We start from the raw sequence: 56,108 nt of genomic DNA on the forward strand, positions 1-56,108 counted from the left end.
CCGCAGGCAGTCGCATTCAGCCAGCCAGCTGCGGTGGTGGTGCGGCTGCGGGTGGGTGAGGGCTGATCGCGCAGTTCCCCGCGCCCCTTGCGGGGCGCTGCAGTCGCGTCAGCTACATGGGTGCGGGCAGGCGTGCCGCGGGGCGGCACGCCGAGCGCCGGTGAGCGTCCCCGCCCCCGCCTCAGCCTTCGCTGACGGTCACCCGGATCGATCCGTCCGCCGCCGACTCGACCCGCACCTGTGTGAGGTCCCGGACCACCACGTCCGGCCCGTGCAGCCCGGCGCGCGCGCCGACGCCGACGACCCGCATGCCGGCCGCGCGGCCCGCCGCGATCCCCGCGCCGGAGTCCTCGAAGACCACGCAGTCCGCCGGGGCGACGCCCAGCTCCGCCGCACCCTTCAGAAAGCCCTCGGGGTCCGGCTTGCTGGCGCCCACCGACTCCGCGGTCACCCGCACCGCGGGCAGTGGCAGCCCGGCGGCGGCCATCCGCACCGTGGACAGCGCCACGTCCGCCGAGGTCACCAGTGCGTGCGGGAGCCCCTGGAGCGAGGCGAGGAAGGCCGCGGCGCCCGGGACCTCCACCACGCCCGCCACGTCGGCCGTCTCCTCGGCCAGCATGCGCGCGTTGTCCGCGAGGTTCTGCTTCATCGGCCGGTCCGGCAGCAGCACGGCCATGGACGCGTGCCCCTGGCGCCCGTGCACCACCTTCATGACCTCGTCGCCGTCCAGCCCGTGCCGCTCGGACCAGCGTCGCCAGATGCGCTCGACGACGGCGTCGGAGTTGACGAGGGTGCCGTCCATGTCGAGCAGGAGGGCGCGGGCGGTGAGGACGGTGGCCGTCATCGGGCAGCTCCTATACACAGGCCGAAAGCGGGCCGTACGCAGGCCGGGGAGAACAAGGCGGCCCCGCCCGCCGGTCAGGGAAAACGGGCGGGAGCCACTTTGTTCCTCCACGGTACAAAACAGAGGGTCGTTCCCGCCACCACCTTCGCCGAGCGTTCACCCACTCTTCAATCCGGCCGGGGCCGCGGCGAGCCCCCGCTCAGCCCGCGATCGCCTCCCACAGGCTCCACACGCCCAGCGCCAGCATCAGCACCGCCGCGATCTGCGTGATCAGCCGCAGCGGCACCTTCTTCATGAGCGCCTTGCCGCCGACGATGCCGAGTCCGGCCACCGCCCACAGGCCGAGCACCGCGCCGAGGCCGACGGAGAGCGGGTCGTCGTAACGCGCCGCGAGGTTCGCCGTCATGATCTGCGTGAGGTCCCCGAACTCGGCGACCAGGATGAGCATGAACCCGGTGCCGGCGACCTTCCAGAAGGACTGGTCGGCCGGCTTGCGGATCTCCTCGTCCTCCTCGTCCTTCTTCAGCAGCAGCACGGCCGCACCGCCGAGGAAGAGCACACCGGTCAGCGCGTGCACGATCTGCTGCGGGAGCAGGGTCAGGACACTGCCGGCCGCGACGGCGAGCACGACATGCAGGAGGAAGGCCGCGGCGACACCGGCGAAGACGTACGACGCCCGGTAGCGCGTGCCCAGGACGAGACCGGCGAGCGCGGTCTTGTCGGGCAGTTCGGCGAGGAAGATGACGCCGAAGACGAGCGCCGTCACGGTGATGCTGATCAAGGGTCCTCAATCGGTCGGGGCCACCCCACCGAGAGCACCGCACTTCGCAGACGACCACCTCGGCACGGCAGCGCACAAGGTCACCCGTGCCGTACGGCACGGGCGTGCACTGCTTGCCGAAGGTCTCGCTGGCGGCCCCTGACCGAGATGGCCGAGGTCCGCCTCCGGGCGCCGGCTCAGACGGGCTGAGCAGTATGTCGACGGTCCGGCGAAGAGCTACTCCCCTTCAACGCCGTCAAGAGTACGTGACTCCGCCATCGATCCCAAGGGCGGAGCTCCCGCCTGTGAGTCACGTCGCACATCTTGTCGTGTCATGAACACGTCACTAGTTTCTTACCGAACGCTCACCCATCGGCAACACGGCCGCGCGAGCATTCCCTCGCTCGCGCTCCAACACCCCCACCCCACAAGGGAGTTCGCATGCCGAAGTTCTACGCGCGTCGACGACTCAGCATACTCGCGGCCTTCACCGGACTCATAGCCTCCGCCGCCCTGTTCAACTCCCCGAGCGCCTCCGCCGCCCTGCCCACCCCGGTCAGCGCGTCCACCGCCCGCACCTACCTCGCCTCCCTCACCGTGGCGACCGAGGTCAGGACCGGTTACGCGCGCGACCTGTTCCCGACCTGGGACACCATCAGCGGCACCTGCAACACCCGTGAGTGGATCCTCAAGCGCGACGGTACGAACGTCGTCACCAACTCCGCCTGCACCGCCACCAGCGGCAGCTGGTACTCCCCCTACGACGGCGCCACCTGGACCGCCGCCTCCGACGTCGACATCGACCACCTGGTGCCGCTCGCCGAGGCCTGGGACTCCGGTGCCCGCAACTGGACCACCGCGCAGCGCGAGGCCTTCGCCAACGACGTCACCCGCCCGCAGCTCCTCGCCGTCACGGACAACGTGAACCAGTCCAAGGGCGACCAGGACCCGGCCACCTGGATGCCGTCCCTCACCTCGTACCGCTGCACCTACGTCCGCGCCTGGGTCCAGGTGAAGTACTACTACAACCTCTCCGTGGACTCCGCCGAGAAGAGCGCGCTCACCAGCTACCTCTCCGCCTGCTGAACCGACCGCACGCCGCGGCCTCCGGCTTCCCCCACCTTTCCGGCCACGCTCCGCCCCCTTTCCGGCCCCCTTTCCCGCGTCGGGACCTCCCCGCCGACCTCCGTCGTTCCGTACCGTACGGGGCGACAGAGGCGAACCGACCGAGGAAGAGGGCGGGGCGATCGTGGCCGGACTGCGCCTGGGACCGCTGCTGAGGTACACGGACGGCTCGTCGGCGACCGTCTGGGTCGAGGCGAGCCGTCCGGGTACCGCCGAGGTGCGCTGCTCGGACGGCGCCGGCGGCACCGCACGCACCTTCCAGGTGGCAGGCCACCACTACGCCCTCGTCCCGGTCACCGGACTGACCCCGGGCACCGCACCGTCGTACGACGTCCTCCTGGACGGCACGCACGTGTGGCCGCTCCCCGGCTCCCCCTTCCCGCCACCGGTGATCCGCGCCCCGGCCGCGGGCGAACCCCTGCACGTCGTCTTCGGCTCCTGCCGCTGGGCCGCGCCGCCCGCCGACGGCCACGACCCGGTCGGCCCCGACGCCCTCGACAGCCTCGCCGCACGCATCGCCGCCGGCGGCGAACGGCCCGACGTGCTCCTGCTGTTGGGCGACCAGGTCTACGCCGACGAGACCTCGGCGGCCACCCGGCAGTGGCTGGCCGCCCGCCGCGGCCTCGCGGACCCGCCCGGCGCCGAGGTCGCGGACTACGAGGAGTACACCCGCCTCTACTACGAGTCCTGGCTCGACCCGGAGGTGCGCTGGCTGCTCTCCGCCGTGCCCAGTTGCATGATCTTCGACGACCACGACGTCATCGACGACTGGAACACCTCCGCGGCCTGGCTGGCCGACGTGCGCGCCACGCCCTGGTGGCAGGAGCGGCTGCTGAGCGGGCTGATGTCGTACTGGGTCCACCAGCACCTGGGCAACCTCTCCCCGGCCGAGCTGGCCGCCGACCCGCTGTACGCCGCCGTGTGCGACGCGCCCGACGGCACGGACGAGTTGCGCGCCTTCGCCGCCGGGGCCGACGCCGATCCGGCCTCCGTACGGTGGAGTTACCGGCGGGACTTCGGGCGGGTGCGGCTGCTGATGGTGGACACCCGGGCGGCGCGGGTGCTGGCCGAGCAGAGCCGCGCCATGCTCGACCCCGGCGAGGCCGACTGGCTGCGCGAACAGGCCCTGGACGGCCGGGAGTCGTACGACCACCTCCTGGTCGGCACCTCGCTGCCCTGGCTGCTGCCGCACCTGATACATGACCTGGAGACCTGGGACGCGGCCCTGTGCCGGGGCGAACGGGGCGCCCGCTGGGCCCGGTTCGGGGAACGGCTGCGCCGCGCGGCCGACCTGGAGCACTGGGCGGCCTTCCCCGCGTCCTTCGCCGAACTGGCGGACCTGTTCGCCCGGACCGGCTCCGGGCCCGGGGCGCCCGCCTCCGTCTGCGTGCTCTCCGGGGACGTCCACCACGCCTACGTCGCCGAGCCCGCGTGGCCCGCCGGGAGCGCGCCCGGCTCCCGGGTGCTGCAACTCACCTGCTCCCCCGTCCACAACTCCGTGCCGCCGACGATCCGGGCGGGCTTCCGGTTCGGCTGGAGCGCCCTGGCCCGGTTCCTCGGACGGCGGCTGACCCGGCACGGGCGGTGCGCGCGGCCGCCGGTGACCTGGCGCAAGAGGGGCGGGCCGTGGTTCGGCAACCAGCTCATGACGCTGACGCTGCACGGCCGTTCGGCCCGGCTGCGGCTGGAACGGGCCCGGCCGGACGGGACCCTGCAGACCGTGACGGAGTCCGTCCTCACCACCCGGTGAGCACAGCTGGGTGACAACTGTGTTGCGTGGGGCTCACGTTGGCATCTGTCAACCGCGACGGCATGATGAGGCGGACCGTCCGCCTCCTGTTCCCGTGCGGGCGGCGTCACTGCCCTGCGCCCCCACTCGCCCGGGAGTCACGTCCTTGTCCTCCGCCCCCCAGGAGTCCCCCCAGGAGTCCCGAGAGCCCGTCCGGGAGCCCGTGCCGGTCACCGTCGCCCTGGTCGGCGCCGGTCCGCGCGGTACCAGCGTCCTGGAACGCCTCTGCGCCTCCGCCACCGAACTGCTGCCCCCGGGACGGCGTCTCACGGTCCACGTGATCGACCCCGCCCCACCGGGCCCCGGCCGGGTCTGGCGTACGACGCAGCCGGCGGAACTGCTGATGAACACCGTGGCGAGCCAGGTCACCCTGTTCACCGACGCCAGCGTGGACTGCGCGGGCCCGGTCCGGCCCGGCCCCAGCCTGCACGCGTGGGCCGCCGCCACCGACGGCGGCGCGCTGGGCCCCGACGACTACCCGACCCGCGCCCACTACGGCCGCTACCTGGAGTGGGTGTTCGCGGGGACGGTCTCCCGGGCACCGGCGGCCGTCCGCGTCGAGACCCACCGCGCCCGTGCCGTACGGCTCGACGACGACCCCGACGGCCGCCATCAGACGCTCACCCTCCACGACGGCCGCACCCTGCCCGGCCTGGCGGCGGTCGTGCTGGCCCAGGGCCACCTCCCGGCGACGGCGTCCGCAGCGGAACGCCGGCTCTCCGCCCACGCCGCCCGGCACGGCCTCCGGCACATCCCGCCCGCCAACCCGGCCGACGTCGACCTCACCCCGCTCGCACCCGGCGAACCGGTGCTGCTGCGCGGCCTCGGACTCAACTTCTTCGACCACCTGGCCCTGCTGACCACCGGCCGCGGCGGCCGTTTCACCCGCACCCCCGACGGCACCCTGCGCTACACCCCCTCCGGCCGCGAACCCCGCCTGTACGCGGGCTCCCGGCGCGGTGTCCCGTACCAGGCACGCGGCGACAACGCGAAGGGCCCGTACGGCCGCCACACCCCGCTCCTGCTCACCCCCGAGGTGATCGCGGGCTTCCGCGACCGCGCGGACCGCGGCGCCGCGCCCGACTTCCGCGCGGAGATCTGGCCGCTGGTCGCGAAGGAGGTGGAGACGGTCTACTACTCCGCCCTGACCGGCGACCCCCGGTTCACCGCGCGCTTCCTCGCGGCCGACGGCCGGCGCGCGGAGACGGCCGTACTCGACGCCCACGGCGTGCCGGAGCCGGACCGCTGGTCCTGGGAGCGCCTCCAGCACCCGTACGGGGACCGGAAGTTCGCCGATCCCGCACAGTGGCGGGCCTGGCTCCTGGGCTATCTGCGCGAGGACGCGGCCCAGGCCGTCCTCGGCAACGTGCGCGGCCCGCTGAAGGCCGCTCTGGACGTACTGCGCGACCTGCGCAACGAGATACGGCTGGTCGTCGACCACGGCGGCCTGACCGGCGCCTCCCGGCGGGCCCACCTGGACGGCTGGTACACCCCGCTCAACGCGTTCCTGTCCATCGGCCCGCCCCGCCGCCGTATCGAGGAGCTGGCCGCGCTGCTGACGGCGGGCGTGGTGGAGGTGCTCGGCCCGCGGGTGGAGGTGCACCACGCGGACGGCACGGAGGGCGGGGGCGGTAGGGGCGGCGGGGGCGCCGCCTGGGTGGCCCGCTCCCCCGCGGTCCCCGGCTCGGAGGTCCGGGTGACCACCGTCGTCGAGGCCCGCCTCCCGGAGCCCGACCTGCGCCGCACCGCAGACGAACTGCTGGCCGGCCTGCTCCGCGAGGGTGCGTGCCGCCCGCACGCGGTGGACGGCCACGAGACCGGCGGCGTCGACGTCACCCCACGCCCGTACCGCCTCGTCGACCGTCACGGCCGCCCGCACGCACGGCGGTTCGCCTTCGGGGTGCCCACCGAGGGGGTGCACTGGGTGACCGCGGCGGGAGCCAGGCCGGGCGTGGACTCGGTGACCCTGTCGGACGCGGACGTGATAGCACGGGCGGTGCTGCGGACGGCGGCCGCAGAGGGCGACCCGCGGACGGAGACGACGGCAGAGGGTGAACCGCGGCCGGAGACGGACCGGGAGCAGCCGACGGCGGCCGAACGGCACACGCCGGTCGCCGTATGACACCGCGGAACGCCGTAGGGCGGCGCGTGGCATACGCATGACCCTTCTCCGGCAACCCTTTGCCGAACATACAAGCCCCCCGTGACACTCCTGTCACACCCCCGGCGTACGCTGTATGGCTGTCGTCGGGGGGTGCAACAGAACAATCGCGGGGGAACCGTCGTGTGGGAAAGCATGGGGTCGCTGGAGGCCGGACCATGGATATACGCCATGGTCGCCCTCTCCGTCCTGCTCGACGTGTTCCTCCCGGTCCTGCCGAGCGGAGTGCTGGTCATCACCGCGGCCACGGCAGCGGCGGCGGGCACCGGTGCGTCCGCCGGGCGGGTCCCGCCGCACGCCCTCCCCGACATCCTGGCGCTCACCCTCTGCGCGGCCACCGCGTCGGTCCTCGGCGACCTGTTCGCCTACCGGCTCGCCCGGCGCGGCGGAGCCCGCCTGGACCGGGCGATCGCCCGCTCCCGGCGGCTGAGCAGCGCGCAGGAACGTCTCGGCGAGGCCCTGTCCCGGGGCGGCGGCGCGCTGGTCGTCCTGGCCCGTTTCGCCCCGGCCGGCCGCTCGATCGTCTCCCTCGGCGCCGGCGCCACCCAGCGCAGCATCCGCGACTTCCTACCCTGGTCCGCCCTGGCAGGCCTGACCTGGGCGGTCTACAGCGTCGCCCTCGGCTGGCTGGGCGCCCAGTGGCTGGGCGCGACCTGGATGGCCACGGCGGTGTCGGTGGCAGCCCTGTTCGGCGCGGGCGCAGGCGCGGGCTACCTGATGCGAAGACGCCGCCCGGCGTAGGACGTACCCCCTGAGCCGATCCGGCCGCAGGAGTCGTGCCTCCCCCAGTGCCCCGCCTCAGCCCCCGCCCAGGGACCCCGGCGCAGCCGTCTGCCCCCGCACCTCCAGTCCCCCCAGCAACGCGGCAGTCGCCTCCGCCACCGCGTCCACCGCCCGCTCGAACACCTCCCGATTGTGCGCGGCCGGCGCCCGGAACCCGGACACCTTCCGCACGTACTGCAACGCGGCAGCACGGATCTCCTCCTCGGTGGCCTCCTCGGCCAGCTGAGGCGGACGCAGGGTCTTGATACTCCGGCACATGTCGCCAGTCTCCCGCAGACCCCCTCCTTCCTGCGAGGATCTTCCAGAGGCGGCCACCGCTCCCGGGGCCGACCGACGAAAGGACAACGCCATGCCGAACAGCCCGGACAGCCCGGTCACCCCCGACGCTCCCGACGCCCCCGGCCCCCGCCTCACGGTCGCCGTCCTCGGCCCCGGCGGCGTCGGCGGCCTGCTCGCCGCCCTGCTCTCCCGCTCCGGCCACCGCGTCGTCTGCCTCGCCGGCGAGGAGACGGCACACACACTGCGCACCACCGGAATCCAGGTCCGCAGCGCCCTGTTCGGCGACTTCACGGCTCCCGTCGACGCCGGCACGGCTCTTCGCGAACCCGTCGACGTCTGCCTGGTCACCGTCAAGGCCACCGCCCTGGACGCGGCCCTCACCCGGATCCCGCCCGCGGCCCTCGGCGACGCCCTCCTCGTCCCGTTCCTGAACGGCGTGGAGCACCCCGCGCTGCTGCGCGCCCGCTACGCCCCCGACCGCGTGGCCCCCTCCGTGATCCGCGTCGAGTCGACCCGCACCGCCCCGGGCGTGATCGAACACACCAGTCCCTTCGCGGAGATCGACCTGACCGGCGCCAAGGTCCCCCGCCCCCGGCTGGAGGCCCTGGCCGAAGCGCTCACCGCCGCGGGTCCGGCCACCCGCGTCCTGGACGACGAGACCGCCGTCCTCTGGGCGAAGATGGCCTTCCTCGCCCCGTTCGCCCTCCTCACCACCCGCTACGCCCTCCCCCTCGGCGAGGCCCGCACCCGGCACCGCGAGGAACTGGCGTCCCTGGTGGCGGAGACGGCGGCCGTCAGCCGCGCCTGCGGCGCCCCCGCCGACCCGGCCCAGGCCCTGGCCCGGTACGACGCCTTCCCGCCCGCCGCCAAGTCCTCGATGCAGCGCGACGCGGAGGCCGGCCGCCCGCTCGAACTCGACGCGATCGGGGGCGCCTTGCTGCGCGCGGCCGACCGGCACGGCGTACCCGTGCCGGTGACGGCCCGGATCGTCAGGGAGTTGCGCGAGGCCGGCCGCTAACGGCTGTTCCGCCCGGGGGTGCGGGCGGCGGCGACGAAGGCGGCCATCTTCTCGCGGCTCTTGACCCCCGGCGCGGTCTCGACGCTGCTGGAGACGTCCACGCCGTAGGGCCCGAACTCCTCGATGACACCGGCCACGTTGTGCTCGTCGAGGCCCCCGGCGATCACCACCTTCCCCGGCACCTCACCGACCCAGCCGGGGATGTCCTCGAACACGCCGCTGCCCGCGCTGGCGTCGTAGAAGAAGTACCGCAGCGCCTCCGGCTTCTCGGGCGGGGTGCCGGAGGCGAGGGCGAGGTTGGGGATGTCGGCCGGCTCGTAGATCTGGATCACGTCGAAGTGCCCGGCGACGGCGGCCGTCTCGGCGAGGGTCAGGGCCACGGCGAAGACGGGGATCCGTCCCCGGGCGTACGCGGCCAGCGCCACGGCCCGCTCGGGCGGGCAGTACCGCCTGCTCTTCGGCGTCACGACTATCCCGACGGCGTCGTACCCCAGCTCCACGGCCCAGTCGATCTGCTGCTCCTCGGTGAGCCCGCACACCTTCACGAACGCCGGCTGCCGCTGCCCGCTCATCCTGTCCTCGCTCCGTTCTCCCGCCCGGCGGGAACACGATCCTGTCCCCCAGCTTCTCAGCCCGCGGGCCGGGCCGTTGTCAGTGGCGGCTGCCAGGATCACCGGCATGACGGACACGAGCGAGGACTGGCGGTCCCTCCTGGTGCGGTGGAGCCGGGAGTGGGCGGACGCACAGCACGGAGACGCGACGGAGCGGGACGAGGAGCCCCTGCGGACGGGCTGGCTGGGGTTCTCGCCCGCGCCGGAGGAGCGGATACGCGAGCTGGAGGAGCGGCTCGGGCACCGGCTGCCGCCGTCGTACCGGACCTTCCTCGCGGTGAGCGACGGCTGGCGGCACGCGGGCGGTTTCGTCTGGGCGCTCGCCGGCACCGGCCAGGCCCGGTGGCACGAGGACGCGGCGGGCCTGTCCGAGTACTTCCCCGGGGAACTGGACGACAACTCCACGCCCGAGGACGAACTCCTCGCCGGCATGTGGGGACGGGCACTGCAGCTGGACGTCGAGTCGGACGCCCTCTACGTCCTCCTGGACCCGGGGGACGTGGACGAAGCGGGTGAGTGGGCCGTGTACACGTGGGCACCGTGGCACGCGGACGTACCGAGACGGTACGGGTCGTTCCGCACGTTCATGGACGCGATGTACCGCGAGTTCCACCAGCTGCGGGCGGGCGACTCGGAGCAGGGCGGGCCGGTGTTCGACAACACGACGACCCGGGCCCTGGACGCCTCCGTGGCGGCCGCACGGCTGGACGCGCTGGGCGGCAGGTACGAGCGGGCGGCGGCGGCCCTGGCGGAGGCGGTCGCCTTCGGCAGGCCACGCGCGCGGGGACTGCACGACCAGATCCGCCGGCTGCTCGGGGAGACGTACCTGGTGTCCTTCCGCGGTCTGACCGCCGACCCGGTGTACGCCGCGGAGATCGTGCCCGTGCTGGTGGCCGAGCACGTCCGCATGCGCCCAGACAGCGCTCTGGCGGCCCACAACCTGCCGGGCGCCTCCGACGCGGTGCGCGCGGCGGCGGACGAGGTCCTGCGGCAGATACGCGAGGGCACCTACCGCTACACCGCCGAAGGCCCCTTCGGCCGGGCCGTCGAGGAGGCCCGGGAGCTGGCCCGCTGGGGCGACACGGACGCGGCCTGGCACACTCTGCGCGCCGCCCTGCCCGGCTGGCGGCCGCTCAGCGCCGAGCACCTCGCCCCGGTGGGCCTGTGCGCAGACCCGCTCCTCGGCCCCCTGATCACACCGGACCGCGGCCGGGAACTCCTCGCCACACCCCGTGCCGGTCAGCCCGGCGACACCCCGCCGCCCACCGCCGACCTGGACCCCGCGGGCCTGGCCTGGCTGGCCGAGGAGACCCCCGGCACCTCGCGAGCCTGGTACCGCTTCGTCCTCGTGGAGGGTGTGGCACCGGCCGACCTGCCGTCCCGCATCGCCGCCGCCGGCGAACCCACCGCCCTCTACGCCCCGACGCCGCCGCGCAATGCCCTTCGCTTCCGTGCCGGCGATCACGTCCCGCCGTGGGCGGACACGGCCCTGGCCGCCGTCGGCCGGGCGGGCTCCGGCTGGAGCTTCGCGTTCGAGGCACGGTCGTACGGGAACTTCGACGAACGGCGCTTCGTCTCCCCGGGCCTGGCAGCCTCCCGAGGCACCCGCACGGTCACGGTGTGGAGCTGTCCACCGCGCGACCAGCGCCCGGGCGTCTTCCACCTCTCCGTCGCGGAGAACGGCGAGGAGCGGTACGCCGTCACCGCTCGCGACACCACCACCGAGCACCGGGGCCCGGTGCCGGAGTCCCTCCGCTTCCCGCCGGACGGTCCCGACGAGCACGGGGAGCACGAGCGCCGCGTCCTGGCGGCCCTCGCCACCGAGTTCGGCGTCCGCCTCCCCCGGTTCGCCCTCACCCGAGGCCGCCTGCACTCCCTTCGCACCCGCCCCTGGAACCGCGCCCCCGGCCCGGGTGAGTCGTACGTGACCGTCCGCCTGGTGCCGCACCAGCCGTAGCGGATGCTCCCCGGCCCCTCCTACCCCGGGCTGCTGCTCGCGTCCCCGTGGCGCGGGCGGACCGGTGCGGGCCGGGTCCACGGTATGAGTGCCGGGACGCGGGCGCGGTAGGCCTCGTAGGCGGCCCCGAACCGGCCGGCCATGAGCGCGTCCTCGGTCCGCACCCGGCTCAGCAGCCATGGCACGGTGACCGCCAGGACGGCTGTCCAGACGCCGAAGCCGCAGGCCAGCATGGCACCGGCGACCAGTGCGAGCAGGCCGGTGTATATGGGGTGGCGGACCAGTCGGTAGGGCCCGTCGGTGCGCAGTTCGTGGTGCTCCCGGACCGTCGGGACGCTCGCCCACATGGTGCCCAGGACCCAGCGGGCCCACAGCAGCAGGGCGGTGCCGGTGACGGCGAGCAGGGCGCCCAGGAGAGCGAGTTCGGGCTGCCAGTACTGCAGGCGGTGCCAGAACCCGGCGGTGTGCCCGAGCAGCCAGGAGAACAGCCAGGCGCCGGCGACCAGCAGCACCCTGCGGGGCAGCGTGCGGCGCAGCCCGCGCACCCAACCGCGCACGCCGGCCTGGCCCTTCATGCCGAAGTAGACGGCACCCGCGATCCAGGCCACGACGAAGACCAGGACGCAGACACCGGTGAGAGCGACAAGTCCCGAGTGCAGTGATCCCATGCCTCAAGGCTCCTCCGGCAGCCCGTCGGTCACCACCACCCAGGGGTCGATGGAGAGGGCCTCCACCCACCGGCCGGGTCCCGGTCCGGTATCGGTATGGGGGCGGGCCCGGCGGAGCCCGCGGCTCCGGGAGACGCTGCCGCGGTGGGCGGCGGAGTCAGACGGTACGTGAAGTGGGCCGGGGACATGGTCGCGGCCGTGGCCATGGTGGTGTTCGAGGCGGTCGCGCTGCTCGCAGCCGTGGGCGTTCTGTCGCTCGGCACACGCGGGGCGGCGTGGGTCGCACCGGCGTGCCTGGGCGGCCTCATCCTGTGCGCGGGGATCATCGCGGCGGCGGCGTGGAGCGCCCGGATGTGGGTCACGGCGGCCGTGCAGACGCTGGTCACCGGAGCTTGCCTGCTGGCGGTGACCAACCTCCCGGCCGGTCCGTTTTAGGTGGCGAGTCTGTTCGTGGACGACGCGGTCCGCCGCACCGTGCGTCGAACACATGAACCCCACGAACAGACTCGCCACCTAAAATCGAACAGGCGTACCATTGCCGGGTGGCTGCGACCTATGACTTTCCGAGTGACCTCCTCGCCGGTCAGGAGGAGCTGCATCAGGTCCGGGCCGAGTTGTCGGCCCTGCTGAAGCGGCTCCCCTGGTCGGTCGAGCCGCTGGACGGATTCAGTGACGACGGCGGCTGGCGCAAGGTGGAGCGCCCCGCCTCCCCGGGCTGGACCGAGGACGAACAGGCCGAGGTGGAGAAGCTGCGCCGCCGCGAGCACGAACTCGCGGTGTTCGTCAGCGGCCACCGCTTCTGGGCGGAGGTCACGGCACCGGACCGCATGGACGCCCGGAGCCGGCTCAAGCACGCGCACAAGGAGGGCTGAGAACACCGGAGGACCCCGGCCGCATCGGCCGGGGTCCTCCGTTCACGTGGGCGCGGACGGTTTCGAACCGCCGACATCCTGCTTGTAAGGCAGGCGCTCTACCCCTGAGCTACGCACCCGAGACGAGTCGACAGCCTACATGGCCAGGGGCGCTGTCCCGCAAACCGTTATCGGGGCCGACCGGCCGCACCCGGCCGCACCGTCACCGGCCGCACGTCCGCACCGTCCCCGACCGATCGCCCCAACCGCGAACTGACCGGCCCGTGTGTTCGTCTTTCACGAGTGGGAGAATTGGAGCGACCGCCAGGACAGAGGGCGCAGCGTGGCACGGGAGAGGGAGAAGTGACGGGGACATCGGCGACTTCGGCGGTATCCGAGCAGTCGTACCCGCCTCCCGTACGGGCCCGGCGCACGCCGTTCCGGGATGTCCTGGGGCTCGTGAGCCTGCCGGTGCTGGCGCTGCTGGTGGTGCCGGGGGCGTTCGCCGGGGGCGGGACGCGGCGGTGGTTCGGCGGGCGGGCGGAGAGTCAGCGGGCGGAGGCGCAGGCGGCCAAGGACGCCGCGGCGACCGCGTTCTACGAACTGGACACCGCCCAGCGGGATCTGCGGATCTCGATAGAGACCATCGCCGCCGTCGACGACTCGCCTGCCGCGCGTCGTGCCGTCTCGGACTTCGAGGCGCTGGGCCGCCGGATCGACGAGGTGAGCAACCGGTACATCCAGGCCATCGACGCCCATGACCTGGACCGGGACGACCTGGAGGCCGCCACGGCGGCGCGGGCGCGCGGGGAGATCTCCGGGGCCAAGGACGAGCTGGTGCGGGTCAAGGGGGAGCTGGACCGGTTCGGGGAGTCGCTCGGGCCGTTGCTCGGCAAGGCGGAGACGCAGCTGGCGCGGCTGGCGCCCGCCGTGGAGCGGGCCCGGCAGGCGCTGCTGGCGGCCAGCAACGCGCTGGACGCGGTGCGGAACACCCCGATCCGGGCCGATGAGCTGGCGGCCCGGCTGGCCGCGCTGTCGCCCGAGCTGACCAGGCTGAACCAGGGCGCGGGGCAGCACGGCGTGCAGGCGACGCTGGAGCGGGCCGGGCGGGTGCAGCGGGAGGCCGAGGCGATCCGGGTCGAGGCCGAGCGGCTGCCGGAGCAGGCCGCGGAGATCGATCACCGGCTGGTGAGCCTGCGGACCCGGGCGCAGGCGCTGACCACCAGGGCCGGGCAGGTGGACCCGGTCCTCAGCGAGCTGCGACGGCGGTTCTCGGCGGCCTGCTGGCAGGATCTGCAGCAGGTGCCGCAGCAGGCGGGGGAGAACGTGCGGCAGGCCGAGGCGAAGCTGCGGGAGGCGCAGGCGGCGCGGGACGCCCAGCGGTGGGCGGACGCCACGTCGCTGCTGTCGACCGTGCGGGCGCTGCTCAACGCGACCGACGAGGCGGTTTCCGCCGCCGGTGACCGGCTGAGCCGGCTCAACGCGGTGCAGAAGGATCCGCAGGCGGAGATCGAGCGGACGCGGTTCGCGATCCGGGACGCGCAGCGGCTGGCGATGGCCGGGCGGTCCAGCCCGGATCCGCGGCACGCGCGGCCGCTGGACGACGCGGTGGCACGGCTGGACCGGGCGGTGGGGACACTGGAGGGGCGGCATCCCGACTACTGGCACTTCCTGACGGAGACGGAGGCGGTGCGGCGGTCGGTGGCGCGGACGGTGGCGCAGATCCGGGAGGACCGGGGCACCGGGCACCCGTGAGCCGTTTGCCGTCCGGTCGACGCGGGCGGATATTGGGAGGCGACCCGCAATCCAGATGGGGAGGCGGAGATGGCCTCACACACGGCGCCGTCAGGACACCGAGCGCATTCGGGGATGTCGCGGCCGCAGATCGTTTTCGACGAGGCGCTGCCCGTCGATCACCGCCTGAACCAGGTCTACCGGATCGGGGCGGGACTGATGGGCCTGTTCCTGGTGGCCTTCGGGATCCTCGGGCTGACCAACAACATCGGTTTCTTCGACACGGGCGGGAACACCGCGATCGGCCTGAACACCAACGGCGCGCTGAGTGTGCTGTCGATCTGTGTCGGGCTGCTGCTGTTCGTCGGGATGGTGATCGGCGGGAACTTCGCGTCCACGCTGAACATGGTCCTCGGGGTGCTGTTCATCCTGAACGGCTTCCTGTTCCTGGGCCTGCTGGACACGGAATCGGACTTCCTGGCCTTCAAGATCCAGAACGTGCTGTTCAGTTTCGTGGTGGGTCTCGTGCTGATGGTGTTCGGGATGTACGGCAGGGTCAGCACGAACCTGCCGCACGACAACCCGTACTGGCGGGCCCGCCACCCCGAGGCGGAGCAGCGGGCCCTCACGGCTGCCGGTGGGGCTGCCGGTGATCAGGTGCGGTAGGCGTAGTAGTACGCGTTCGGGTACGACGCGACGAGGCTCGCCAGCGACCTGCGGTAGGTGTTGTTGGAGTGGTAGGTCACGTACGGGATGCCGTTGGCCACGTACGTGACGATCATCGTGTGGTCCTTCGAGCCGTCCCGGTCGAAGTCCATCTGGATGACGTCGCCGACCTGCGCCTGGAAGACGTTGGCGAGCGGGGTGGTGCGCTTGGAGTTCTGGGCGAACCAGGACCACTCGTTGACGCCGACGAACGAGTCCGACTGGATGTCGGCGGTGCCGAACCACTTCGTGTAGTCGTACACGTAGCCCGGGACGTGCTTCCAGCCGCCGGCCTTGAGGGACTGGCTGACGAAGTTGGTGCAGTCGCCGCCGGCCGTCTCGTTGTTGTAGTCCGGGTAGTCCGGGTTGTAGTTGTACACGTACTTCTCGGCGTACGTGGCCATCGCCTTGTAGTCGTACGTGCCGCCGGTGAGGGCCTTCGGCACGGGCGTGGGGTTGCGCGTGGTGGCCGCGCGGGGGGCGTCCGGCGTGGTGTTGCCGTCGTCGCCGGTGGCGGGCGCCTTGACCGAGGGCTTGGACAGCGTGTTGACGGCGAGGCCGCCGTCGTCGGTGTCCTGGATGTTCGTCAGCTGCCAGGTGCCCTGCCGGTCCGCCTTGAAGGTCAGCTCGTGGTGGGCCTGGAAGCCGGTGGTCTTCGGCGTGCCGGAGGCGGCCTTCGCGTAGGTCAGCGTCGTCGTCTCGGTGACGTCGGCCTTGGCGGTACGGCCGGTCACGCGGGTCGCGTCGAGCGTGACCTGGGTGCTGCCGGCGCTGTACGTCTCGCCGGCCTTGGCGATGCTGCTCTGGCGGCCGCGCAGCTGGGTCAGTGCCGCGCTCTCGTCGCGCGACTGGGTGCCGGAGAGCCGGACGTCACCGGAGAAGCGGGACGTCTGCTTCTTCTGCGAGGCACCCCGCACGAGGGCCTGGGTGCGGTCGGTGAAGACCGCGTCGGCCAGCTTCTGGAAGGTCGCCTTGGTCGCGGCGTTCACGGTCGGATCGTCGACGACGGCCGCGCCCGCGCTCCAGTTGGACGCGAAGGCGACACCGGCGACGACCGAGGCAGCCGTCGCCGTGACTATGGCCGCGCGGCTGCGCTTACGGCTCAGTTTTCTGGATTTCAAGGATGTTCCCCTCTACGCCGGTACTCCTACCGGGCGACGGCATCTTCGCACGGCGTGTGTGACTCCTGTGAAGGGGGTTGCAGGATTGGAATCCGCTTGCCGCCGTGCCGAATTGAACCGCCTGCCGGCGGCTGGTACGACGCTCACTTCACGATGTCGGACCAGTCGGACGGCGCCTGGGCGGGGTCCAGGGTGCGCAGCCGGGCCAGGGTGGCCGGGTCCTGGGCGTCCATCCAGTCGGAAAGCTCCTTGAAGGAGACGCACTTGACGCCCTTCTTGGTGCATATCTTCGGGATGACCTGGTCGATGGCCTTCATGTAGATGCCGCCGTTCCAGTCCTCGAAGTGGTTGCCGATGAACAGCGGGGCGCGGCTGCCGTAGTAGACCCGGTTGAAGCCGTCCATGTAGGACTCGACGGTCTGCTGCTCCCATTCGGCGTACTTGGCGGGGTCGCCGTCGGTCTCGCCGTTGGACTGGTTGTAGAGGAAGTTGAAGTCCATGGAGAGGCCCTGGTAGTCACCGCCGGGGTAGGGGAGCATCTCCAGCGGGAAGTTCCAGAGGCCGTCCTTCTTGGAGGGCCAGATCTGGAAGTCGCCGGGGGAGCTGGCGTCGTACTTCCAGTTGTAGCCGTACTTCTGCAGGGCCTTCAGCAGGTTGGGCTGGCCCTCCAGGCAGGGGGCGCGGCCGCCGACGACCTCCTGCTTGAAGTCGAAGGGCAGGGCGGGGATGTCCTTGAAGCCGGTGTTGGTCTTCCAGTTCTCGACGAACTTGTAGAACTGGTCGATCTCGCTCTTCCACTGCTCGACACTCCAGTAGCCGCCGCCCTTCTTCTCGCAGAAGTGGCCGTTGAAGTGGGTGCCGATCTCGTTGCCGTCGTTGTAGGCCTCGCGGAGCTGTTCCAGGGTGGTGCGGATGTGCTCGTCGGTGGCGTAGTCGATGGCGGCGTCGCCGGGCTGGTGCATCGGGCCGGTGTAGAGGGTCTTCTTGCTCTTGGGCAGCAGGTAGATGCCGGTGAGGAAGAAGGTCATGTGGGCGTTGTACTCCTTGGCCATCTCCCGGTAGTGCGAGAAGAGATGGTCGGAGCCCTCCAGCGCGCCGTCCCAGGAGAAGACGACGAACTGGGGCGGCTTCTCCCCCGGCTTGAGCTTTACGGGCTTCAGCTGGTCCTGCTGCGGCCCGGTGTACGAGGTCGAGCCGTCGCCGAGGATGTGGGTCTTGCCGTCCCACTTCGGCGAGGCGGACGCCGACGGGGAGGCCTTCGTGGTTCCGGCGGCGGTGGGCGCGGTGTCGTCCTGTCTGGTGAGCACCAGGTAGCCCGCGACGAGGGAGGCCACGACCAGGAAGGCGGCCAGGGTCATGACCTCCGGGCGGGCTGGACGGCGGTCACGGGCGGGCGCCTTGCGGCGGTGGCCGCCGGTTGTCGGCTTCGTGCGGGGCTTCATGCTCGGCTCATTCTGCGGGTGGATGGCGTGGGGAGCTTCGTGGCCTCGGGGGTCAGTCGAGGCCCATGGCCTGTGCCCAGACCGTGTACGGGACGTTGTCGGCGCCGGTTCCGGCGATGCCCTTGAGCGGCAGCGGCTCCAGGGACTTGTTCAGGTCGATGCGGTATACGACGACCGACGTCGTCACGTTCGAGAGCGTGCCGGTGTACCAGGCGGCGGTGTCCTTGCCGCCGGCGTGGGTGCTGCCGGCCTTTCCGGCCGCCGCGTGGGTGAGGGCGGGGGTCGGGTGGGCCAGGCGGAACGATTCGGTGAGCGCCTGTTCGACGTCCTCGGCCACGTCGTCGCGGACCGCGCGGGTCGGCCGGGGGGTGTCCAGGACGACCCGGTGGCCGTTACGGGTGATCTTGGAGACCGAGTACGGCTCGGTGTGGTCGCCGCCGGCCGCGAACGTGGCGTAGCCGCTCGCCATCCGGATCGCGCTGGGTGTGGAGCTGCCGACGGACAGCGCGGGCACCTGGGGGCCCATGCTCTCGGAGAGCAGCCCGGAGGCCACCGCGGTGGCGCGGACCTTGTCGAGGCCGGTGTCCATGCCGAGTTGCATGAACGGTGTGTTCACCGACCGGGCGAGGGCGTCGGCGAGGCTGATCTGCCCGTAGGACGTGTCGTCGTCGTTCCTGGCGTAGACCTTCTTGCCGCTGCGGTCCCAGTACGGTCCGTCGGGTGTGGTGACCGGGACCTTGTCGTCGCCGTCGTAGAGCGTCCCGGGCAGGACGTCGGTGGTGGCCTGGCCGCGTTCCTTCTGGACGCCGTTCTGCAGTCCGGCCGCGTAGACGAAGGGCAGGAAGGCCGAGCCGGCCGGGACGGTGGTGGCGTTGGACTCGTTGTAGCCCTGGGTCCGGTGGTCGGGTCCGCCGTACACGGCGACGATCCGCCCGTCGGTGGCGACCGAGGAGGCTCCGTAGTGGGCGGCCGCGGCGTTCTGGGGGTCGCTCGCCTTGGCGTCCTTGCGGGCCTTGGTCACGGCCTTGGTGAGGGTGTCCTCCTTCTTCCGGTCGAAGGTGGTGTAGATCTGGTACCCGCCGAGGTCGAACTGTTTGTCCGAGATGTGGGCGGCCTTCTTGGCGTACTGCTGGGCCAGTTCCACCAGGTAGTCGCTCTGATTACCGGTGTCGTACACCTTGTTGGTCGCGATCGGTTCCGGGAACTTCGTGTACTTGGCGCGCTCGGCCGGCGACAGCTTGCCGATCTTGACCATCCGGTCCAGGATCCAGGACCAGCGCTCCACCGCCCGCTTGTGGTTGGCCTTGCCGAGCGTCGGGTCGTAGAGCCCGGCGCCCTTGAGCAGCGAGGCGAGCACGGCGGCCTGACTGACGTTCAGCTGGCTGACGTCCTTGCCGTAGTAGGCCTGGGAGGCGCGCTGGATGCCGTAGGTGCCCCGGCCGAACCAGCTGGTGTTGAGGTAGCCCTCCAGGATCTGGTCCTTGCTCATCTTGTTGTCGAGCTTGAGGGAGATCATCGCCTCGGTGAACTTCCGGCTGACGGTCTGGTTCTGCGTCAGGTAGACGTTCTTCACGTACTGCTGGGTGATGGTGGAACCGCCCTCGGTGTCCCCCTCGCCGACCGTGCGGTAGAGGGCCCGGGCGATGCCCTTCATCGAGATGCCGGGGTCGGTGTAGAAGCTCTCGTTCTCCGCCGCGAGCACCGCCCAGCGCACGTCCACGGGTATGTCCTTGAGCGGCATGTCCTGCCGCTGCACCCAGCCGGTCCGGGCCATCGGCGTCCCGTCGGACCAGAAGTACACGTTGTCCTGCTGAGTGGCGTACGAGTTGAGATTGGAGGGTATGTCCGTGGCGGCATAGGCCACCACGAGGAACAGCCCGGTCAGCCCGACACCCCCCAGCCAGGCCCCCAGCCACTGCCGCCAGGACGGCATCCAGCGCCGCCAGCCGGTCCGGCCGGGCCGCGGGTACAGCGGCCGCATCTTCCGCGCGTACGGCGCCAGTGGCGCGAGCCGGGGCCCCACGAGAGCCCCGATCCTGCCCCAGACACCGACGACGCGCTCCCGCCCGGAGGGCCGCGCGCTGCGCCGCCGCTCGGCGCGGCTCACTCGTGGCGCCGACGGCTCCTGCTGCCGCTGCTCCGGCACGCGTATCTGCATCGTCTCGTCGTTCCGCAGAGCGCGCACCTTCGCGCGCAGCGCGTCCACCTTCAGATGCAGAGTCGCGTCATGCACCGGCGGGCCCGGCTTCTTCCGCTGCGCCCCCTCGGGGGATGCCGGGCCGTCGCCCTCGTCGCGGCGCGCACCCTTGTCCGCTCCCGCCTGCGCGGCTTCGGCGTCCCCGGCCCGCAGGGCGTGCAGCTCGTTCCACAGAGCCTCCGCCTTCTGCCGTGCGACCTCCTGCGCACGCTGAGCGTCGTCGCCCTTCTGCCACAGAGCATGCTCCGCGCGCAGGCCGTCGACCTTCAGATGCAGCGTCGCATCCGGCCCGAACGGCTTTCGATCCCGGGATCCGGCCTGGTCATGGCCGTCCTCGGGGTCGCCCGTCCGCTCCGTTGCGTCCGTCACGACTGCGTCTCCCCTCGCACTCGGTCTTGCGCGCGCAGGTAGACACGACGGGTGGCAGAGCCGCGGCGGGCGCGGCGCTACGAGCCCCCCTCTTCCCCCGGTCTTTTGGCTCCTCGCGGCCAGCTCAAATTATCAGCGATCTTTTCAATATCTCCGCACAAGTATCGGACAGAAAGGAACACTCATGAAATTCTGAGGTGCAGTGATGCCCGTCACTCCCGCATCGCTGCCGCTAGCCTGTCCCTCATGCCCCGCTACGAGTACCGCTGCCGCACCTGCGGCGACACATTCGAACTGTCCCGCCCCATGGCCGAGTCATCGGCACCGGCAGCATGCCCGGAAGGACATCAGGACACGGTAAAGCTCCTGTCGACCGTGGCGGTGGGGGGAACGGCCGGCGCGTCCGCCGCCCGCTCCGCCGCCCCCACCGGCTCCGGCGGGGGCTGTTGCGGCGGCGGTTGCTGCGGCTAACTCCCCTTGCGGGCCGTCGCCAGGAATTCCCGCAGGATCCGCTCACCGGCGAGCACTCCCCGCTCCGGCAGCGCGGTGATGGCCGGCCCGGTCCACCCGGCGTCGGCCAACTCCCCGTGCCCCGGCCGCCAGCCGCGGTCCGCGGCCAGCAGCAGGTCGGCGTCGAGCAGGGAGTCACCGGCGGCCAGGGTCAGCTCCGCCCCGGTCCGGCGCGCGACCTCCCGCATGGCCGCGCTCTTCGTCAGCGGCTTCGGCACGGCGTAGATCTTCCGCCCCTGCAACGACACCGTCCAGCCGCGGTTCTCCGCCCACACCGCGAGGCTCTTCACCCACTCCTCGGGCAGCAGCTCCCGCTCCACGACCAGGTAGGCGAACAGGTCCTCGGCGACCCGGTGCTTGCGCAGCCACACCGGGTCGGCGTGCTCCATCAGATACGCCCGCACCTCGTCGAGCGGCGCGCACTCGTCGGCCAGCCGCGCCAGCACCCGCGCGTGCCAGTCCTCGTCGGACACCCCGTCGACCAGCAGGTGCCCGCCGTTGGCACAGATGGCGTACCGCGGCGCGGGCCCCGGCAGGTTGATCCGCTCGTACTGCTTGCGGGTCCGCGTCGTGGTCGGCACGAAGACGGCCGCGTCCCCCAGTTCGGTCAGCAGCCGCCCGGCCGTCTCCGTCAGGTACGACAGCGGCCTGCTCTCGTGCACCTCGACGCAGAGCAGCCGGGGCGCCCGCGCGTCCGGCATGGTCAGCGCCAGGGCACCGGCCGAGTAGATGAGCGTACGGTCGAGGTCGCTCGCGACGAGCACCGCCATCAGAGGTTCACCGCCCGGCCGTCGGCGCCGGTCGCCCCGCGCGTGTACTTCGGGTGGATCAACCCGACACAGGTGTACGGCAGTTCGCCGACCTCCTCCACCGGTACCCCTCTCTGTTCCGCGAGCAGCCGCACGTGGTCGAGGTCCGCGCCCGCCCCGGCCCGCGCCAGGATCTTCCAGGGCACCCGGCGCAGCAGCACCCGGGTGGTCTCGCCGACGCCCGGCTTGACCAGGTTCACGTCGTGGATGCCGTACTCCTCGCTGATCCGCTCGACGGCCGCCCAGCCCTCCCAGGTCGGCGTGCGGTCGGTGACGGCCAGCTCCTTCACGGCCGCGTCCACGGACTCGGCCACCTCGGCGAACCGGGCCGCGACGGCGTCCAGGAAGGCCACCGACACGTCGGCGCCGGCCAGTTCGCGGTAGAACTTCGCGCCGTGGAAGTCGTCGGGACCCACCAGGTCGGATCGCAGCACGGTCCGCGAGATCAGCCCGGAGACGGTCGAGTTGAGGCACGCGGAGGGGATCAGGAAGTCCTCCCGGGTGCCGTACGTCCGCACGCACGACCCCGGGTCGGCGAGCACCGCGATCTCCGGATCGAACCCGGAGACGCCCGCCCGCGCCTCGAACTCCGCGACCGCGTCGGCGAGTTCCCGGGTGATCGCGCCCTTGCCCGTCCAGCCGTCCACGAACACGACGTCCCGCGGGTCGTGGTGCGCGGCCAGCCAGCGCAGCGCGTTGGCGTCGATACCGCGGCCGCGCACGATCGACACCGCGTAGTGCGGCAGGTCGAGGCCGTACCGGAACTGCGCCCAGCGGCGCATCAGCACGCCCACCGGGGTACCGGCCCGCGCCAGCGACACGAGCACCGGGCGGGGCGACCTCTCGGCCATCACGGTCTCGGTGACCACCCCGACCGCCTGCGCGATGCGCGCCGCCGAGGTCTCCAGTGCGGCGTGGAACAGCGCCTGGTACTGCTCGCTCGGCTGGTACTCCACCGGCAGCGACTCCGCGTAGTGGGCGCCGCCGCTCTGGATCGCCTCCTCGCGCTCCTCGGTCGGCGCCTCCAGCGTGACGTCCGAGAGGTCCTGGAGCAGCCAGCCGACGTCCTCCGCCGGGTACGAGGAGAAGGCGGGGCCGCGGAGGGGCTCGGGCAGCATGGCGGGGCTCTCTTCGGGTAGCGCGGGGACGTACGACGGTACAGCCGCGAGCAGGACGTGCGGGGCATGCGCGCCGAGCAGGGCCAGGAGGCCGCCGGGGGCGTGCAGTTCGGGGGTGTCGCCGGCCGAGTCGACGAACAGGACGACGGCGTCGAAGCCGGCGCCTGCGACGTTGTACGCGTAGCGCTCGCCGGGGCCGTCGGCGGGGTTGTCGTGGGCCGGGAAGACGAGGCGGCTGCGGATGGCGTAGCCGGGGTCGTCGACGGCCAGGACGGGCGAGCGGGTGGTGGTGGAGTACCGCACCTCGGCGGCGACCAGGGCCTCCAGCTCGCGGGCGATCCTGAGGGGGGCGTACATCAGCTCTTCGAAGCCGAGCGTGAGCACGCGGCGGGCGTCGGGGGGCAGGGCTTCGGCGACCCGCGCCGCCATCAGGGGGAGGGCCGATTCGAGGCGTATGCGGTGGGCCGGGGTGAATCCGTGCCGCCCGCCGTCGGGGAGGCCGGGCGGCCAGTGCAGGTCGACGCGGGTGGGGTGGGGGGTGGTGCGGTTGTCGGTCGGCTGCGGGCCGCCGGGGGCTGAGCGCGCAGTTCCCCGCGCCCCTACGTGGGGGGACTTGAAGCCGACTTCAAGGGCAGCGCCGGTAAGGGGCGCGGGGAACTGCGCGGCCGGCCCCGACGGCGCCGCGGACGGCTGATCACCTGTCGCGGCACCCCCTTCGTACCGCGCCACCAGCTCCTGCCCCTTTTCCAGGACGCCCTCGGGCAGCTTCACCGTGCCCGAAGCCGCCGCCAGCAGGTCCACCCTGGCGCCGATCTCCTCGGCGAACGACGTCAGCCGCCCCGCGTCGGCCTGCGACCGCATATCGACCAACGCCACCACGACGTAACGTTTCCGCGGATAACGGGCGTGCAGGTCCCGGATCGTGTTCAGGACCGTGTTGCCGGTGGAGAACTCGTCGTCGACCAGGACCAGGGGCCCGTCGGCGGCGAGCAGGGCGGGGTCCTCCGGGAGCAGCAGATGCGAGGTCGCGTGGGAGTGGGCCTCTTCGAAGCCCCCCGCGGGCGCGACCCCGGCCACCGGGCGGCGCGTGGAGTGCAGGTAGGGGGCGAGGCCGATGCCGTCGGCCACCGCATGCCCGAGGCCGGTCGCCGTCTCGGCGTAGCCGACGACCACCGCCCGCGCCGCCTCCGTCTCGCCGAGCAGGTCACGCACCCGTCGGCCGAGGGCGAAGCCATGCCCGTACACCACGGTCGGCGACTGCGGTACGTGCTTGCCGAGCACGTTGGAGACCAGCAGGTGGGCCCGTCTGGGGTTGCGGCGCAGGGCGAGGCCGAGGAGGGCCGTCAGGCCGTCGTCGCCGACGAGTTCGACACCGAGCCGCTCGGCGACCCAGCTGCCGGACCAGACCCCGTTGTTCGCTGCGATGTTCATGGGTTCCCTGTGTCGTCCCGTAGCGTCCGTCAAGCCGGTATCCCGGCGGCGAGCAGCTCCACGAAGCCGACGTCCTCGTTGGCCACGCCGAACACCTCGGCGCGGAGCATGGTCCGCTCGGCCCAGGCGCGGTGCGGCTTCACCTCGTTCATCTTGTTCGTGTAGGCCGAGCGAAGTACACCCCCGCCGCCGCGTTCCGGCCGCAGGATGTCCTGGGCGTCGGAGAACTCCTCGTGACTGACGACGGACAGCGCGTGCACGGGGATGACGTGGGACGGGTGGATGCAGGTCTTGCCGAGCAGCCCGTTGGCCTGGTCGAGGGAGATCTCCCTGAGCAGGCCGTCCATGGCGTGCTCGATGAGCCGGTTGCGCAGTTCCACGGCCTGCTCCTCCAGGAAGGGGCTGGTCCGCAGCATCGGCTTGAACATGCGCTCGGGGACCCGGAAGTACTCCCACACCGGCCCGGTCACCGTGAACCCGGTGCCGTCGGCCCGGCCCAGCATGTTCACCACGTCGGCGATGACGGAGGCGATGATCTGCACGTCGTAGGCGGTCATGTCGGGAGCCCGGCGCAGCCCGTAGGACGAGCAGAAGTCGGTCACCCCGAGGCGCAGCGCCAGGACCTTGTCGCGGTACTTGTCGACGGCGCGGGCGATGCCCTCCAGGGCGTCCACGCGGGTCTCCCGGTACATCAGCTCGGGCGTCTCCAGGACCGGCATGCCGAAGAGCCGGCGGCCGCTGCGCAGCGTGGCGCCGTCCAGCGCCTGCAGGAAGGGGATGCCGCGCTCCTCGGTGAACTTCGGGAACACGAATCCGGACAGCAGCGACACGCTCGCGCCCAGCCGTCGTACCAGGTCGGAGATCTGCTCGGGCTCCCGCACCCGGATGAAGAGCAGCGGGAGCTCCGCACCGGCCCGCTGCCGCCCGGCCAGGTCGGCGAACTGCCGGACGAGGTTCTCCTCACCGGCGGCCACGTCCTCGTCGCCGATGGAGTCCTCCAGGCACAGCACCATCGAGACCACGCCCAGGCCCGCCTGTTTGACGATGTCGTCGGCGAGCCGCAGCCGGGTGGCCGGGCTGTACAGCGTGGCGCCCAGGGCCGCGGAGAGCAGCCGGGCCGGGGAGTCGGCGGTGAACTCGCACGGCTCCTGATGGAAGAGGCGCTGCCGCACCTGAGGTGCGATGTGCCCGAAATGACGCATAGAACTCCCCCGTGGCGTGGGCCGATCCTGTGAAATTGGTAAAGGGTGGCCGGTAATAGTACGTACAAAGCCATGTCGGGGGTTCCCGCCGGGCATGAATTCCAGGTAACCCGCCTGTGTCGGTCGCGAGGCCCCCCGCGTTGTCGTGACCAGGACCGAGAGGGCAGGATGACCGCATGACGCACGCGATGCTGAAGGGGTCGAACGTCCCCGTGGAAGCCACCACGGTCCGGGCCGTGCTGCGCTGGACAACCGGGCAGGGGGTTCCGGACGTCGACGCCTCGGCGCTGCTCCTCGGCCCCGACGGACGCGTGCGCTCCGACGAGGACTTCGTCTTCTACAACCAGCCCCGGCACCCCTCCGGGAAGGTCTGGCGGCTCGGCAAGAAGCGGGTGGCCGAGGGCCTCACCGACACCATCCAGACAGATCTCCCCGGTGTCGAGCCCAATGTCGGCCGAATCCTCCTGGTCGCGTCGGCGGACGGCGTCCCGTTCGAACACGTACCCGCTCTGCGCATCCTGCTGTACGACGCCTCCGCGCCCGACGCCGAAGCGCTGGCCCACTTCGACATCAAGCCGGAGACCGGCGCCGAGACGGCCCTGATCTGCGGCGAGCTGTACCGCAGGGGCGAGGGCTGGAAGTTCCGCGCGCTCGGCGAGGGCTACAGCAACGGCCTCAAGGGCCTGGCCACGGACTTCGGCATCTCGGTGGACGAGTCCGAGCCGGCGGAGGAGCCCCTGTCGTCCCTCCCGCTCCCGCCCGAGCAGCCGACGTCGGTACCCACCCAGCCCGCCTACGGCTACCCCCAGCCGGCCACCTACGCCTACCCGCAGCCCGCCTACACCCAGCAACCGCCCCAGTCGGGCTACGGCTACCCGCCCCCGGCCCCGATCCCGGTGGCGACGGTCCCCAACGCGGACTTCCGGCTGCCTCCGCAGGGCCCGCAGTTCATCGGGCGGTGACTGCCCCTACCCAGGGGCGCGGCGAACTGCGCGACCAGCCACGCACGACCCGCACTCGCGCACTCACACCACCCCCACCCCCGTGGGCGAGCTACCGCTCCGCCGTCTTGTAACCCCGCCCCCACTGCAGCCCCCACCCGTACAGCCGGTCCAGCTCCCCCTGGAACCCGTACACGAACTTCACCTCGCGCCGGACGACCAGCTCCCCCTTCAGGTTCTCGATCATCACCACCGCACACGACCGGGCCTGCGGATGCCGTTCGTCGAGGCCTATCTCGATCCGCGGGCCGTTGCTCGGGTACAGCGTGACGATCGCGTGGGTGCGGTCGAACGCCGGCGTCTGGTCGTAGATGTACACGAACACCAGCAGCCGCTTGATGTCGTCCCGGTGGTCGAGGTTGACGTACATCGTCTCGCCGGACGCCGACCCGAACCGGTCGTCGCCGCTGAGCTTGACGTACGGCGGTGCGTTCACGTCGCCGAGCAGGCCGCCGAGCGGCTGGACGACCCCCTTCGTCCCGTCGGCCAGCTCGTACAGCGCCCCGAGGTCGAGGTCGACGTTGACCATGCTCTGTCCGTGTCCGGTCACCTCCGGCGGCCTGAGCGCCTTGAAGGGGTGCCGGAAGAGGCTCTCCCGCTGTTCCCCGTCGAAGTCGGACGTCCGCATCCGCCAGCTCAGGTTGATCCGCAGGTTGCCGGTGGCCGCGCCCTGCTTGGTGAGGGACACCTGCTGGTGCCGCTTGGTGAGCTCGATGGAGTTGGACGCGGCGCTGCCCGAGTCGAACTCGGCCGCCCTGCCGCCCAGCAGCCCGTCGAAGAAACCCATTCCCGCCCCCAGTAACTCCTGAAAACGCCTGGGGGCGGCCGACCGGTCGGCCGCCCCCATCAGAGCGTTCCTCGTCGAGGAGGGCGTCACACCCTCCGTTTTCGGCCCGGCGAGCCGGTTCAGACCCCGGAGGGGACCTCGGCCTTGTCGTCCGATCCCGCGCTTCCCTCGGCCGCGGCCAGCCGCTGGTTGCGTCGTACGGAGGACCAGAACGACCAGCCGATCAGGACGACGCCGACGAGACCGGTGATGACCTCGTTGATCTCGTACTGGATGGTGACCATGAGGATCACGGCCAGCGCGCCGATCGCGTAGTGGGCGCCGTGCTCCAGGTAGACGTAGTCGTCCAGGGTGCCCTGGCGGACCAGGTAGACGGTGAGCGAGCGGACGTACATCGCGCCGATGCCGAGGCCGAGGGCCATGAGGACGATGTCGTTGGTGATGGCGAACGCGCCGATCACGCCGTCGAAGGAGAAGGACGCGTCCAGGACCTCCAGGTAGAGGAACATGAAGAACGCGGCCTGGCCGGCCAGCAGGACCGCCGACTTCTTCTTGCCGCTGCGCTCGGCCTCTTCCTCCTCCTCGTGCTCGCGCTCCTCCTCGGCTTCGAGACGGTCCTCGAAGAAGCCGGAGAGGCCGCCGACGATCATGTACGTGATCAGGCCGGCGATACCGGCGATCAGGACCGTCTGCGCCTTGTCGGTGTGGCCGCCGCCGTGCTGGTGGGCGTGGGTGGCGAAGGTGAAGGAGGTGATCAGCAGGACGATCAGGGCGATGCAGACCGACAGCATGTCGACCTTGCCGAGCTTGGCGAGCGGGCGCTCGATCCAGCGCAGCCACTGGATGTCCCGGTCCTCGAAGATGAAGTCGAGGAAGATCATCAGCAGGAACATGCCACCGAAGGCGGCGATCGCCGGGTGGGCGTCGGTGACCAGCTCCTGGTAGCGGTCCTTGTTGTTGAGCGCGAGGTCGACGGCCTCGATGGGGCCCATCTTGGCGGTGATCGCGACGATGACGACCGGGAAGACCAGCCGCATGCCGAAGACGGCGATGAGGACGCCGACCGTGAGGAAGATCTTCTGCCAGAAGGCGTTCATCTTCTTCAGGATTCCGGCGTTGACGACCGCGTTGTCGAACGACAGGGAGATCTCCAGGACGGCGAGGATCGCCACGATACCGAAGGCCTCCCACCCCCCGTAGAAGACCGCGGCGACCAGGCCGAGCGCGGTGATCGCGAACGACCAGCCGAAGGTTTTCAGAAGCACTGGCTACCCAATCTTGTGTGTACGGGTCTCGCTCGCGCCGTACTCGGCTTTACCTACTGTTGACCACGAAGTGTAGAGGGCGCCGGTGTCCTGTGGGTGGGGCGGTCCCTACATCCGGACGCAGAGCGTGCTAGGAGACGTTCACACCGAAGTCGAGCGCGATGCCGCGCAGGCCGGAGGCGTAGCCCTGGCCGACGGCGCGGAACTTCCACTCGCCCTGGTAGCGGTAGAGCTCGCCGAAGATCATGGCGGTCTCGGTGGAGGCGTCCTCGGACAGGTCGTAGCGGGCGAGTTCCTGGCCGTCGGCCTGGTTGACGACCCGGATGAAGGCGTTGGAGACCTGGCCGAAGGTCTGGCCGCGCTCGTCGGCCATGTGGATCGAGACCGGGAAAACGATCTTGTCGCAGGTGGCCGGCACCTTGGGCAGGTCGACCAGAATCGATTCGTCGTCGCCCTCGCCCTCACCGGTGAGGTTGTCACCGGTGTGCTCGACCGAGCCCTCCGGGCTCTTGAGCTGGTTGTAGAAGACGAACCACTCGTCGCCGAGGACCCGCCCGCCCTGGCACAGCAACGCGCTGGCGTCCAGGTCGAAGGGGGCGCCGGTGGTGGAGCGGGCGTCCCAGCCGAGTCCGATCATGACGTTGGTGAGGTTCGGTGCGGCCTTCGAGAGGGAGACATTGCCCCCCTTGGCGAGCGTGACGCCCATGATGCTGGTCCTCCCCTAGCGGTGTTTCTCCGGTTGTCCTGCGCGTCCGGCGCCGACCGTAAACGGTGCGGCGCCGGACAGAGCGGACTTTCGAACGCCCCGGGGGCGTTCACCTGGCTCAGACGTTGACGCCGAAGTCCTGGGCGATGCCGCGCAGGCCGGAGGCGTAGCCCTGGCCGATGGCACGGAACTTCCACTCCGCGCCGTTGCGGTACAGCTCGCCGAAGACCATCGCGGTCTCGGTCGAGGCGTCCTCGGACAGGTCGTAGCGGGCGATCTCGGCGCCGCCGGCCTGGTTGACCACGCGGATGAACGCGTTGCGGACCTGGCCGAAGGACTGCTGGCGGTTGTCGGCGTCGTAGATCGACACCGGGAAGACGATCTTGTCGACGTCGGCAGGGACCGTGGCCAGGTTGACCTTGATCACCTCGTCGTCGCCCTCGCCCTCACCGGTGAGGTTGTCACCGGTGTGCTCGACCGAGCCGTCGGGGCTCTTGAGGTTGTTGAAGAAGACGAAGTTCTGGTCGCTGGCGACCTTGCCCGCCGAGTTCAGCAGGAGTGCGCTGGCGTCCAGGTCGAAGTCGGTGCCGGTGGTGGTCCGGACGTCCCAGCCCAGACCGACGAGGACCGCGGTCAGGCCGGGGGCCTCCTTCGTCAGCGATACGTTGCCGCCCTTGCTGAGGCTGACTCCCACGAGTCCTCCCATGTGTGTCTGGGGCGGGGAGCCCCGTCGTGCTTCGGATACCGGATCAACGACTCGATCCTAGTGACGGGTTCCCGCCGCACGCAGGCCCTGGACCCCTAAGAATCACGGGGTGTCGGCCGTGCGGACCCCTAGGGGGCCCGGCAGAGGGGTCACAGCGCGTCGAGCGCCGTCACGTAGGCGTTCAGGTCGCGGGCGTCCGGCAGGCCGTTGACCACGGTCCAGCGCACGACGCCCTCCTTGTCGATGACGAAGGTGCCGCGGACGGCGCAGCCCTTGCCCTCGTCGAAGACGCCGTAGGCGCGGGAGGTCTCGCCGTGCGGCCAGAAGTCGCTCAGCAGCGGGTACTCCAGTCCCTCCTGCTCGGCGAAGACCCGCAGGGTGTGGATGGAGTCGTTGGAGACCGCCAGCAGCTGGGTGTCGCGGTCCTCGAACTTCGGCAGGTTGTCGCGCAGCTCGCACAGCTCACCGGTGCACACGCCCGTGAAGGCGAACGGGTAGAAGAGCAGCACCACGTTCTTCTCGCCGCGGAAGTCGGACAGCTTCACGGCCCGGCCGTGGTTGTCCTTGAGTTCGAAGTCGGGCGCCTTGTCGCCGACCTGGATCGCCATCGCTGCATCCCTTCGTCAGGGGCTGTTCGGGTGAGGACACCCTATGCGGCGACTCCTGTGCGGCGATCACGGCAGGCCGGTGGACGGACCGGCGTCCGGTCCGTCCACCGGCGGGGCTCAGCGCTTCTTGGCGGCGGCCTTCGGCGTGTTCAGCCGGCTTCCGTTCCAGTCCTTGCCCACGCTGACGCTCTTGGTCTGCGAGAGGCCGGCGGTCGTGACCGCCTCGCCGATGTCGCTCGGCTCGACGTAGCCGTCGCGGCCGGTCTTCGGCGTCAGCAGCAGGATCGAGCCACCTTCCTCGAGGAAGCCCAGGGCATCGACCAGCGCGTCCGTCAGGTCGCCGTCATCCTCACGGAACCAGAGCACCACGGCGTCGGCCACGTCGTCGTAGTCCTCGTCCATCAGCTCGTTGCCGATGGTCTCTTCGATGGACTCGCGGAGCTCCTGGTCGACGTCGTCGTCGTAGCCGATCTCCTGGACCACCTGGTCTGGCTGGAACCCCAGCCTGACGGCAGGGGTGGTCCGCTCCTCCGCGTGGTCCGCGGTCGCGCTCACGGGTTGCCTCCTGATCATGTCTTGGTGATTAACTCAGCCACGCGCGTGCGCGAAGCATTGGCCGTAGTCCACACGGGCCGGACGGATCGCGCAAGTACCCGGCCGTCCAGACCGCCGAAACGGTGACGATCCCGGCCGTGTCGCCGCAACTCCCGGCACCGTATCGCGGACGGGCGCGACACATACCACTCCCTTTTGCCCGCTATGTTCCTTTCGGAATCATCCTCACATACGACGGTCGAACGAGTTTGCCAAGCGCGTCACACCCCGGGCGTATCGTTGCGTTTTGGCCGGTCCCGAGTTACCTCACGGTAGAGATGACGTGCGCAGCCCCGGGGTGGACGATGGACAGCGGCGCAGGCAAGACGCAGGGAATGCAGGGAAAAACACGGAATCAGTGCCCCTCTGACAGGTAAGGAACAGCGTGGCTTCCGGATCCGATCGCAACCCGATCATCATTGGCGGCCTTCCGAGTCAGGTTCCTGACTTCGACCCCGAGGAAACCCAGGAGTGGCTCGACTCGCTCGACGCCGCCGTGGACGAGCGCGGCCGGGAGCGGGCCCGTTATCTGATGCTCCGCCTGATCGAGCGCGCCCGCGAGCGGCGCGTCGCGGTGCCCGAGATGCGCAGCACGGACTACGTCAACACGATCCCGACCCGGGCCGAGCCGTTCTTCCCGGGCAACGAGGAGATCGAGCGCAAGGTCCTGAACGCGACCCGCTGGAACGCCGCGGTGATGGTCTCCCGCGCCCAGCGTCCGGGCATCGGCGTCGGCGGTCACATCGCCACCTTCGCCTCCTCGGCCTCCCTCTACGACGTCGGTTTCAACCACTTCTTCCGCGGCAAGGACGACGGCCTCGGCGGCGACCAGGTCTTCTTCCAGGGGCATGCCTCCCCCGGCATCTACGCGCGCGCGTTCCTGCTCGACCGGCTCAGCGAGACCCAGCTGGACGGCTTCCGCCAGGAGAAGTCGAAGTACCCGGACGGCCTCTCCAGCTACCCGCACCCGCGCTCGATGCCGGGCTTCTGGGAGTTCCCGACGGTGTCGATGGGCCTCGGCCCGATCGGCGCGATCTACCAGGCCCGGATGAACCGCTACATGCACGCGCGCGGGATCGCCGACACCTCCAAGTCGCACGTGTGGGCGTTCCTCGGGGACGGCGAGATGGACGAGCCGGAGTCGCTCGGCCAGCTGTCCATCGCCGCCCGCGAGGGCCTGGACAACCTGACCTTCGTCGTCAACTGCAACCTGCAGCGGCTCGACGGCCCGGTGCGCGGCAACGGCAAGATCATCCAGGAGCTGGAGTCGGTCTTCCGGGGCGCCGGCTGGAACGTGATCAAGCTGGTCTGGGACCGCACCTGGGACCCGCTGCTCGCCCAGGACCGCGACGGCGTGCTGGTCAACAAGATGAACACGACCCCCGACGGCCAGTTCCAGACCTACGCCACCGAGTCCGGCGCGTACATCCGCGACCACTTCTTCGGCGACGACCAGCGGCTGCGCGCCATGGTCCAGCACATGACCGACGACCAGATCCTGCACCTGGGCCGCGGCGGCCACGACCACCGCAAGATCTACGCGGCGTTCAAGGCGGCCACCGAGCACCGGGGCCAGCCGACGGTCATCCTGGCCAAGACGATCAAGGGCTGGACGCTGGGCCCGAACTTCGAGGGCCGCAACGCCACGCACCAGATGAAGAAGCTGACGGTCGCCGACCTCAAGGGCTTCCGGGACCGCCTGCACCTGCCGATCTCCGACCGGGAGCTGGAGTCCGGCCTGCCGCCGTACTACCACCCGGGCCGGAACTCGGAGGAGATCCAGTACATGCACGATCGGCGCAAGGGCCTCGGTGGCTACGTCCCGACCCGCGTCGTACGCTCCGAGCCCCTCGCGCTCCCGGACGACAAGACGTACGCGACCGTGAAGAAGGGCACGGGCCAGCAGTCGATCGCGACCACGATGGCCTTCGTCCGTCTCCTCAAGGACCTCATGCGGGACAAGGAGATCGGCCGTCGCTTCGTGCTGATCGCGCCGGACGAGTACCGCACCTTCGGCATGGACTCCTTCTTCCCGAGCGCGAAGATCTACAACCCGCTCGGCCAGCAGTACGAGGCGGTCGACCGCGACCTGCTGCTCACCTACAAGGAGTCCCCGACCGGCCAGATGCTGCACGACGGCATCTCGGAGGCCGGCTGCACGGCCTCCCTCATCGCCGCGGGCTCGGCCTACGCGACCCACGGCGAGCCGCTCATCCCGGTCTACGTCTTCTACTCGATGTTCGGTTTCCAGCGCACCGGTGACCAGTTCTGGCAGATGGCCGACCAGCTGGCGCGCGGTTTCGTCCTGGGCGCGACCGCCGGCCGTACCACCCTGACCGGCGAGGGCCTCCAGCACGCCGACGGCCACTCCCAGCTGCTGGCCTCGACGAACCCGGGGTGCGTGGCCTACGACCCGGCGTACTCGTACGAGATCGCGCACATCGTCCAGGACGGCCTGCGCCGCATGTACGGCGGCGACGCCGAGCACCCGCACGGCGAGGACGTCTTCTACTACCTGACCGTCTACAACGAGCCGATCCAGCACCCGGCCGAGCCGGCCGACGTCGACGTCGAGGGCATCCTCAAGGGCGTGCACCGGATCAGCGCGGGCACGGCGGGCACGGTCCCGGCGCAGATCATGGCGTCGGGCGTGGCGGTCCCGTGGGCGATCGAGGCCCAGCGGCTCCTCGCCGAGGAGTGGAACGTGAAGGCCGACGTCTGGTCCGCGACCTCCTGGAACGAGCTGCGGCGCGAGGCCGTGGCCTGCGAGGAGCACAACCTGCTGCATCCGGAGGAGGAGCAGCGGGTGCCGTGGGTGACGCAGAAGCTGAGCGGCGCCGAGGGTCCGTTCGTGGCCGTGTCCGACTGGATGCGGTCGGTGCCGGACCAGATCGCCCGCTGGGTGCCGGGCACCTACCAGTCGCTGGGCGCCGACGGGTTCGGCTTCGCCGACACGCGGGGCGCGGCGCGCCGGTTCTTCCACATCGACGCACAGTCGATCGTGGTCGCGGTGCTGACCGAGCTGGCCCGCGAGGGGAAGCTCGACCGTTCGGTGCTCAAGCAGGCCGTCGACCGGTACCAGCTGCTGGACGTCAGCGCGGCGCACCCGGGCGCGGCGGGCGGCGACGCGTAGCGCTGCGCTCGGCTTCGGCCGTCAGAGGCGGTGGGGAGCTGCGGGTCCGGTGGGGGCCGGTCGCGCAGCTCGCCGCGCCCCTTCGGGGCGCTTTCGGGGCGCGGATGTTGCCTACGATGCGCACATGAAGGAACAGTCCGCGCAGGCTCGTTGGGAGCAGCTCACTCAACGGCCGTTGCTGGCACTCGCGGTGGTCTTCGCCATCGCCTACGCGCTGCCGATCGTGGACGGTTCCGCGGGACACGTCCTCACCGCCGCGTGCACGGTGGCGGAGTGGGTGGTGTGGGGCTCCTTCGCCGTGGACTACCTGATACGGCTCGCTCTGGCGCCCCGCCACAGGGAATTCGTGCGGACGCACTGGATAGACCTGTGCGCGGTGGTGCTGCCGCTGCTCCAGCCGCTGCGGCTGCTGCGGCTGGTCGCGACGCTGATGCTGGTGGGGCGGCGGGCCCGGATGGCCTCGCAGATCCGGCTGACGACGTATGTCGTCGGCGCGGTGATCGGGCTGCTGATGTTCGGCTCGCTGGCCGTGCTCTCGGTGGAACGCGACTCGCCGAACGGGAACATCCGGACGCTGGGTGACGCCCTGTGGTGGTCGTTCACGACGATGACGACGGTGGGGTACGGGGACCACGCACCGACGACCGGGCTGGGCCGGATGATCGCGGTGGGCCTGATGCTCTCCGGGATCGCCCTGCTGGGTGTGGTGACGGCGAACATCGCGACGTGGTTCATCGCGCGCTTCGAGAAGGACGACGTGGAGGAGCGGCGGCAGACGGAGGCGATCGGGATGCTGACCGAGGAAGTGCGGGCGCTCCGGGCCGAGGTCGCCGCTTTGCACGAGGGGGTGGGGGCTGGGGTCGGGGGACGCTCACCGGCGCCGGCCGGGTGCCGCTGCGCCCACCCGTGCCGCCCGGTGCTCCCCCCAGGCCTTTCGGGCACTGGGGGAGGCACGACTGCCCGCAGTTGAGTCGTGCCCCATAAGGGGCGCTGGGGGCTCCCCCGGCCGAAGGCGGGGGAGGAACTGCGCGGGCAACCCCCACCGGCCCGCGCGCTAGACCGATACGCCACCCAGCCACAGCAGCGCCAGCACCGTGTCGATCGCCCCCAGCACCACCGCCACCAGCGCGGGTACGGAACTCTTCGGGTTCCATATCCGCCCCATGGAGACCCAGCCGCACACCAGCGCCGCAGGCCCCAGCACGATCCCCAGCGTGAAGAAGCCGGCGACGGCGCAGATCGTGCCGACGACGCCCAGCGTGTCGCGGTCCAGCCCGGCCCGTGTGCCTGTGCGGCCACGTGAACGGGGGTACCCGCGGGTTCGTTGCCCGAAGCCTGCCATCATCAACTCCTCGGTCTGCGTGACCTGTTCGGGTTGATGACCGGGTACCCCTGTTCCGTGCCCGCAGACCTGCCCGCGCGCTGCCCCCCTCCAGCAGCGCGCCGCGGCCAGCCCGTCCTCCCATGCCCTGCGGAGGACTTGACCCACTGTGACCTGCGGCGCGCGCCGAGGGCGAGGAATCTTTAGCGGAGTCACCCTGATAGGCGAACTCTGCCCCCGGAAACCGGACATAACGGCCCGGCGCGTTGCGCTAGATGTGGCCGACGCCCCCACCCGCGTCCGCGTTCTCGCCGCGCTTGGTGAACAGCGCGACCAGGATCGCGACCGCCGCCACCCCCGCCGCGACGAGCGAGGCGAGGCTCATGCCGGAGATGAACGTGTCGTGGGCGACGTCGGAGATCTTCGCGGCGATCTCCGCCGGCGTCCCCTTGGCGACCGGCGCGACGCCGACCTGGACGGCTTCCGAGGCCTGCGCCAACTGCGCGTCGGTCAGCTTCGGCAGGCCCGCGTCGGCCCAGTTGCCCGGCAGGTCGCTGTCGACCTTGGAGGCCATCACGGCGCCGAGCACGGCCGTGCCGAGGCTGCCGCCGATCTGCATCGCGGCCTGCTGGAGACCGCCGGCCACGCCGGACAGCTCCATCGGCGCGTTGCCGACGATGACCTCGGTGGCGCCGACCATGACCGGCGCGAGGCCGAGGCCGAGCAGCGCGAACCAGAGGGACATGAGCGCGCTGCCGGTGTCCGCCTTCAGCGTGGACATGCCGTACATGGCGATCGCGGTGGCCGCCATGCCGCCGGCCAGCGGGATGCGCGGGCCGAGCTTGGTGATCGCGGCGCCGGCCAGCGGGGAGCCGACGATCATCATGCCGGTCAGCGGGAGGAGGTGGAGGCCGGCGTCGACCGGGTCCATCCCATGCACGTTCTGCAGATAGAAGGTCACGAAGAACAGACCGCCCATGAAGGCGATGGCCATCAGGACCATGAGCACGACGCCCGCCGAGAGCGGGACCGAGCGGAACAGGCCGAGCGGGATGAGCGGCTCCTTGACCCGCGTCTCCCAGAAGGAGAAGAGGGCGAAGCCCAGCACCGACGCGGCGATGAACGTCCACGTCTTGCCGTCGCCCCAGCCCCAGCTCGGCGCCTTGATGAGCGCCCAGACCAGGCAGAACATGGCGCCGGAGAGCAGGCCGATGCCGAGCAGGTCGAAGGAGCGCGGCGCGTTCTCCGCACGGTGGTCGAGCAGCATCACCACGCCGAGGACCAGGGCGAGCGCGCCGACCGGCACGTTGATGAAGAACACGGACTGCCAGCTGACGTGCTGGACCAGCACACCGCCGAGGATCGGGCCGCCCGCGGTGGAGGCGCCGATGACCATGCCCCAGATGCCGATCGCCATGTTGAGCTTCTCGGCCGGGAAGGTGGCCCGCAGCAGGCCGAGCGCGGCCGGCATCAGCAGCGCCCCGAACAGGCCCTGGAAGACGCGGAAGGTGACGACCAGGCCGATGCTGTCGGACAGGCCGATGGCGCCCGAGGCGGCGGCGAAGCCGACGACGCCGATCAGGAAGGTCTGCCGGTGGCCGAAGCGGTCGCCGAGCTTGCCCGCGGTGATCAGGGAGACCGCGAGGGCCAGGAAGTAGCCGTTGGTGATCCACTGGACCTGGGCGAAGGTGGCGCCGAGGTCCTTCTGGATCGCGGGGTTGGCGATGGCCACGATGGTGCCGTCGAGGGCGACCATCATGACCCCGACGGCGACGGTTATCAGGGTGAACCAGGGGTGGCCGCGCAGGCCGGAGGCCGGCGGCTGCTCCGGCAGGGCTGCCGGCGCCTTGTCCCCCGACCCCGCCGTGTCGATCGTGGTCTGACTAGTCATGCGTTCGAGGCTAGTGACAGCCACTGACAGTTGACAAACAAATTCACTAGTCAGTAACTGTCAGACATGGAAACGCTGCGCGAACGCAAGAAACAGCGCACCCGGGACACGCTGCTGCGGTCCGCACTCGAGCTGTTCGTGGCCCAGGGCTACGAGCACACCACCGTCGACGAGATCGCCGCGTCCGTCGACGTCTCGCAGCGCACCTTCTTCCGCTACTTCGCCAGCAAGGAGGACGTGGCGTTCTTCGTGCCGCGGCTGACCGAGGAGCACTACGTCGAGGCGGTGCGCCGCCGCCCGCCCGAGGAGCCCCCGCTGGAGGCGCTGCGCCGGTCGGTCATGGACAGCTGGGACACCATCGAGGAGGCCATCGAGCGGTACGTGCCGGTCGAGCTGTTCCTGCGCACGTACAAGATGATCGAGGCGACCCCGGCACTGTTCGCCGCCCGTCTGCGGCGGCAGGCGGAGACGGAGGAGGAGATCACGCGGATCGTCGCCGAGCGGGAGGGCGTCGACCCGGACACCGACCCCCGGCCCCGGCTCGTGGTCGCCGTGTTCGGCGCGGTCATCCGGGTCACCGAGCGGCACTGGTCGGTCGGCCCCGACTTCAGCATCACGGCGATCCGCGAACTCACCGCGTCCTACCTCGATCAGGTGGGACCGGCGCTCACCGGGAACTGGCGGGCGGACTGACACCCCGTCACACGGGCCTGAGACAGGCCTCACGTTTGCCAAAACGTGATAACTGTCACTCAGTTAACGCGAGACCCCTTCGTTCTCCTAGTGTGTCCTCCCAGTGACTTCCTTCGACACCTCCCCGCCCCTCAACGTCTGGCGCGCACTGCTTGCCCTGGCCGTCGTGTTCGTGATGCTCGCGACCACCGGCTGGACCGTCCTGCGCACGCACCGCGAGACCACCGCCCTGCAGACCTCCCTCACCAAGTGGGAGCGCGGCAGCGTCCACGGCCTGCACCTGCCGGACCCGGAGGCGTCGCCCGCGCTCCTCACCCGGTTCTTCGCGTCGCTCACCGCGCAGGAGCGCGACCGGCTCGTGCACCGGTACGCGCTCGCCGTGGGCAACATGAACGGCGCCCCGGTCGAACTGCGCTACCGCGCCAACGACATCGCCCTCGACCAGCAGCGCGCCGTCGAGAAGAAACGCATGCACGACCCACGGCTCAGCACGGCCGGGCAACAGGACGCCGGCCGTCGGATGCACCGCTACGAGGCGCTGATGGCGAAGGGCCGGCAGATCCTCGCCTTCGACCCGGACGGCAGCGGCCGGGTCGCCGAGGTGTTCGGCGACCTCACCAAGGCCGAGCGGATCTCCGTCGTCGTCCCCGGCGTCGACACCGACCTGCTCACCTTCCAGAAGACGTACCGGCAGTACACCGCACCGGTCGGCATGGCCAAGGCGCTGTACGGGGCGGAGCGCACGGCGAGCCCGTCGACCCGCACGGCGGTGATCGCCTGGGCCGACTACACCGCGCCCGACGGCCTCGGCGTGGGTGCCGCGACCGGCACGGCCGCCGAGCAGGGCGCCGTACGCCTCAACGCGCTGCTGCGCGGGCTGCCGGGGGACGCGCCGGTGTCGATGTTCTGCCACAGCTACGGCTCGGTGGTCTGCGGGGTCGCCGCGCACGCCATGCCGGACCGGGTGGCCGACATAGCGGTGGCCGCGAGCCCCGGGATGCGCGTCGAGAACGCCTCCCACCTGGGCACCTCGGCCCGGGTGTGGGCGATGCGGGACGCCTCCGACTGGATCCAGGACGTCCCCTACCTGGAGCTCGGCGGACTCGGCCACGGCGCCGATCCCGTCTCCTCCGCCTTCGGGGCCCGGGTGCTGTCGGCGCACGACGCGCAGGGACACGCCGGCTACTTCGAGCCGGGCACGGACAGCCTGCGCAACCTCGCGGACGTCGGGGTCGGCGCATACGGCGCGGTGACCTGCGCCCACGACGATGACGGGTGCCGGGCGGGTTTGTCCGGCACGTTGATGGCCGGACGCGCGTAGAGACAGCAGGAAGTGCGGTATGCGCGGGGATGGGACTGGGAAGCACGTGCCGCATACGATGAGCCGCATGGGTGACGTACTGGCCGGATTTCATGCCGCCTGGGAGTTCGAGTCCGACTCCGTGCTCATCCGCTACGAACGGGGGATTCGAACACCCAAGCTGTTCCAGAGCCTGGGTGAACGACGGGTACCGCTGGCCGCGCTGGAGGGCGTGACCCTCACGCCCGGGAAGCGGGGCACGGTCGTACTGAAGGCCGAGCCGCGCCCCGGCGCCGACCCGCTCCTTGAAGCGGCGGCCGGGCAGCTGAAGGACGGCAGCGACCCGTACCGACTGGTGGTCCCGGCCGAGCGGGCGACCCTCGCCGAGTACTACGCCGACGAGCTGCGACCGCTGCTCACCGCGTCCGGACCGGCCGAAAGGTTTCTGGTCGCCGCGCCCGAGGGACCCCGGCAGTTCAAGGCGTACGACGGGAAGGCGAGCTTCGACGGCCGGGCCGTGCACTTCCGGTGGTCGTGGACGGGCGCGTCCACGGCGAAGTGGAAGGCCGGCGACCAGAGCTTCGCCGTCGCCGACCTCGGGGGTGTGGAGTGGCGGTCGCCGGAGGTCTTCGAGGGGCACCTGCGCCTGCTGCGGCGGGACCTCCTGGGAGCGGCGCCGACGGTTCCCGCCGACCAGGACCCGGCGGCCGTGGTGTTCGGGCTGGGGTACGGCCCGGTGCACGAGTCGTTGCCGTTCGCGGCGGCCGTGCTGGAGGCCCTGCGGGCCAAGGGGGCCGGTGCGGTGCCGGTGCCGGCGGGGCGGCGGGACCCCGCGGACATCGCCGAGCGGATCCGGCATCTGGGGGAGCTGCACCAGGCGGGGCTGGTGACGGACGAGGAGTTCGCCGCGAAGAAGGCGGAGTTGCTGGCGGAGCTCTAGCGGTTCCTTCGGGTGCGGATGCGGGGGGCTGGTCGCGCAGTTCCTCGCGCCCCTTACGGGGCGCTCTGGTCAACGGGGCGCTCTAGTTGCCGCCGGTCTCGTAGAAGCTGATCTTCCGGTCCAGGACCGACAAGGTGTCGTGGAGTTCGGCGATCCTCGACAGGACGTCTCTCCTCGTCTGTTCCAGCAGCTCGCGGCGCTCGGGGTAGGTCGTCTCGCCTTCCCGCACCAGTTCCGCGTAGCGGACCATGTCGGCCACCGGCATGCCGGTCAGGCGGAGCTTGGTCACGAAGTCGAGCCAGTCCAGGTCGCGGTTGCTGTAGCGGCGCTGGCCGGTGTGGGAACGGTCGATGCTGGACATCAGGCCGATCCGCTCGTACCAGCGCAGGGTGTGGGCGGTCAGGCCGGTGAAGGCGACGACCTCGCTGATCGTGTAGCGGTCCTGGCCCTCGGGACGCGGATGCCGCCGGGGCGGGGCGGAACAGATGTCGGCGGGCGCGATGTCGGGCGTCTGGGTGGGGGCCGCGGTCGTGGTGTGCATCACCGTCATGCGCCCACGCTATGACCTTCGAGTGCACTCGAAGCAAGCGGACCCGGTAAGAAATACGCGCGACGGGCGGGCCGGGCGGTCAGTAGCGTGCCGGGCATGAGTCTCGTACGCCGTGCCACGGCCGAGGACGCGGCGGAAGTGCTGCGGCTGCGCCAGGTCATGATCGACGCGCTGCCCGACGGGGACCGCTCCACGGGATGGCACACCGAGGCGCGCCCGGCACTCGAGGAGCGGCTGGGCGAGCCGGACGGGGACTTCGCCGCGTTCGTCGTCGACCATCCGGACCGGCCGGGCGCGCTGGCCGCGCTGGTCGCCGGGACCGTCGACTACCGGATCGGCAAGGCGGGCAACCCGCACGGCCGCTCCGGGTACGTCTTCAGCGTGGCCACCGACCCGGACGCCCGCCGACGCGGGTACGCGCGCGCGTGCATGGCGGAGCTGCTGGCGTGGTTCCGCGAGAGGGGTGCGGGCCAGGTGATGCTGACGGCGTCCGCCGAGGCCGAGCCCCTCTACGCGGCCCTCGGCTTCGTCCACAAGCCGGACCCCACGATGATGCTGCGCCTCTGAGCCGCTTAGGGTCGTGGGCATGTCCTTGAACAGCCTCGCGTCGATCGAGAACTGGCCCGTCCCCACCGCCGCCGCGGGTGTCGTACGCACCGACGGGACGGTCCTCGGTACTCACGGACCGGTCGATCACCGCTTCCCGCTGGCCTCCGTCACCAAGCCGCTCGCGGCGTACGCGGTGCTCGTCGCGTACGAGGAGGGTGCGGTCGAGCTGGACGAGCCGGCGGGGCCGGAGGGGGCGACGGTACGGCACCTGCTCGCGCACACCTCGGGGCTGGCCTTCGACGAGCACCGGGTCACGGCGCCGCCCGGGGAGCGGCGGCTGTACTCGAACGCCGGGTTCGAGGTGCTCGGGGAGCATGTCGCCAAGGCGACGGAGATGCCGTTCGCCGAGTATGCGCGACAGGCGGTGCTGGAACCGCTGTCCATGACGTCGACGTCGCTGGAGGGCTCACCGGCGAAGGACGGCGTGTCCTCGGTGTCGGACCTGCTCCGCTTCGCGGCCGAGCTGCAGGCGCCGCGGCTGCTGGACCCGCGGACGGTGGCGGAGGCGACGCTGACCGTGCAGTACCCCGGGACGAAGGGCGTGCTGCCGGGATACGGCCACCAGAACCCGAACGACTGGGGGCTGGGCTACGAGATCCGCGACTCCAAGTCGCCGCACTGGACGGGGGCTTCGTCCTCGCCACGCACGTTCGGGCACTTCGGGCAGGCGGGCACGTTCCTGTGGGTGGACCCGGACGCGGGGGTGGCGTGCGTCGCTCTGACGGATCGCGCCTTCGGCCCCTGGGCGATCGAGACGTGGCCGGCGTTCACGGAGGCGGTACTGGCGGAGCTGCACGGCTGAGGCGGGGAGGTAGGGACGCTCACCGGCGCTTGCCGGGTGCCGCCGCGCCCACCCGTGCCGCCCTGCGGCACGCCTGCCCGCAGCTAGGAAGCTGACGCGACTACAGCGCCCCCGCAAGGGGCGCGGGGAACTGCGCGAGCAACCCCCACCGGCCCGCGGTCGGGCAACGGTCGTGGTTAGCGGGCCATTTCCCACAGGAGTAGCTCTGTGTCGGAGATGCCCGACGCCTCCAAGTCCTTCGCGTCGGTGATCCGTACGGAGTCTCCTGGTCCCAGCTCCGCCTCCCCCAGGCGGACTTCGCCCCGGACGACGTGGACGTACACGTACGCGCCGTCCGGCACCGCCGTCCGCTCCCCCGCCCCCAGCCGGCGGACGTGCAGCATCGCGCCGGCCTCCGGGACCGCGTACGGGGTGGAGTCGGCGATGCCGCGGACGATGTCGTACGACGGCTCGCCGCCCGGCCGCACCGGGGCCAGCCACATCTGGACGAAGGTCAGGGGCAGCGGCCCGTCGTTGCGCTCCACGTGGCGGACGCCCCCCGCCGAGCTGAGGCGCTGGACGTCTCCGTGCCGGACCACCGTCTCGTGGCCCGCCGAGTCGCGGTGGGTGAGCTCGCCCTCGACCACCCACGTCACGATCTCGGTGTGGCTGTGCGGATGCTCGTCGAAGCCGGCGCCCGGCGGCAGCCGCTCCTCGTTGCAGGCGATGACCGCCCCGAAGCGCAGGTTGTCGGGGTCGTAGTGCGGGCCGAAGGAGAAGGCGTGCGACGACTCGATGCCGGTCGCCGGGTCGCCTCCCGGATAGCGCTGCGCCGCGCGCCGTACGTCCATCACGGCACCACGGTAGACCGCAGTCGGCACCCGGCGGCGCAGGCTCCCGTCCGGATAAGGCAGTCTTGTCCCCGTGCCCGAACCCGTAACACGCAAGTCCGACCCCTCGGCTCGTCCGGTCCACTCGCACTCCGCGACCCTGAAGCGGCTGGAGAAGTCGTCCGGCAGCCTCGCCGCCCAGGCCATCGCGCGGATGGACGAGACCCTGCCGTGGTACCGGGCCATGCCCCCGGAGAACCGGTCCTGGATCGGGCTTGTGGCCCAGGCGGGTATCGCGGCCTTCACCGAGTGGTTCCGGCACCCGGACGCCCCGCAGGCGATCTCGACGGACGTGTTCGGGACCGCGCCGCGGGAGCTGACCCGGGCGATCACGCTGCGGCAGACCGTGGAGATGGTGCGGACCACCATCGAGGTCATGGAGAGCGCGATCGACGAGGTCGCGGCGCCGGGCGACGAGAGCGTGCTGCGCGAGGCACTGCTCGTGTACGCCCGTGAGATCGCCTTCGCCACCGCCCAGGTGTACGCCCAGGCCGCCGAGGCACGCGGTGCCTGGGACGCCCGCCTGGAGTCGCTGGTCGTCAACGCGGTACTCAGCGGAGAGGCCGACGAGGGGGCGGTGAGCAGGGCCGCGGCGCTCGGGTGGAACTCGCCGGACAACGTGTGCGTCGTGCTCGGGACCGCGCCCGACGGGGACAGCGAGCTGACCGTCGAGGCGATCCGGCGGGCCTCCCGGCACGCCAAGCTCCAGGTGCTGACCGGGGTGCTCGGGGACCGCCTCGTCGTCATCGCGGGCGGCAACGACAATCCGCTGGCCGTGGCCAAGTCGCTGATCGGGCCGTATGCCGCGGGGCCGGTCGTGGCAGGTCCTGTGGTGCCGGACCTGCTGGCGGCCACCCGGTCCGCGCAGGCCGCCGCCGCCGGCCTCAAGGCCTGTTCCGCCTGGCAGGACGCGCCGCGGCCGGTGCTGGCGGACGATCTGCTCCCGGAGCGCGCCATCGCGGGAGATCCCAGCGCGCGCGAGCAGTTGGTGGAGGAGATCTACAGACCACTGGAAGAAGCCGGTTCGGCGCTGCTGGAAACACTGAGCGTCTATCTGGAACAGGCGAGCAGCCTGGAGGGCGCCGCCCGGATGCTCTTCGTCCACCCGAACACCGTGCGCTACCGGCTCCGACGTGTGACTGACGTCACCGGATGGTCCCCGTCCGATGTACGATCCGCCTTCACACTGCGGATCGCGCTGATCCTGGGGCGTCTGGTCGATGGAGATCCCCAGTCATAGGATTTTGTCGGGGGCCTACAAAACCCCCTCGTGTTCTTCGTCCCTGTCCCCACGGGCGGCCGTGGCCGTCCCCAAGAGAGAGTGTGAGAGTGCTCGTACTCGTCGCTCCCGGCCAGGGCGCCCAGACCCCTGGCTTCCTGACCCCCTGGCTCGACCTTCCCGGTGTCGAGGACCGTCTGCGTGCCTGGTCGGACGCCATCGGTCTCGACCTGGTGCACTACGGCACGCACGCCGGCGCGGACGAGATCCGGGACACCGCGATCGCCCAGCCGCTGCTCGTCGCCGCCGGACTCGTCTCCGGCACGGCACTCGGTGACATCGCCGCCATCGCACCGGGCGCGGTCGCCGGGCACAGCGTCGGTGAGATCACCGCGGCCGCCTTCGCGGGCGTCCTGGACGAGACCGCCGCGCTGGCCCTCGTGCGCAAGCGCGGGCTCGCCATGGCCGAGGCCGCCGCGATCACCGAGACCGGCATGTCGGCGCTGCTCGGCGGCGACCCGGAGGTCTCCGTCGCGCACCTGGAGAAGCTCGGTCTGACCCCGGCGAACATCAACGGTGCGGGGCAGATCGTCGCGGCCGGCACCCTGGAGCAGCTCGCCGCGCTGAACGAGGACAAGCCCGAGGGTGTCCGCAAGGTCGTCGCCCTCAAGGTCGCCGGCGCCTTCCACACGCACCACATGGGCCCCGCGGTCGAGAAGCTGGCCGAGGCCGCCAGGGAACTCGCGCCGCTGGACCCGAAGTTCACCTACGTATCCAACAGGGACGGCCAGGCCGTCGCGTCCGGCGCCGAGATCGTGGAGCGGCTCGTCGGCCAGGTCGCCAACCCGGTCCGCTGGGACCTGTGCATGGAGACCTTCAGGGAGCTCGGCGTCACCGCCCTCCTGGAGGTGTGCCCCGGCGGCACCCTGACCGGCCTGGCCAAGCGCGCCCTGCCCGGCGTGCAGACGCTGGCCCTGAAGACCCCCGACGACCTCGACGCGGCCCGCGAGCTCATCGCCGAGCACAGCTGAATCAGGAGCCCATTGCGATGTCGAAGATCAAGCCCAGCAAGGGTGCTCCGTACGCGCGCATCCTCGGCGTCGGCGGCTACCGCCCGACCCGTGTGGTACCCAACGAGGTGATCCTGGAGACGATCGACTCGTCCGACGAGTGGATCCGGTCGCGCTCCGGCATCGAGACCCGGCACTGGGCGGGCCCCGAGGAGACGGTCGCCGCGATGTCGATCGAGGCCTCCGGCAAGGCGATCGCGGACGCGGGCATCTCCGCCGAGCAGATCGGCGCCGTGGTCGTCTCCACCGTCTCGCACTTCAGCCAGACCCCGGCCGTCGCCACCGAGATCGCCGACAAGCTGGGCACGAACAAGGCCGCCGCGTTCGACATCTCGGCCGGCTGCGCGGGCTTCGGCTACGGCCTCACGCTCGCCAAGGGCATGATCGTGGAGGGCTCCGCCGAGTACGTGCTCGTCATCGGCGTGGAGCGGCTCAGCGACCTCACCGACCTGGAGGACCGGGCCACCGCCTTCCTGTTCGGCGACGGCGCGGGCGCGGTCGTGGTGGGTCCCGCGCAGGAGCCGGCGATCGGCCCGACGGTCTGGGGCTCCGAGGGCGACAAGTCGGAGACCATCAAGCAGACCGTGCCGTGGGACCGGTTCCGGATCGGCGACGTGTCCGAGCTGCCGCTGGACAGCCAGGGCAACGTCAAGTTCCCGGCGATCACGCAGGAGGGCCAGGCGGTGTTCCGCTGGGCCGTGTTCGAGATGGCGAAGGTCGCTCAGCAGGCGCTGGACGCGGCCGGGATCAGCGCGGACGACCTGGACGTCTTCATCCCGCACCAGGCCAATGTGCGGATCATCGACTCGATGGTGAAGACTCTCAAGCTGCCGGAGCATGTCACGGTCGCCCGTGACATCCGAACCACCGGCAACACCTCGGCCGCCTCGATCCCGCTCGCAATGGAGCGGCTCCTGGCGACCGGTGAGGCGAAGAGCGGCGACACCGCACTCGTCATCGGGTTCGGGGCGGGTCTCGTCTACGCCGCCACTGTCGTTACCCTCCCCTAGGCACTCCGTGCCGGATCATGCATCCGGAACGGGGCGCCGTCCGCAGTACCGCAGCAACCGTCTGGAACATCTAAGAAGGAGCGCCTGACATGGCCGCCACTCAGGAAGAGATCGTCGAAGGTCTCGCCGAGATCGTGAACGAGATCGCCGGCATCCCGGTTGAGGACGTCCAGCTGGACAAGTCCTTCACCGACGACCTGGACGTCGACTCGCTGTCCATGGTCGAGGTCGTCGTCGCCGCCGAAGAGCGCTTCGACGTCAAGATCCCGGACGAGGACGTCAAGAACCTCAAGACCGTCGGCGACGCGACCGGCTACATCCTCAAGCACCAGGCCTGAGGCGGTTAACTAGCCTCCGGCTGCAATGCCCCGCCACCCGGCGGTGGCGCCGTCGAATCCCGTATCCGTTGGAGAAAGAATTCCCGTGAGCCCGACCAATCGCACCGTGGTCGTCACCGGTATCGGCGCAACCACACCGCTGGGTGGCGACGCAGCTTCGTTCTGGGAGGCCCTGGTCGCCGGCAAGTCCGGCGTCCGCCTCCTGGAGCAGGACTGGGCGGCCGAGCTTCCCGTCCGTATCGCGGCGCAGATCGCCGTCGAGCCGGGCGAGATCATCCCCCGTCCGCAGGCCCGCAAGCTGGACCGGTCCGCGCAGTTCGCGCTGATCGCCGCCAAGGAGGCCTGGAAGGACGCCGGTTTCACCGCCAAGGCCGGTGAGGACGCGTCCGCCAACCCCGACCGGGTCGGCGCCGTCATCGCCTCCGGCATCGGCGGTGTGACGACCCTGCTCGACCAGTACGACGTGCTCAAGGAGAAGGGCGTACGCCGTGTCTCCCCGCACACCGTGCCGATGCTGATGCCCAACTCGCCGGCCGCCAACGTCGGTATCGAGCTGGGTGCGCGGGCCGGTGTGCACACGCCCGTGTCGGCCTGCGCCTCCGGCGCCGAGGCCATCGGGTACGCCATCGAGATGATCCGCACCGGCCGTGCGGACGTCGTCGTGGCCGGCGGTACGGAGGCCGCGGTGCACCCGCTGCCGATCGCCGCGTTCGGCAACATGATGGCGATGTCCAAGAACAACGACGACCCCGAGGGTGCGTCGCGTCCCTACGACTCCGGCCGTGACGGCTTCGTCCTCGGTGAGGGCGCGGGCGTGATCGTCCTGGAGTCCGAGGAGCACGCGAAGGCGCGCGGGGCGCGGATCTACGCGGAGGCGGTCGGCCAGGGCATCTCGGCCGACGCGCACCACATCACGCAGCCGGAGCCGTCGGGCAACGGGATCGCGCACGCGCTGCAGAACCTGCTCGACAACACGGATCTGAAGCCGGCCGAGATCGTGCACGTCAACGCGCACGCGACGTCGACGCCGCAGGGTGACGTGGCCGAGATCAAGGCGCTGCGGAAGGTGTTCGGCGACGACGTCGACCACATGGCGATCTCCGCGACCAAGTCGATGACCGGTCACCTGCTGGGTGGTGCCGGCGGTATCGAGACCGTCGCGTCGATCCTGGCGCTGGTGAACCGGACGGCTCCGCCGACCATCAACCTCGACGACCTCGACCCCGAGGTCAACGCGGACGTGGTGCGGGGCGAGGCCCGGCAGCTGCCCGAGGGCAGGATCGCGGCGCTGAACGACTCGTTCGGGTTCGGCGGCCACAACGTGGTCCTCGCGTTCCGGACCGTGTGAAAAACATTGCCTTAAGGCCTGTGGCCCAAGCTCCGGTGCCGGAGTTTGGGCCACAGTGCGTTTCGTTGTCGGCCGACGGTGGGTGGGGGTTGTTCGCGCAGTTCCCCGCGCCCCTAAAAGAAAAAAGAAAGGGGCGCTGCAGTGCGCCCCTTCAGGGGCGCGGGGAACTGCGCGACAAGCCACGACGGCGCCGCAGCGGCAGACGGCCGGTCAGACCACTTGGTGGAGCCACCGCACCGGCGCGCCCTCGCCCGCGTAGCGGAACGGCTCCAGTTCGTCGTCCCAGGGCTTGCCGAGCAGCTTGGCGATCTCGGCCTCCAGGGCCGTCTCGCCGCGCTGTGAGCGGGTCAGGGCGGCCCGCAGGCGGTCCTCGGGGATGAGGATGTCGCCGTGGATTCCGGTGACCGCGTGGAAGATGCCGAGGTCGGGGGTGCAGCTGTAGCGCTCGCCCTCGGCCTTCGCGCAGGGCTCGGCGGTGACCTCGAAGCGGAGCAGGTGCCATCCGCGCAGCGCGGACGCCAGTTTGGAGGCCGTGCCGACCTCGCCCTGCCAGGAGAACTCGGAGCGCCAGGTGCCGGGTGCGGCCGGCTGGCGGATCCAGTCGAGGTTGACGCGCGTGCCGAGCACCCCGGCGACGGCCCACTCGACGTGCGGGCACAGCGCGCGGGGCGCGGAGTGCACGTACAGGACTCCACGTGTCGTCACCGGAACCTCCGGGCTGAGCGGGACATCTTGCTGGTTGGCCGGCGGCAGTGGCACGACCGCCGCGTTGATGGCGAGGCTACCGTGCGGTGGCGCAAGGAGTGTGACGTACCGTCGGTCCCACAGCCAGGAAACCCCTGCCATTCACCCAGGGGGACGCTTGTACGGGGGTGGTCCGTTGCACGGCGCGGGCCGGGAACTCCCGTGCGTTGTCATTACGGGGGACGATCGGGCAAACGGAGAGGACCGACGGGGTATGCGCAAGCAGCGACGCCGGCGTTCGCGTGCCCTGGCAGGCGCCGTCGCCGTCACCGCCGCGCTGGGGGTGGCCGGGTGCGATGTGCTGGGGGGTTCCTCCGGCGCGACCGGGAGCGAGCGGACGCGGGTCTCGCGGGCCGTACAGGTGTGGGACCGCAGCCCGGCCTCGATCGCGGCCGTCGGCGACTCCATCACCCGCGGTTTCGATGCCTGCACGGTCCTCTCGGACTGCCCCGAGGTGTCCTGGGCGACCGGTACCAGCGAGCAGGTGGACAGTCTCGCGGTACGGCTGCTGGGGCGGGCGCGGGCGGCCGACCACAGCTGGAACTACGCGGAGACCGGCGCCCGGATGGCCGACCTGCCGGGGCAGATGGCCGACGCGGCGGTACGCAGGCCCCAGTTGGTGACGGTGATGGCGGGGGCGAACGACGCCTGCCGTACGTCGGTGCGGGCGATGACCTCGGTGGCCGACTTCCGCAGCGAGTTCGAGGACGCGCTGGCCACCCTGCGCAAGGCGCTGCCGAAGACGCAGGTGTACGTGGCGAGCGTGCCGAACCTGAAGCGGCTGTGGTCCGAGGGGCGGACCAACCCGCTGGGCAAGCAGGTGTGGAAGCTGGGCATCTGCCCGTCCATGCTGTCCGACGCCGACAACCTGGCCGGCGCGGCGACCCTGCGCCGGGACAAGGTGCAGCAGCGGGTCGAGGACTACAACAAGGTGCTGGAGGCGGTCTGCGCCAAGGACCGGCGGTGCCGGTTCGACGGCGGCGCGGTGTACGCGTACCGGTTCGGGACCGATCAGCTCAGTCACTGGGACTGGTTCCATCCGAGCGCCGACGGCCAGTCGAAGCTGGCCGCGATCGCCTACCGGGCCGTCACCGCCAAGGATCCGGTGGACTAGACCCTTGGCTTAGGGTTTCCCCATGAGCGAACTTTTCGGCACACTTCCCGACGGCACCGAGGTGCACCGCTGGACACTGGAGCGGGCGGGGACCCGGGTGCGGGTGCTGTCGTACGGCGGGATCGTGCAGTCGGCCGAGGTCCCGGACCGGGACGGGCGGACCGCGGACGTGGTGCTGGGGTTCGCCGGTCTGGACGGCTACCTGGAGAACCCGGGGCCCTACTTCGGCGCCCTGGTCGGCCGGTACGCCAACCGGATCGCGCACGCCCGCTTCCCGCTGGACGGCGTGACCTACGCCCTGGAGCCGAACAACGCGCCCAACTCGCTGCACGGCGGCACCCGCGGATTCGACAAGCGGGTGTGGGAGGCCGCGGCCGTCGAGCACGGGGTGCGGCTGTCCCGGGTGAGCCCGCACGGGGAAGAGGGGTTCCCGGGGCGGCTGGCGGTCGCCGTGACGTACACGCTGGACGAGGCGGGCGCGCTGCACATCTCCTACGAGGCGGTCACCGACGCGCCGACGGTCGTGAACCTCACCAACCACAGCTACTTCAACCTGGCGGGCTCCGGGCACGCGGGCGGCCACGAACTGCGGATCGCGGCCTCGCGCTACACCCCCGTGGACGCGGACCTGATTCCGACGGGGGTGCCGGCGGACGTCTCCGGCACCCGTTTCGACTTCCGTACGGCCCGCAAGACCGGCTCCGGCTACGACCACAACCTCGTCCTCGACAAGGGGGTGACGGAGACTCCGGTGGAGATCGCCGAGCTGTACGACCCGGCGTCCGGCCGCACCCTCACCGTGGCCACCACCGAACCGGGCGTCCAGCTCTACACCGCCGAACACCTGACCGGCCCCTTCGCCCCCGGCGACGGTGTCGCCCTGGAGACCCAGCACTTCCCGGACTCCCCCAACCGCCCCGACTTCCCGAGCACCCGGCTGGACCCGGGCGGGGCCTACCGCTCGGCGACGGTGTACGGCTTCGGGGTGCGGGACTGACGCCCGCCCGCCGACGGGCCACCGCCATGTGACACGCAAGCCCCGGTCCAGGGGTCAGGTCCCGGACCGGGGCTGCTCAAGGGGGACGCGTCCCGGCTCCGACCTTAGCCGCGGCTGTGAGAGGACGGCCGGTCATCGGGCGCGTCGCAGCGATCTCGTACGAACCCTTCACAAACGCCGACGGGTTCGCTGGGCGGCCCATGGTGTAGACCACATCGCGGCCCGCACGCGATACTGCGCCCGATCGGCACCACGCACCCCACTGCGACGGAAGGCCAACTCCCTTGACTTCCCCACGTGTTCGGATCGGCGTCCTCGGCATCGTGCTGCTGGCCGGAGCGCTCGTCCCCACCGCCGCGCACGCCGGCACCGCCCCCTCCCCCACCGTCGAGGAACAGCGGCTCGACCAGCCGGTGCCGCAGGAGATACTCCGGCGGTCCGGATTCGACACCGTGGCACCCGGGTTCGCCCGTGCGCTGGAGCACACCCGCTCCTACCCGCAGGCCCGGCAGGCCGTGGCACGGCAGGGGGCGGCGCTGTGGCGGCGGGCCGTGGACCGGGCGCAGGGGCGCGGGCCCGCCGGGGGCGACCTCGACCGGGACGACGACCGGCCGCTGTACTGGGCACGGCTCGGGATGACGCGCCAGGTGCGTACCTGGGAGCCGGGGTTCGCGGTGAGCGAGCGGCAGCGGGCCGCGCTGCTGGACCTGCTGGAGCGGACCTCGCGCGGGCAGACGGACATCCGCTACCCCGGCAAGGGCCTCCGGCGGATCCTCGTCACCGGGTTCGACCCGTTCACGCTGGACCGGGACATCAGGATCTCCAACCCGTCCGGGGCGAGCGCGCTGGCCCTCGACGGGACCGTGATCGAGACCGCCGAGGGGCCCGCGCGGGTGGAGACGGCGGTGTTCCCGGTGCGGTGGGACGACTTCGCGGCCGGGACCGTGGAGCGGACGCTGCGGCCGTACCTGCCGAAGGTGGACCTGTTCACGACCGTGAGCCAGGGGCGGGTCGGGCGGTTCGACGTGGAGCGGACGAACGGCGCCTGGCGGGGCGGCTTCCCGGACAACGAGAACGTGAGCCGGACCGGGACCGTCCCGGTCGCCGACCCGGCGTCGCAGCCGCAGTGGACGACCACCACCCTCCCGTACGCGGCGATCACGGCGGCGGACACGGGGCGTTTCCCGGTGTACGACCACACCGAGGTGACCGAGATACCCGCGGGTGGGACCGACCCCGTCGTACGGGCGGACGGGCCGACCGCCGGGTCCACCGCGCGGGCCGGGGGCGGCGGGGACTACCTGTCCAACGAGATCGCCTACCGGGCCACCCTGCTGCGCGACCGGCTCGGGCTGCACGGCACGCTGCCCGGCGGGCATGTGCACACGCCGGTGCTGCAGTTCGGTGCCGGGAACACGACGCAGGTGACCGACCCGGAGTTCGTGCGGAACCGGGTGGACATCATCGACCAGGTGCGGGCGATCGTGACCGTGGCGGCCGACGCGGGCTTCAGGAACTGACGGGCTCGTCCGCCCGCTCGTCCTCCGCCGCCGTCTCCTCGCCCAGCAGGTCGCGGGCGAGGAGGGTGGCGCCCGCGACCGCGCCCGGCATCAGGAACACCGCGACGAACGGGACCAGGAAGGCCAGGCCCAGCGGGGTGCCGAAGCCCCACACCAGGGTCTTGCGGGACCGGAGCAGGGCGAGCCGGGCGCGCAGGTCGACGCCGCGGCGCTGGAGGGCGACGGCGGCGAGTTCCTCAGTGAGGAAGAAGCCGGTCACGAAGAAGCCGACGACCGGTACGACGGTCTGCCCGACGAAGGGCAGGAAGCCGAGGGCGAACAGCAGGACGCCCCACAGGCCGGCCCGGACCAGGACGCGCAGGCTGTCCCTGGCGGAGATCCACAGCTCGCGCCAGAACGGCAGCCCGGACTCGGGCGCGGTGCCGTCGGGCGAGACGTCCGCGTCGACCTTCTCGGAGAGGTTCTCGTAGAACGGCTGGCCGACCAGCAGCGTCACCGCGGTGAAGGTGAGGACGGCGCCGAGCAGGCCGAGGGCGAACAGGACGGCGGTGAGGAAGCCGCGGAAGAGCCCGAGCCAGGGGCTGGACCAGTCGTCGGCGAACGGGGTGGCCCAGGCGACGAAGTCCGCTCCCCATATCGCGAGGGCGACCAGGGCCGCCGCGTAGAGGACCAGGGTGATCAGGCCGGGCAGCAGACCGAACCCGAACTGCCTGCCGTGCCGCCCGACCCACCGCTGGCCCTTGAGGAGATAGCCAAAACCCACCCCGAGATCACGCATGGCCAAAACTTTACCGGCGCGCGGACCCCACAGGGGCGCAGGCCCCGCAGGGGCGCAGGCCCCGCAAGGGGCGCAGGCCCCAAAAGGACGCAGGCCCCGCAAGGGGCGCAGGCCCCAAAAGGACGCAGGCCCCGCAAGGGGCGCAGGCCCCAAAAGGACGCAGGCCCCAAAGGGGCGCAGGCCCCAAAAGGACGCAGGCCCCAAAAGGACGCAGGCCCCGCAAGGGGCGCAGGCCCCAAAGGGACGCAGGCCCCGCAAGGGGCGCGGGGCTGTATCCATATGCGGCTCCGCCGCGTGGGCGCGACCAGCCGCCACGCACCCGCAGACGAACGACAACGCACGCATCCCGGCCACCCCAGCGGAGCGCCTACGCGGGGGTCACCGCCACCACCACGCCCCGGTCCGCCGCCGGGCTGACCGCCGCCGACACGCGTACCGCCGTCGCCCGGGCCACCCGGCCCGCGCCGGCCGCGGAGGCCAGCAGGAGGGGCTGGAGGTGTTCGAGCCCGGTCACGGCGAGTTCCTCGGCGGCGATCAGGGCCGGTCCCGCCGCCCTGGCCGTCTTCGCCGCCGCCTCCGTCAGGTCGGCCAGCGGTGGCAGCGCGGCCCGGACCACGCCCGCGCCCGCCGCGGTCGCACGCTCGGCGAGGGCCACCTGGAGGGGCAGCAGCGGGGCCACGGCCGAGGTGACGGCGTCGGCGATGCGGTGGAGTTCGGGGGCGGAGTCCCGGAGGGCCCCGGCCGCGGTGCGCAGCAGCGGGGTGAGGGCCAGCAGGACGCCGGCCGCCCCGCCCGCGGCCGCGGGCAGCAACGGGGACAGCGCCTCGGTCAGTTCGCGGAGCGCCGCCGCGAACTCCTCCACCGCCGGCTCCACCGCGTCCAGCAGCGGCAGCAGGCTGTCCCTGAGGGCCGTCAGGAGCGGCTCCGCCACCGGGTGCACGGCCAGCGGGGCGCCGCTGGTGCCGAGCCGGGTGAGGGTCTCCACGACGCGGTAGAAGGCCTCCTGCGCCCCCGGTGCGGCACTGGCCTCGGCCAGCTCGGCGGTCGTGCGTCGCAGGACGCGCAGGAGTTCGGGGGCCGAGCCCTCGCGCGGGTCCAGGGTGTTGAGCGCGATCTTCGTGAGGTTCTGGGCGGTGTCCAGGAGCTGGCCGGTGATGTCGGTGGTGCTGCGGGCCATGCGCAGCACGTCCGCCCTGCCGGGAAGTGAGGGAATCGTCGCCATGGGCCGGGGCCCTCCCGCCGCTGTGGGGTCTGTCCGCGGTGTGTCCGCCCTCAGCATGCCCCGGTTGAGTCGAACAGGTACATCTCGCCGTACCGATCGCAGGAAGGGGTAGGTCGCCCAGGTGGGTAGGGCGTTGTTCACAGTGGGAGCTGCCCCGGCGGCTCGGTTGAGGAGAGCGGATGACGCAGGAGATCACCGTCCAGGGCACGGTCGCGGAGGGCTTCGAGGCGGTGCGCGAGGAGTTCGCCGCCTTCGTCGCCGGCGGACCGGCCGACTACGAAGGGCAGTTGTGTGCGTACGTCCACGGCCGGCGGGTCGTCGACCTGTGGGCGGGCGAGGGGGCCGGCGGGGACTGCCTGTACGGCGTGTTCTCGTCCACCAAGGGGGCCGCGCACCTGGTCGTGGCGATGCTGGTGCAGGACGGCACGCTGGAGCTGGACCGTAAAGTCACCTACTACTGGCCGGAGTTCGGCGCGGAGGGCAAGGGCACGCTGACCCTGCGGGACCTGCTGGCGCACCGGGCGGGCCTGGTCGGCACCGACTCCGGGTTCGGCCCGCAGGAGCTCGCCGACGACCGGGCGATGGCCGAACGTCTCGCCGACCAGCGGCCGTTCTGGCGCCCTGGCACGGCCTTCGGCTACCACGCCCTGGTCATCGGGGCCCTCACCGGCGAGGTGGTACGGCGCGCGACCGGCCGTACCCTCCAGGACGTCTACGAGGAGCGGGTCCGGGCGCCGTACGGCCTCGGCTTCTTCCTGGGCCTGCCGGCCGCGCACGAGCCGCTCTTCCGCACGACCCTGCCGATGCGGCCCACGGCCGACCAGCAGGCTCTGCTCGACTCCGCCCCGTCCGGCCCGCAGACCCTCGCGGGGATCGCCTTCAACGAGCACGCCGCAGAACCCACGGACCTGACGGCCCTCCCCAACGACCGGCTGGTCCGCGCCAAGGGCCCGGCCTCCTTCGGCGGGGTGGCGTCCGCGCGCGGCCTGGCCGGGATGTACGCGGCGCTGCTCAGCGAGGTCGACGGCAAGGCCGCGCTGCTGAAGGAGGACACGGTGGCGGAGTTCGGCCAGTTCCACTCGGTCGGCTACGACCTGGTGGCCCGCGTGCACAAGTCGTACGGCCTCGGCTTCCAGGCGACCGCGGACACCTGGCACCCGTTCCTGGGCGCGGGCACCGTCGGCCACAGCGGGGCGGCGGGCTCCCAGGCCTTCGCGGACCCGCGCAGCGGGGTCGCCTACGGCTACACACGGCGCCGGTTCGCGTTCCCGGGCGGCGCGGCGCCGGAGAACGACCGGTTCGCACTGGCCGTGCACAAGGCAGCACTCGCGACACGCTGAGCTCAGCCAGCCCAAGGGGCGCTGGCGGTCCCCCGGCCGAAGGCTGGGGGAGGAACTGCGCGACCAGCCACGACGCACCCGCAGCCGGCACTGCATCCGCGCCGGCAGACGAGAGACCGCACCCCACGTCCAAGGGTGCGGCCTCCGCA

Annotated in this window: 52 protein-coding genes and 1 tRNA gene; 28 read left to right on the top strand and 25 right to left on the bottom strand. The window is 71.4% G+C overall.

Translation table 11 applies throughout. The annotated features are described in order from the left end of the window. Window positions 1–181 precede the first annotated feature (181 nt). Window positions 182–844, bottom strand: a complete 663-nt coding sequence (locus ACIQVL_RS04105) for an HAD-IA family hydrolase (protein ID WP_403430648.1) — start codon at window positions 842–844, stop codon at window positions 182–184. A 199-nt stretch (window positions 845–1,043) separates the two neighbouring features. After that, entirely contained in the window at window positions 1,044–1,625 is a 582-nt protein-coding gene (locus ACIQVL_RS04110; RefSeq protein ID WP_362598850.1) for a TMEM165/GDT1 family protein, read from the bottom strand. 420 nt (window positions 1,626–2,045) lie between these two features. Between ACIQVL_RS04110 and ACIQVL_RS04115 the strand changes: the two genes are divergently transcribed. The 4 genes from ACIQVL_RS04115 (at window position 2,046) to ACIQVL_RS04130 (ending at window position 7,420) form a co-directional block, all read left to right on the top strand. Further along, the gene (locus ACIQVL_RS04115) at window positions 2,046–2,690 is read left to right on the top strand and encodes an HNH endonuclease family protein (RefSeq protein ID WP_403430644.1); all 645 of its coding nucleotides are present in this window, start codon (window positions 2,046–2,048) and stop codon (window positions 2,688–2,690) included. A 163-nt stretch (window positions 2,691–2,853) separates the two neighbouring features. Further along, window positions 2,854–4,479, top strand: a complete 1,626-nt coding sequence (locus ACIQVL_RS04120) for an alkaline phosphatase D family protein (RefSeq protein WP_403474301.1) — start codon at window positions 2,854–2,856, stop codon at window positions 4,477–4,479. Window positions 4,480–4,681: 202 nt separating this feature from the next. After that, complete coding sequence (locus ACIQVL_RS04125; RefSeq protein ID WP_403474790.1) at window positions 4,682–6,640, top strand: FAD/NAD(P)-binding protein; 1,959 nt, start codon at window positions 4,682–4,684, stop codon at window positions 6,638–6,640. Between the two features lie 210 nt (window positions 6,641–6,850). Beyond that, window positions 6,851–7,420, top strand: coding sequence for a DedA family protein (locus ACIQVL_RS04130; RefSeq protein ID WP_403474302.1), 570 nt, complete (start codon window positions 6,851–6,853; stop codon window positions 7,418–7,420). A 57-nt stretch (window positions 7,421–7,477) separates the two neighbouring features. Here the strand turns inward: ACIQVL_RS04130 and ACIQVL_RS04135 are convergent, their stop codons facing one another. Continuing rightward, the gene (locus ACIQVL_RS04135; RefSeq protein WP_403430639.1) at window positions 7,478–7,720 is read right to left on the bottom strand and encodes a DUF2277 domain-containing protein; all 243 of its coding nucleotides are present in this window, start codon (window positions 7,718–7,720) and stop codon (window positions 7,478–7,480) included. 91 nt (window positions 7,721–7,811) lie between these two features. Between ACIQVL_RS04135 and ACIQVL_RS04140 the strand changes: the two genes are divergently transcribed. Next, a complete protein-coding gene (locus ACIQVL_RS04140; protein WP_403474303.1) occupies window positions 7,812–8,759 on the top strand; it encodes a ketopantoate reductase family protein in 948 nt (315 codons plus the stop codon). Here the strand turns inward: ACIQVL_RS04140 and ACIQVL_RS04145 are convergent. Beyond that, entirely contained in the window at window positions 8,756–9,331 is a 576-nt protein-coding gene (locus ACIQVL_RS04145; protein WP_403430636.1) for a hypothetical protein, read from the bottom strand. The genes ACIQVL_RS04140 and ACIQVL_RS04145 overlap by 4 nt on opposite strands. A gap of 106 nt (window positions 9,332–9,437) precedes the next feature. On the opposite strand from ACIQVL_RS04145, the gene ACIQVL_RS04150 reads away from it, so the two are divergent. Beyond that, entirely contained in the window at window positions 9,438–11,327 is a 1,890-nt protein-coding gene (locus ACIQVL_RS04150; protein ID WP_403474304.1) for an SMI1/KNR4 family protein, read from the top strand. Window positions 11,328–11,347: 20 nt separating this feature from the next. Here ACIQVL_RS04150 and ACIQVL_RS04155 read toward each other — a convergent pair whose 3' ends face one another. Further along, a complete protein-coding gene (locus ACIQVL_RS04155) occupies window positions 11,348–11,995 on the bottom strand; it encodes a methyltransferase family protein (RefSeq protein WP_403474305.1) in 648 nt (215 codons plus the stop codon). A gap of 168 nt (window positions 11,996–12,163) precedes the next feature. Between ACIQVL_RS04155 and ACIQVL_RS04160 the strand changes: the two genes are divergently transcribed. Together ACIQVL_RS04160 and ACIQVL_RS04165 are read left to right on the top strand one after the other, a co-directional pair. After that, a complete protein-coding gene (locus ACIQVL_RS04160) occupies window positions 12,164–12,430 on the top strand; it encodes a hypothetical protein (protein ID WP_403474306.1) in 267 nt (88 codons plus the stop codon). A gap of 107 nt (window positions 12,431–12,537) precedes the next feature. After that, window positions 12,538–12,867, top strand: coding sequence for a hypothetical protein (locus tag ACIQVL_RS04165; protein WP_403430629.1), 330 nt, complete (start codon window positions 12,538–12,540; stop codon window positions 12,865–12,867). A 47-nt stretch (window positions 12,868–12,914) separates the two neighbouring features. Here ACIQVL_RS04165 and ACIQVL_RS04170 read toward each other — a convergent pair. Further along, a tRNA-Val gene (locus ACIQVL_RS04170) sits at window positions 12,915–12,986 on the bottom strand. A gap of 223 nt (window positions 12,987–13,209) precedes the next feature. Between ACIQVL_RS04170 and ACIQVL_RS04175 the strand changes: the two genes are divergently transcribed. Beyond that, window positions 13,210–14,601 (top strand): hypothetical protein, encoded by a 1,392-nt coding sequence (locus tag ACIQVL_RS04175; RefSeq protein ID WP_403430627.1) that lies wholly within the window; start codon window positions 13,210–13,212, stop codon window positions 14,599–14,601. A gap of 114 nt (window positions 14,602–14,715) precedes the next feature. Next, window positions 14,716–15,246, top strand: a complete 531-nt coding sequence (locus ACIQVL_RS04180) for a DUF4383 domain-containing protein (protein ID WP_403430625.1) — start codon at window positions 14,716–14,718, stop codon at window positions 15,244–15,246. Here ACIQVL_RS04180 and ACIQVL_RS04185 read toward each other — a convergent pair. The 3 genes from ACIQVL_RS04185 to ACIQVL_RS04195 form a co-directional block, all read right to left on the bottom strand. Beyond that, window positions 15,234–16,406 carry an amidase domain-containing protein gene (locus ACIQVL_RS04185; protein ID WP_403430623.1) on the bottom strand — a complete coding sequence of 391 codons (1,173 nt, stop codon included), beginning with the start codon at window positions 16,404–16,406 and terminating at the stop codon, window positions 15,234–15,236. The genes ACIQVL_RS04180 and ACIQVL_RS04185 overlap by 13 nt on opposite strands. A 143-nt stretch (window positions 16,407–16,549) precedes the next feature. Then, window positions 16,550–17,848, bottom strand: coding sequence for a hypothetical protein (locus tag ACIQVL_RS04190; RefSeq protein ID WP_403430621.1), 1,299 nt, complete (start codon window positions 17,846–17,848; stop codon window positions 16,550–16,552). A 52-nt stretch (window positions 17,849–17,900) separates the two neighbouring features. After that, complete coding sequence (locus ACIQVL_RS04195; RefSeq protein ID WP_403474791.1) at window positions 17,901–20,006, bottom strand: transglycosylase domain-containing protein; 2,106 nt, start codon at window positions 20,004–20,006, stop codon at window positions 17,901–17,903. 654 nt (window positions 20,007–20,660) lie between these two features. Here ACIQVL_RS04195 and ACIQVL_RS04200 point away from each other — a divergent pair. Continuing rightward, window positions 20,661–20,885 (top strand): zinc ribbon domain-containing protein, encoded by a 225-nt coding sequence (locus tag ACIQVL_RS04200; RefSeq protein WP_403474307.1) that lies wholly within the window; start codon window positions 20,661–20,663, stop codon window positions 20,883–20,885. Here ACIQVL_RS04200 and ACIQVL_RS04205 read toward each other — a convergent pair. Genes ACIQVL_RS04205 through ACIQVL_RS04215 form a run of 3 tightly spaced genes read right to left on the bottom strand, consistent with a single transcriptional unit; the run spans window position 20,882 to window position 25,484 of the window. Further along, window positions 20,882–21,694 carry an HAD family hydrolase gene (locus tag ACIQVL_RS04205; protein WP_403430617.1) on the bottom strand — a complete coding sequence of 271 codons (813 nt, stop codon included), beginning with the start codon at window positions 21,692–21,694 and terminating at the stop codon, window positions 20,882–20,884. The genes ACIQVL_RS04200 and ACIQVL_RS04205 overlap by 4 nt on opposite strands. Beyond that, window positions 21,694–24,282, bottom strand: a complete 2,589-nt coding sequence (locus tag ACIQVL_RS04210; protein WP_403474308.1) for a phosphoribosyltransferase — start codon at window positions 24,280–24,282, stop codon at window positions 21,694–21,696. The genes ACIQVL_RS04205 and ACIQVL_RS04210 overlap by 1 nt, the downstream gene beginning before the upstream one ends. 29 nt (window positions 24,283–24,311) lie before the next feature. After that, window positions 24,312–25,484, bottom strand: coding sequence for an HpcH/HpaI aldolase/citrate lyase family protein (locus ACIQVL_RS04215; RefSeq protein WP_403430614.1), 1,173 nt, complete (start codon window positions 25,482–25,484; stop codon window positions 24,312–24,314). Window positions 25,485–25,660: 176 nt separating this feature from the next. Here ACIQVL_RS04215 and ACIQVL_RS04220 point away from each other — a divergent pair, with 176 nt between their 5' ends. Further along, window positions 25,661–26,446, top strand: a complete 786-nt coding sequence (locus ACIQVL_RS04220; RefSeq protein WP_403474309.1) for a TerD family protein — start codon at window positions 25,661–25,663, stop codon at window positions 26,444–26,446. Window positions 26,447–26,537: 91 nt separating this feature from the next. Here ACIQVL_RS04220 and ACIQVL_RS04225 read toward each other — a convergent pair whose 3' ends face one another. The 6 genes from ACIQVL_RS04225 to ACIQVL_RS04250 form a co-directional block, all read right to left on the bottom strand. Beyond that, entirely contained in the window at window positions 26,538–27,272 is a 735-nt protein-coding gene (locus ACIQVL_RS04225; protein WP_403430611.1) for a Tellurium resistance, read from the bottom strand. Between the two features lie 119 nt (window positions 27,273–27,391). Further along, window positions 27,392–28,537 carry a DUF475 domain-containing protein gene (locus ACIQVL_RS04230; protein ID WP_403430610.1) on the bottom strand — a complete coding sequence of 382 codons (1,146 nt, stop codon included), beginning with the start codon at window positions 28,535–28,537 and terminating at the stop codon, window positions 27,392–27,394. A 130-nt stretch (window positions 28,538–28,667) separates the two neighbouring features. Next, a complete protein-coding gene (locus ACIQVL_RS04235; protein WP_093503514.1) occupies window positions 28,668–29,243 on the bottom strand; it encodes a TerD family protein in 576 nt (191 codons plus the stop codon). Between the two features lie 118 nt (window positions 29,244–29,361). Next, the gene (locus ACIQVL_RS04240) at window positions 29,362–29,937 is read right to left on the bottom strand and encodes a TerD family protein (protein ID WP_093503512.1); all 576 of its coding nucleotides are present in this window, start codon (window positions 29,935–29,937) and stop codon (window positions 29,362–29,364) included. A 161-nt stretch (window positions 29,938–30,098) separates the two neighbouring features. Further along, complete coding sequence (locus ACIQVL_RS04245; RefSeq protein ID WP_352353310.1) at window positions 30,099–30,557, bottom strand: peroxiredoxin; 459 nt, start codon at window positions 30,555–30,557, stop codon at window positions 30,099–30,101. A 117-nt stretch (window positions 30,558–30,674) separates the two neighbouring features. Beyond that, the gene (locus ACIQVL_RS04250; RefSeq protein ID WP_207921612.1) at window positions 30,675–31,112 is read right to left on the bottom strand and encodes a DUF3052 domain-containing protein; all 438 of its coding nucleotides are present in this window, start codon (window positions 31,110–31,112) and stop codon (window positions 30,675–30,677) included. Window positions 31,113–31,536: 424 nt separating this feature from the next. On the opposite strand from ACIQVL_RS04250, the gene aceE reads away from it, so the two are divergent. Next, the gene (gene aceE / locus ACIQVL_RS04255) at window positions 31,537–34,284 is read left to right on the top strand and encodes a pyruvate dehydrogenase (acetyl-transferring), homodimeric type (RefSeq protein WP_403474310.1); all 2,748 of its coding nucleotides are present in this window, start codon (window positions 31,537–31,539) and stop codon (window positions 34,282–34,284) included. A 124-nt stretch (window positions 34,285–34,408) separates the two neighbouring features. Beyond that, window positions 34,409–35,254: a potassium channel family protein gene (locus ACIQVL_RS04260; protein ID WP_403474311.1), complete on the top strand. Its 846-nt coding sequence runs from the start codon at window positions 34,409–34,411 to the stop codon at window positions 35,252–35,254. A gap of 84 nt (window positions 35,255–35,338) precedes the next feature. Here the strand turns inward: ACIQVL_RS04260 and ACIQVL_RS04265 are convergent, their stop codons facing one another. After that, window positions 35,339–35,626 (bottom strand): small hydrophobic protein, encoded by a 288-nt coding sequence (locus tag ACIQVL_RS04265; RefSeq protein ID WP_403428188.1) that lies wholly within the window; start codon window positions 35,624–35,626, stop codon window positions 35,339–35,341. A 250-nt stretch (window positions 35,627–35,876) separates the two neighbouring features. After that, window positions 35,877–37,496 (bottom strand): MFS transporter, encoded by a 1,620-nt coding sequence (locus tag ACIQVL_RS04270; protein ID WP_403428139.1) that lies wholly within the window; start codon window positions 37,494–37,496, stop codon window positions 35,877–35,879. 66 nt (window positions 37,497–37,562) lie between these two features. Here ACIQVL_RS04270 and ACIQVL_RS04275 point away from each other — a divergent pair, with 66 nt between their 5' ends. The 3 genes from ACIQVL_RS04275 to ACIQVL_RS04285 all read left to right on the top strand — a co-directional run bounded on the left by ACIQVL_RS04275 (window position 37,563) and on the right by ACIQVL_RS04285 (window position 40,429). Further along, window positions 37,563–38,189 (top strand): TetR family transcriptional regulator, encoded by a 627-nt coding sequence (locus ACIQVL_RS04275; RefSeq protein ID WP_403428137.1) that lies wholly within the window; start codon window positions 37,563–37,565, stop codon window positions 38,187–38,189. A gap of 103 nt (window positions 38,190–38,292) precedes the next feature. After that, complete coding sequence (locus ACIQVL_RS04280) at window positions 38,293–39,510, top strand: alpha/beta hydrolase (protein ID WP_403428135.1); 1,218 nt, start codon at window positions 38,293–38,295, stop codon at window positions 39,508–39,510. Between the two features lie 67 nt (window positions 39,511–39,577). Beyond that, window positions 39,578–40,429: a DUF4429 domain-containing protein gene (locus ACIQVL_RS04285; protein WP_403428134.1), complete on the top strand. Its 852-nt coding sequence runs from the start codon at window positions 39,578–39,580 to the stop codon at window positions 40,427–40,429. Between the two features lie 82 nt (window positions 40,430–40,511). Here the strand turns inward: ACIQVL_RS04285 and ACIQVL_RS04290 are convergent, their stop codons facing one another. Then, complete coding sequence (locus ACIQVL_RS04290) at window positions 40,512–40,979, bottom strand: MerR family transcriptional regulator (RefSeq protein ID WP_403428132.1); 468 nt, start codon at window positions 40,977–40,979, stop codon at window positions 40,512–40,514. 96 nt (window positions 40,980–41,075) lie between these two features. Between ACIQVL_RS04290 and ACIQVL_RS04295 the strand changes: the two genes are divergently transcribed. Beyond that, the gene (locus ACIQVL_RS04295; RefSeq protein ID WP_403428131.1) at window positions 41,076–41,546 is read left to right on the top strand and encodes a GNAT family N-acetyltransferase; all 471 of its coding nucleotides are present in this window, start codon (window positions 41,076–41,078) and stop codon (window positions 41,544–41,546) included. Window positions 41,547–41,565: 19 nt separating this feature from the next. Continuing rightward, window positions 41,566–42,390: a serine hydrolase domain-containing protein gene (locus tag ACIQVL_RS04300; protein WP_403428129.1), complete on the top strand. Its 825-nt coding sequence runs from the start codon at window positions 41,566–41,568 to the stop codon at window positions 42,388–42,390. Window positions 42,391–42,566: 176 nt separating this feature from the next. Here the strand turns inward: ACIQVL_RS04300 and ACIQVL_RS04305 are convergent, their stop codons facing one another. After that, window positions 42,567–43,220: a pirin family protein gene (locus tag ACIQVL_RS04305; RefSeq protein WP_403474792.1), complete on the bottom strand. Its 654-nt coding sequence runs from the start codon at window positions 43,218–43,220 to the stop codon at window positions 42,567–42,569. Between the two features lie 73 nt (window positions 43,221–43,293). Between ACIQVL_RS04305 and fasR the strand changes: the two genes are divergently transcribed. The 5 genes from fasR to fabF all read left to right on the top strand — a co-directional run bounded on the left by fasR (window position 43,294) and on the right by fabF (window position 48,244). Beyond that, on the top strand, window positions 43,294–44,499 hold the full coding sequence (fasR, locus tag ACIQVL_RS04310; RefSeq protein WP_403428128.1) for a fatty acid biosynthesis transcriptional regulator FasR: 1,206 nt from the start codon (window positions 43,294–43,296) through the stop codon (window positions 44,497–44,499). Window positions 44,500–44,588: 89 nt separating this feature from the next. Then, window positions 44,589–45,509, top strand: a complete 921-nt coding sequence (locus ACIQVL_RS04315; RefSeq protein WP_403428126.1) for an ACP S-malonyltransferase — start codon at window positions 44,589–44,591, stop codon at window positions 45,507–45,509. Window positions 45,510–45,526: 17 nt separating this feature from the next. Further along, on the top strand, window positions 45,527–46,558 hold the full coding sequence (locus tag ACIQVL_RS04320) for a ketoacyl-ACP synthase III (protein WP_403428123.1): 1,032 nt from the start codon (window positions 45,527–45,529) through the stop codon (window positions 46,556–46,558). A gap of 89 nt (window positions 46,559–46,647) precedes the next feature. Continuing rightward, entirely contained in the window at window positions 46,648–46,896 is a 249-nt protein-coding gene (locus ACIQVL_RS04325) for an acyl carrier protein (RefSeq protein WP_089101452.1), read from the top strand. Between the two features lie 85 nt (window positions 46,897–46,981). Further along, the gene (fabF, locus tag ACIQVL_RS04330; protein ID WP_366352204.1) at window positions 46,982–48,244 is read left to right on the top strand and encodes a beta-ketoacyl-ACP synthase II; all 1,263 of its coding nucleotides are present in this window, start codon (window positions 46,982–46,984) and stop codon (window positions 48,242–48,244) included. 210 nt (window positions 48,245–48,454) lie between these two features. On the opposite strand, the gene ACIQVL_RS04335 is transcribed toward fabF, so the two are convergent. Then, the gene (locus ACIQVL_RS04335; RefSeq protein WP_093503479.1) at window positions 48,455–48,949 is read right to left on the bottom strand and encodes a DUF3145 domain-containing protein; all 495 of its coding nucleotides are present in this window, start codon (window positions 48,947–48,949) and stop codon (window positions 48,455–48,457) included. A gap of 253 nt (window positions 48,950–49,202) precedes the next feature. Here ACIQVL_RS04335 and ACIQVL_RS04340 point away from each other — a divergent pair, with 253 nt between their 5' ends. The 3 genes from ACIQVL_RS04340 (at window position 49,203) to ACIQVL_RS04350 (ending at window position 52,619) form a co-directional block, all read left to right on the top strand. Beyond that, the gene (locus ACIQVL_RS04340; protein ID WP_403428119.1) at window positions 49,203–50,102 is read left to right on the top strand and encodes an SGNH/GDSL hydrolase family protein; all 900 of its coding nucleotides are present in this window, start codon (window positions 49,203–49,205) and stop codon (window positions 50,100–50,102) included. 22 nt (window positions 50,103–50,124) lie between these two features. After that, a complete protein-coding gene (locus ACIQVL_RS04345) occupies window positions 50,125–51,099 on the top strand; it encodes an aldose epimerase family protein (RefSeq protein ID WP_403474312.1) in 975 nt (324 codons plus the stop codon). A gap of 284 nt (window positions 51,100–51,383) precedes the next feature. Beyond that, window positions 51,384–52,619 carry a pyroglutamyl peptidase gene (locus ACIQVL_RS04350; RefSeq protein ID WP_403474313.1) on the top strand — a complete coding sequence of 412 codons (1,236 nt, stop codon included), beginning with the start codon at window positions 51,384–51,386 and terminating at the stop codon, window positions 52,617–52,619. Here the strand turns inward: ACIQVL_RS04350 and ACIQVL_RS04355 are convergent. Beyond that, window positions 52,609–53,397, bottom strand: a complete 789-nt coding sequence (locus ACIQVL_RS04355) for an EI24 domain-containing protein (RefSeq protein ID WP_403474314.1) — start codon at window positions 53,395–53,397, stop codon at window positions 52,609–52,611. The genes ACIQVL_RS04350 and ACIQVL_RS04355 overlap by 11 nt on opposite strands. A gap of 367 nt (window positions 53,398–53,764) precedes the next feature. Continuing rightward, window positions 53,765–54,619: a hypothetical protein gene (locus ACIQVL_RS04360; protein ID WP_403474315.1), complete on the bottom strand. Its 855-nt coding sequence runs from the start codon at window positions 54,617–54,619 to the stop codon at window positions 53,765–53,767. Window positions 54,620–54,798: 179 nt separating this feature from the next. Here ACIQVL_RS04360 and ACIQVL_RS04365 point away from each other — a divergent pair, with 179 nt between their 5' ends. Next, window positions 54,799–55,959, top strand: a complete 1,161-nt coding sequence (locus ACIQVL_RS04365; protein ID WP_403474316.1) for a serine hydrolase domain-containing protein — start codon at window positions 54,799–54,801, stop codon at window positions 55,957–55,959. Window positions 55,960–56,108 lie beyond the last annotated feature (149 nt).

The organism is Streptomyces sp. NPDC090499, from assembly GCF_044769305.1.
Taxonomy (GTDB): domain Bacteria; phylum Actinomycetota; class Actinomycetes; order Streptomycetales; family Streptomycetaceae; genus Streptomyces.

Excerpts from the sequence above, each read along its gene's own strand:
- ACIQVL_RS04105 (WP_403430648.1), bottom strand. The coding sequence starts at position 844 with ATGACGGCCACCGTCCTCACCGCCCGCGCCCTCCTGCTCGACATGGAC.
- ACIQVL_RS04115 (WP_403430644.1), top strand. The coding sequence starts at position 2,046 with ATGCCGAAGTTCTACGCGCGTCGACGACTCAGCATACTCGCGGCCTTC.
- ACIQVL_RS04130 (WP_403474302.1), top strand. The coding sequence starts at position 6,851 with ATGGTCGCCCTCTCCGTCCTGCTCGACGTGTTCCTCCCGGTCCTGCCG.
- ACIQVL_RS04135 (WP_403430639.1), bottom strand. The coding sequence starts at position 7,720 with ATGTGCCGGAGTATCAAGACCCTGCGTCCGCCTCAGCTGGCCGAGGAG.
- ACIQVL_RS04140 (WP_403474303.1), top strand. The coding sequence starts at position 7,812 with ATGCCGAACAGCCCGGACAGCCCGGTCACCCCCGACGCTCCCGACGCC.
- ACIQVL_RS04145 (WP_403430636.1), bottom strand. The coding sequence starts at position 9,331 with ATGAGCGGGCAGCGGCAGCCGGCGTTCGTGAAGGTGTGCGGGCTCACC.
- ACIQVL_RS04150 (WP_403474304.1), top strand. The coding sequence starts at position 9,438 with ATGACGGACACGAGCGAGGACTGGCGGTCCCTCCTGGTGCGGTGGAGC.
- ACIQVL_RS04155 (WP_403474305.1), bottom strand. The coding sequence starts at position 11,995 with ATGGGATCACTGCACTCGGGACTTGTCGCTCTCACCGGTGTCTGCGTC.
- ACIQVL_RS04180 (WP_403430625.1), top strand. The coding sequence starts at position 14,716 with ATGTCGCGGCCGCAGATCGTTTTCGACGAGGCGCTGCCCGTCGATCAC.
- ACIQVL_RS04190 (WP_403430621.1), bottom strand. The coding sequence starts at position 17,848 with ATGAAGCCCCGCACGAAGCCGACAACCGGCGGCCACCGCCGCAAGGCG.
- ACIQVL_RS04195 (WP_403474791.1), bottom strand. The coding sequence starts at position 20,006 with ATGCAGATACGCGTGCCGGAGCAGCGGCAGCAGGAGCCGTCGGCGCCA.
- ACIQVL_RS04200 (WP_403474307.1), top strand. The coding sequence starts at position 20,661 with ATGCCCCGCTACGAGTACCGCTGCCGCACCTGCGGCGACACATTCGAA.
- ACIQVL_RS04205 (WP_403430617.1), bottom strand. The coding sequence starts at position 21,694 with ATGGCGGTGCTCGTCGCGAGCGACCTCGACCGTACGCTCATCTACTCG.
- ACIQVL_RS04210 (WP_403474308.1), bottom strand. The coding sequence starts at position 24,282 with ATGAACATCGCAGCGAACAACGGGGTCTGGTCCGGCAGCTGGGTCGCC.
- ACIQVL_RS04215 (WP_403430614.1), bottom strand. The coding sequence starts at position 25,484 with ATGCGTCATTTCGGGCACATCGCACCTCAGGTGCGGCAGCGCCTCTTC.
- ACIQVL_RS04220 (WP_403474309.1), top strand. The coding sequence starts at position 25,661 with ATGACGCACGCGATGCTGAAGGGGTCGAACGTCCCCGTGGAAGCCACC.
- ACIQVL_RS04225 (WP_403430611.1), bottom strand. The coding sequence starts at position 27,272 with ATGGGTTTCTTCGACGGGCTGCTGGGCGGCAGGGCGGCCGAGTTCGAC.
- ACIQVL_RS04235 (WP_093503514.1), bottom strand. The coding sequence starts at position 29,243 with ATGGGCGTCACGCTCGCCAAGGGGGGCAATGTCTCCCTCTCGAAGGCC.
- ACIQVL_RS04245 (WP_352353310.1), bottom strand. The coding sequence starts at position 30,557 with ATGGCGATCCAGGTCGGCGACAAGGCGCCCGACTTCGAACTCAAGGAC.
- ACIQVL_RS04260 (WP_403474311.1), top strand. The coding sequence starts at position 34,409 with ATGAAGGAACAGTCCGCGCAGGCTCGTTGGGAGCAGCTCACTCAACGG.
- ACIQVL_RS04265 (WP_403428188.1), bottom strand. The coding sequence starts at position 35,626 with ATGGCAGGCTTCGGGCAACGAACCCGCGGGTACCCCCGTTCACGTGGC.
- ACIQVL_RS04270 (WP_403428139.1), bottom strand. The coding sequence starts at position 37,496 with ATGACTAGTCAGACCACGATCGACACGGCGGGGTCGGGGGACAAGGCG.
- ACIQVL_RS04275 (WP_403428137.1), top strand. The coding sequence starts at position 37,563 with ATGGAAACGCTGCGCGAACGCAAGAAACAGCGCACCCGGGACACGCTG.
- ACIQVL_RS04285 (WP_403428134.1), top strand. The coding sequence starts at position 39,578 with ATGGGTGACGTACTGGCCGGATTTCATGCCGCCTGGGAGTTCGAGTCC.
- ACIQVL_RS04290 (WP_403428132.1), bottom strand. The coding sequence starts at position 40,979 with ATGACGGTGATGCACACCACGACCGCGGCCCCCACCCAGACGCCCGAC.
- ACIQVL_RS04295 (WP_403428131.1), top strand. The coding sequence starts at position 41,076 with ATGAGTCTCGTACGCCGTGCCACGGCCGAGGACGCGGCGGAAGTGCTG.
- ACIQVL_RS04300 (WP_403428129.1), top strand. The coding sequence starts at position 41,566 with ATGTCCTTGAACAGCCTCGCGTCGATCGAGAACTGGCCCGTCCCCACC.
- ACIQVL_RS04305 (WP_403474792.1), bottom strand. The coding sequence starts at position 43,220 with ATGGACGTACGGCGCGCGGCGCAGCGCTATCCGGGAGGCGACCCGGCG.
- ACIQVL_RS04320 (WP_403428123.1), top strand. The coding sequence starts at position 45,527 with ATGTCGAAGATCAAGCCCAGCAAGGGTGCTCCGTACGCGCGCATCCTC.
- ACIQVL_RS04325 (WP_089101452.1), top strand. The coding sequence starts at position 46,648 with ATGGCCGCCACTCAGGAAGAGATCGTCGAAGGTCTCGCCGAGATCGTG.
- ACIQVL_RS04340 (WP_403428119.1), top strand. The coding sequence starts at position 49,203 with ATGCGCAAGCAGCGACGCCGGCGTTCGCGTGCCCTGGCAGGCGCCGTC.
- ACIQVL_RS04345 (WP_403474312.1), top strand. The coding sequence starts at position 50,125 with ATGAGCGAACTTTTCGGCACACTTCCCGACGGCACCGAGGTGCACCGC.
- ACIQVL_RS04355 (WP_403474314.1), bottom strand. The coding sequence starts at position 53,397 with ATGCGTGATCTCGGGGTGGGTTTTGGCTATCTCCTCAAGGGCCAGCGG.
- ACIQVL_RS04360 (WP_403474315.1), bottom strand. The coding sequence starts at position 54,619 with ATGGCGACGATTCCCTCACTTCCCGGCAGGGCGGACGTGCTGCGCATG.
- ACIQVL_RS04365 (WP_403474316.1), top strand. The coding sequence starts at position 54,799 with ATGACGCAGGAGATCACCGTCCAGGGCACGGTCGCGGAGGGCTTCGAG.